Origin of the sequence: Bacillus sp. NTK074B (assembly GCF_017303375.1) — a bacterium.
Classification (GTDB): Bacteria; Bacillota; Bacilli; order Bacillales; family Bacillaceae_B; genus Rossellomorea.
Window position 1 is genome coordinate 1 of the sequence record NZ_JAFKOH010000011.1, and the last position, 57,671, is coordinate 57,671.

The following is a 57,671-nucleotide window of genomic DNA, read 5'->3' on the forward strand; positions in this document are numbered from 1 at the left end:
TGATTCACAAAAAAATTTTCACAAGAGAATAAAACGGTTGTAAGCACTGGTATAATAACTTTTTCCGAGGGAGTCGAACAACTTCCGCTCCATTCAACTTATAAGCATAAGTTAATAAGGATTAACACTACGTAGTCTATTTATTTATAAACCAATCCTTATGCTTATTTTAAATAAATCTGTCTGTTTAAATAAAAAAACCTGACCTTAATGATCAGGTTTTCAGTCCGTATTAAATAGCTACGATAGCAATGGTTAGTACGAAGAATAGTACCGATAATACGATTGTGATTCTGTGAAGTACTAAGTCAATACCACGTGCTTTTTGTTTCCCGAAAAGTTGTTCTGCACCACCAGAGATGGCCCCTGAAAGTCCAGCACTTTTACCTGACTGAAGTAATACAAGAGCAATAAGTGCAATTGATACGATAATAAGTAAAGTGACTAAAAAAGTGTGCATGAGTCCCACCTCCTGATACGAACATAACATTAGTCTTAGTTTACCATAGGAAAGATGTAGGGGACAAGGTAATATTGTTTGAATTATGTAAAGGTTTGGATTTGAGGAGGCGTATGTCAGTGATTGGTTTTGGTATAAAATGTTAAATGGCTGGATTCCTGGCTATTTCGGCCGGATTTGACGTTAAATCGGCTGGATTTTCTCTTAAACCTGCAGGATTCTCACCAATAACGGCTGGATTTTCGCTAAAACCCGCTGGATTCCTCTCAAAACCAGAAGCTGACACCATCCGGAAGCACTTGAATCAACACCAAAAAGCTGGACACCGATTACATCCCCCTCCACAAATCTCCACAAACCAAAAAAACAGCCCCGTCCAAGGACGGGGCTGATTCTCTTCAATCGTTATTAGCGATTAACGTTATAGAACGTTTTCGCTCCAAGATATTGAGCTGTGTGAGCCAATTGATCTTCGATGCGAAGTAGTTGGTTGTATTTCGCAACACGGTCCGTACGTGACGGGGCACCTGTTTTGATTTGACCAGCGTTTGTTGCAACAGCGATGTCAGCGATTGTGCTGTCTTCTGTTTCACCTGAACGGTGAGAGATGACTGCTGTGTAACCAGCTCGTTTCGCCATTTCGATCGCGTCAAATGTTTCAGTCAGTGTACCGATTTGGTTCACTTTGATCAGGATCGAGTTACCGATACCTTGCTCGATACCTTGTGAAAGCTTAGTCGTGTTTGTAACGAAAAGGTCATCGCCTACTAATTGAACTTTGTTACCGATGCGGTCAGTCAGTAGTTTGAAACCATCCCAGTCGTTTTCGTCAAGACCATCTTCAATTGAGATGATTGGGTATTTGTTGCACATTTCTTCATACCAATCAACCATTTCTGCTGACGTACGAACGACGCCTTCGCCGGAAAGATGATATTTACCGTCTTCTTTGTTGTAGATTTCAGAAGCTGCAACGTCCATTGCAAGAAGAACTTCTTCTCCTGGCTTGTATCCAGCTTTTTCGATTGCTTCGATGATGGTAGAAAGTGCTTCTTCATTGGATTTAAGGTTTGGAGCGAATCCACCTTCGTCACCCACTGCCGTGTTGTAGCCTTTTGATTTAAGAACTGATTTCAGGCTGTGGAAGATTTCAGCACCCATGCGCAGACCTTCTTTGAAAGTAGGAGCTCCTACAGGCATGACCATGAATTCCTGGATGTCTACGTTATTGTCAGCGTGCTCTCCACCATTTACGATGTTCATCATTGGTACTGGAAGCTGCTTCGCGTTGAATCCACCAAGGTATTGGTATAATTCTACTCCGAAGAAGACAGCAGCTGCACGAGCAACAGCCATGGATACACCAAGGATTGCATTGGCACCCAGTTTACCTTTGTTCTCTGTACCGTCAAGAGCGATCATCGCCTGGTCGATGGCAACTTGTTCCGTCACATCATAACCGATGATTTCTTCAGCGATTTCATTGTTTACGTTATCGACTGCTTTTTGTACCCCTTTACCAAGGTAGCGGTCTTTCTCTCCGTCACGAAGTTCTACTGCTTCGTATTCACCAGTTGATGCTCCAGATGGAACAAGTGCGCGTCCGAAAGCACCTGATTGTGTGTAAACTTCTACTTCGATTGTTGGGTTACCGCGTGAATCCAATACTTCACGAGCATATACGTCTGTAATAAATGGCATTTAGAATCTCTCCTTATTTTTTAATTAATGATTTTCCAGTCATTTCGTCTGGTTGCTTGACATTCAATAGATCTAACATTGTCGGGGCAAGATCGCCAAGGATCCCTCCGTCACGAAGCTCCACGCCTTCTTTTGTCACGATGACAGGAACGGGGTTCGTCGTGTGAGCCGTCATAGGCTTGCCATCTTCGGTCAGTACTTCATCTGCATTCCCATGGTCTGCTGTGATGATGGCTGTACCGCCTTTTTCCGTGATGAGGTCGATGATCTTTCCAAGGCATTCGTCCACTGTTTCGATTGCTTTGATCGTCGGCTCAAGCATACCTGAGTGACCGACCATATCAGGGTTTGCAAAGTTCAGGAGTATGGCATCCTGGCGATCTTCACGAATCTCTTCCAGTAAAGCGTCCGTCACTTCATAGGCACTCATTTCAGGCTTCAAGTCATACGTTGCCACTTTAGGAGAATCGATGAGGATCCGTTTTTCACCCGGGAATTCATCTTCACGTCCGCCACTCATAAAGAAGGTGACATGAGGATACTTCTCGGTTTCTGCAATGCGAAGTTGTTTCAGTCCGTTTTGTGAAAGAACTTCACCCAGTGTGTTATCCAGGTTTGTCGGCTTGAACGCAACAAATCCATTAACGGTTTCACTGAATTTGGTTAAGCATACAAAGTGAAGATCTTTCGGGAATTTATCCCCGCGATCGAATGAACGGAAATCTGCATTGGCAAATGTATTCGAAATTTGGATGGCACGGTCAGGACGGAAGTTATAGAAGATAACAGCATCTTCATCTTTGATCGTCGCTACGGGCTCCCCGTTTTCTTTGGTGATAACGGATGGAATGACGAATTCATCGTAGATTCCATTTTCATACGAATCGTTGACCAGTTCGATTGGATCGTGATAGCTTGGGCCCTCACCATATACCATGGCACGGTAGGATTTCTCCACCCGTTCCCAACGCTTATCGCGGTCCATTGAATAGTAACGACCTGAAATCGTCGCAAATTGACCTACACCGATTTCTTTCATTTTCGCCTCTGCGTCTTCAATGTACTTCTTCGCCGTTTGAGGGCCGACGTCTCGACCGTCAAGGAAGGCATGGACATATACATCCTTCATTCCTTCTTCGGCCGCTAAACCAAGAAGGGCATAAAGATGCTCGATATGGCTGTGCACTCCGCCATCCGAAAGCAATCCGAAGATATGAAGATTCGTCCCTTTTTTCTTCGCGTGATTGATGGCATCCAGGAATGTGGTATTCTGTTCGAATTCCCCTTCACGGATGGCCAGGTTCACACGAGTCAAGCTTTGGTACACGATACGTCCTGCACCGATATTCAAGTGACCTACTTCAGAGTTCCCCATTTGACCTTCAGGGAGACCTACCGCTTCTCCACTGGCTGTCAGTTGATTGTGCGGGTACTGGTTCCACAGGCGATCGAAGTTTGGCTTCTTCGCTTGGGCAACAGCGTTCCCTTCTTTCGTGTCACGGCAAGCAAAACCATCTAAGATGATTAATGCAACGGGTGATTTACTCATTGTTACTTGCACCTTCTAACAATTGCAGGAAGCTCTGTGGTTCAAGGCTTGCTCCACCAACAAGGGCACCATCAATATCTGATTGAGCCATGTATTCTTTGATGTTAGCCGGTTTCACGCTGCCGCCGTATTGGATGCGCACTGCTTCAGCAACGGTTTGAGAGAATTCTCCTGCAACCACCTGACGGATGTGGGCACATACTTCGTTCGCGTCTTCTGCTGTAGAAGATTTACCAGTACCGATGGCCCAGATTGGCTCATAAGCAATGACCGTTTGTTTCACTTGATCTTCAGAAAGGCCGGCAAGTGCTTTTTTCACTTGAGTTCCAACAAGATCTTTTGTTTCATTATTTTCACGTTGTTCAAGGGTTTCACCCACACAAACAATTGGTGTTAAACCGTGTTTGAAGGCAGCGAGAGTCTTCTTGTTCACTGACTCATCCGTTTCATTGAACATTTCACGACGTTCTGAGTGTCCAAGGATGACATATTGTACACCTAAGTCGGAAAGGGCAACAGGACTTACTTCTCCTGTGAATGCTCCGTTTTCTTCAAAGTGCATGTTTTGAGCACCTACAGCCACTTTAGAATCTTTTGTCAAGTTCACTAGGCTTTCTAAAAATAGGGCTGGGGAACAAATGACAGAATCCACTACTTCTTGATCCGGTACAAGTCCTTTTACTTCTTCAGTAAAGGATTTAGCTTCTCCAAGCGTTTTGTTCATTTTCCAGTTACCTGCAATAATTGGTTTACGCAATGTACTCATCCTTTCTGGTTTTCAAATCGTTTCAGCAAAATGGTTGGTCTTTGAGAAGCGATTACTTATCGTTAAGAGCGACTACTCCAGGAAGTTCTTTTCCTTCCATGAACTCGAGTGATGCTCCACCACCTGTAGAAATATGATTCATCTTATCAGCATAGCCGAACTTTTCAACGGCTGCTGCAGAGTCACCGCCACCGATAACAGAATATGTATCTGTTGCATCGGCTAACGCCTCCGCTACGGCTTTCGTTCCATTTGCAAATGTTTCTAATTCGAATACACCCATCGGTCCGTTCCAGATCACAAGCTTAGAATCTTTGATTGTATCCTGGAAAAGAGCTCTTGTCTTAGGTCCGATATCAAGTGCTTCCCAATCAGAAGGAATCGAATCGATGTCTACTTCCTTCGTATTTGCATCATTTGAGAAGTCATCAGCAACGACTACATCAACAGGCATAAGGAATTTAACGCCTTTTTCTTCGGCTTTTTTCATGAATTGCTTGGCTAGATCAATTTTATCTTCTTCAAGAAGGGATTTCCCTACTTCATGGCCTTGGGCTTTCACGAATGTGTAAGCAAGTCCTCCGCCGATGATCAGGTTGTCCACTTTATCTAACAGGTTGTCGATGACACCTATTTTGTCTTTTACTTTCGCTCCACCGACGATCGCTGTGAATGGTCGTTCAGGATTGGATAGGGCTTTTCCTAATACGTCAAGCTCTTTCTCCATCAGAAGACCTGCAACAGCCGGAAGGTGCTTCGCCACTCCTTCAGTAGAAGCATGCGCACGGTGAGCAGCACCGAATGCATCGTTCACGTAAAGGTCAGCTAACGCTGCAAATTCTTTCGCAAGCTCAGGGTCATTCTTAGTTTCACCAGGGTAGAAGCGAACGTTTTCCAGTACAAGGACATCGCCTTCAGACATGTCACTGATCTTGGATTGAACAGCGTCACCATATGCTTCATCGGCTTTGGCTACATTTTTCCCAAGAAGTTCGGAAAGTCTTTCAGCCACTGGAATTAAGCGCAGCTCTTCCACCACTTCACCTTTAGGACGGCCTAAGTGACTGGCCAGAATGACTTTTGCTCCGCCTTCCACTAAATACTTAATAGTAGGAAGTGCAGCTTGAATACGGGTTTCATCGGTAATCTTGCCTTCAGACATCGGTACGTTGAAGTCTACACGGCAAAATACGCGTTTCCCTTTTACATCGACATCTTTGATCGACTTTTTGTTCATCGTAAAAGGCCTCCTTTGGTTTTCAATTTCTACATCTTTTTCAAAAAAATAGAAACAACAATAAGAAAAGGGAGAGGGGAATCTTCCCCGCTCCCCTTCATCACATCTTCATTATAGATGGTGGGACAAAATTTATCCATCAATCACCATGCTAATGATGTCAATTTACAAAACTTTATCGATTAAAGTCCTTTAGAAGCGATATAACCTGCTAGGTCTACTACACGGTTAGAGTATCCGCTCTCGTTATCGTACCAAGAGATGACTTTTACCATGTTGTCTTCTAGAACCATTGTAGAAAGTGCATCTATTGTAGAAGAAGCCGGGCTACCGTTGTAGTCAGTTGATACTAAAGGCTCTTCGCTGTAAGCAAGGATTCCTTTAAGATCGCCTTCAGCAGCTTCTTTAAGAGCTGCATTTACATCTTCAGCCGTTACGTTCTTATCAAGTTCAGCAACTAAGTCTACTAGAGAAACGTTTGGAGTTGGAACACGAACCGCTCCACCGTTCAGTTTCCCTTTAAGCTCAGGAAGAACTAGAGATACAGCCTTCGCAGCACCTGTAGTTGTTGGAATCATGTTCTCAGCAGCTGCACGTGCACGACGGTAATCTTTATGTGGTAAGTCTAAGATTTGTTGGTCGTTTGTGTAAGAGTGGATGGTTGTCATCATTCCACGCTTGATTCCGAATTTATCGTTAAGAACTTTCGCGAATGGCGCTAAGCAGTTTGTTGTACAAGATGCGTTAGAGATAACGTCGTGGCTAGCCGCGTCGTATTTATCTTCGTTAACACCCATAACAACTGTGATATCTTCATCAGATGCAGGAGCAGAAATGATGACTTTCTTCGCGCCGGCTTCGATGTGTTTCGCAGCGTCAGCACGCTTTGTGAAACGGCCAGTAGATTCAACAACGATATCTACACCAAGATCTCCCCAACCAAGTTGAGCAGGATCGCGCTCTGCCAATACTTTTACTTTCTTACCGCCAACTACAAGGTAGTCACCGTCAACAGTTACTTTCTCTTGAAGAGTTCCGTGAACTGTATCATATTGTAAAAGGTGAGCAAGCATGTTTGCATCAGTTAAGTCATTAACTGCTACTACCTCTACGTCGTTATTTTTAAGTGCTGCACGGAATACATTACGTCCGATACGTCCAAATCCGTTAATACCAATTTTTGTTGCCATGAATAATTTCCTCCTTTAGATAGTTAAGGATGATTTTTTTATATTTCAAAAGGGCTTACCCTTTTAAAAGCTCTCTCGCTGCTCCTTCATCCGTGATGAGCACGGTCTTGTGTGGAGCACCTTTCATATACGCCCGAATCGCTTTCGCCTTCGAGCTGCCGCCAGCGACGGCGATGACGTTCTCGATGTGACTTAAATCTTCTAATTGCAGGCCGATCGTCGGCACCTTATGTACCACTTCACCTGCTTCGTCAAAATAGTAACCAAATGCTTCCCCGACGGCGTGACCCTCGGTGATTTTCTCAAAATCCTCTTCCGTGGTCTTCCGTCTTTCTGCCATTGTGATAGCATCCCCAATTCCATGGAGAACCATGTTGGCGGATTTGATCAAATTAAGGACCTCTTTGATCATCGGTTCTTTCAAGAAGGACTTATATACTTCTTTACTAACCTGATCCGGCACATATAAAACACGATGACGCGTCCCTGTGTGCTCGGCCATCTTGGCACAGATGGTATTGGCCTGGTTCTTCACATCTTCCCCGATTCCACCCCGAGCAGGAACGAACAAGGTTTCGTCAGAAAAATCAGGTGTCAGCCTTTCTGCTACGGCTGCCATCGTCGAACCTCCAGTCACAGCGATGATAGTATTTCCCTTAAGTCGGCGTTTCATACTAGCAGCTGAAGCACGCCCTAATTCTTCTTTTACCCAAGGTGACTCATCACTATTCCCCGGAACGATTACAATTTCATGAAGATTAAGTAACGATTTTAATTCCTGTTCCATTACGTTGATCCCGGAAATCTCCCTCATCATGCTTTCAAGGTTCTCTAAAAGCTGGATACCATCTTCCGTCATGATCATCCCGGAAGTTTTGATATCAATGAGATCTTGATTATTCAGGAACTCCACTTCACTTCTCAGTACGCGTTCCGTCAGGCCCATATTCTGAGCAAGACTTCTGCGTCCGACAGGCTGCATGAACCGGATGGAACGTAGAATTTGATGCCTTTTTTGCATAATTTCAAGCAGGTCAGGTAATAATCGCTTTTGTATGTCAATTAAAGATTCCATAGTTAAAAGCTCCTTCAAATGAAGTGCGCGGATGCGTTGGACTCATTTGGTCCCACATAGACATATTATGTCCCACTACCTCCAAAAAAAATTCATCCCTGCTTACAAGTTTCATTTTATCAGGGTATGAATCGTAATTCAACTAGAAACTATCGGGTTTTTTCATGTAAACGCTTGCTAAGCGTAAAATAATCAATCTGCCCATACTGAAGGATCTCCCCGTCCATTTCCACGACCGGGATCATCAAACTGAAACGTTCGGTCAGATCATCGCTTTCCTCGATGTCCTTCTCAAGGATTTCAAATCCCAGTTCATCCTGGAGAAGTTTTAAGGTGATTTTTGCGTCTTCGCAAAGCCCGCATTGTGTGCGTGTGTAGAATGTTACTGCGTTCATACTCGTACCTCACTTTATACTATGATGGGTGGATCTTTCCGGTGTCATATTTCCGGTGCCGTTTCCGGTGCCAATTTCCGGTGCCATTTCCGGTGCCAGGCACTTTTTTACCACCTGGTGCCTGGCACCAAACTCACTCTCAGTGCCAGGCACCGACCGAAACCGTACTATTCATACCTCCTCCTCATCGTCGAAGAAACAATTCCCATTTGATCCCGGTACTTGGCGATGGTCCTTCTCGAAACATCATACCCTTTATCCAGTAGGAGATTGACAATCTTCTGGTCTGATAGCGGCTTTTTTTTGTCTTCTTCATCAATCAGCTTTTGGAGCTCATTCTTGACCGTCCGGGCCGAAGCTGCTTCGGAATCTTCGAGACGTACTGATTTAATCGCCGAAGTAAAGAAATACTTCAACTCGAAGATCCCATACGGCGTCTGCATATATTTCCCCTTCACGGCACGGCTGATGGTGGATTCATGAACACCGATTTCATCCGCCACCTGCCTAAGCGTCAGGGGCTGGATGAAAGATGGCCCTTGCAGAAAGAAGTCCTTCTGCTTTTCAGCAAGCATCCTTCCTACCTTCAGGATCGTTTGTTTTCGCTGACGTAAACTTTGCAGCAGCCACTGAAAGTCCTGTTCCTTTTCCTGAAGATAGGACTGGACTTCCTGATCCGGATGATGCTTTAAGAAATCTGTGTACTCTTCATTATATGTGACGTTGACCGTTGTACCATCATGTAAGGATACGGCCACGGTATGTCCGTCGAGCACATTCACAACCAGCTCAGGGGTAATATATTCAGCTATATGCTGTGAATATTTCGATCCTGGTCTTGGGTTGCACTGCCGGATGAAATCGGCCACGTTCTGGATGGCTTTCAGCTCAACCGAAAGATCCTTCGCAATCGCCCTCCATTTCTTTTCGGCGAAAGCTGGAAAATGGTTGTCTACAACCATGGTAACCAGTGAGGGAACTTCTGCTTTCCGCCGCAGTTGAAGGGAAATGCATTCCTGAAGGGATCTCGCCCCTATTCCGGCCGGTTCTAATTCCTGCAGCCTATGAACATAGTTTTCTAGTTGAGCCATTTCCAAACCATGTTTTTGAATAAAGGCGTTTTCATCCATCCTTAAATATCCATTGTCATCCAGGCTGTATATTAACTCTTCCATTACCTTTCGATCTAAGGAAGTAAGCGATTTCATATTTACTTGAACAGATAACGCATCCGCTAGCGTTCTCGTTGGGACGGATACATACTCATACCAATCCACTGTATGTTCATGGCGTCCGGCGCTTCGTTTATAGGTATAAGGTTCTCTTTGAAGAAGGGGATCTTTTTTAGGCGGTTCTAATTGGATAAGGGGATTCTCTAATTGCTTAGCTTCCAGATAAGCATTCAGTTCCATCGTAGAATATTGGAGGATGGTGATGGCTTGAGAAAGTTGCTGTGTCATTTGAAGCTTCAGTTGTTGATTTTGAAAAAGACCTGCTTTCAAATTCATGATTACTAACCTCCCATTTATCTATTCTACAATAAAAATGGTTGTTCGTTAATGGGAATTCGTTGGTAGTTGGTGGGTTTGTACTATATATATGATTTATTCCTTAAAAACTTTACGGAGGGAGTAGTGGTTGATTTCCGCTGCAGGTGCCCGCTTTCCGCGGGGCGGGCGGTGAGCCTCCTCGGCTTCGCCTGTGGGGTCTCACCTGTCCCGCGTTTCCCGAGGGAGTCGAGCACCTTCCGCTCCAATCAACTGTCGTGGTGTGGGTGTTCTCCATCCATCACAACATCATTCTCTTAAATTTTTGTACAATAGAATAAAAAGCTACTAATGAAAAAGACACAGGAGGATGCCTCAATTGAACATCACGATAAAGTTGAGTTATTTAGCTGATTTACTTACTAATGAAGAGCGGTAGATGCCCTCGGATATTTCTCCAGGTGTTATTCGAGTCTTTTTGTAGAGAGAATGAAAGTCCGTAATCTTGTACTGTTCTGCCAGCTTTAGCATTAATTGAGCGCATGCTTTCGCATCATCTGCAGCATGATGGTGGTTATCTAATTGGATTCCAAAATATGTACAAAGAGAGGATAACTGATAGGCAGGAAGACCCTTCACCATTTTTCTGGACAACTGATATGTGCAGAGAAATTGGTTGTATACGGGCTTCATTTCATAACGAGCTAAATTATCCCTCAAAGCGTATCCATCGAAGGAAAGATTATGGGCAATCATCAATTTATTCTCTATTTTGTCCTTGATAGAATGATAGAAAGCATCGAACGTCATCGCGCCTTCAACATCTTGTGGTTCAATCCCATGTATTCTGATATTAAAATGATCAAATTCCTCTTCCGGATCAATCAATTGGTAAATGGAATCAACCATTTCACCATTTTCTACAAATACCATTCCGACTGAGCATATACTGTGTCTTGCACGATTAGCCGTTTCAAAGTCAAAAGCTACAAAATCTTTCATTCTAATCCACCATCCCCGGTTATAGATTGTTCTTCTTTGCTATATCAACGAGTTTCCTCTTCTCCAAATCTTCTCATATAAGGCGAAGTATCTTCTTCCAAAACAAATTTCCACGCATAAGCGTTCTTTTACGTGCTTTGTCTCCTTCATATGTATATGACTCATAATCATATAGGATATTGAACTACACTTCCTCAGAATAGGAACATTATATAACGAAAAAAGGTGCTTCCACAAATTAATAACTTGTAGAAACACCTTCATATCACTCTTTCAACTACGCCCTCGGAGGGAATCGAACCCCCATCTTAAGAACCGGAATCTTACGTGCTATCCGTTGCACCACGAGGGCAAGAAATGAATAACCGTCACGAATATATATTATAAGCCAGAAATTGCTTGTTTGCAATAGATATTATCGTTTATGTCTTTTTTAGCTTCATCATTAATATCATTTAAAAGTGTTGTGGGGATTTCTTTACATAAAAGCTTAAATTCATTCTGGATCTGTTTATCTTTATCTATCCTTAGTTCAGGTTTATTTACCCCTAAACAGAAAAAATGTTCACAGACATCTACCTACTTAAACAACAAACTTCCCAATACACCCCGTTTAAAAAAGGAATGAATGGGTATCATGTAGAAAGGATTTATATACAGGATAATAAAGGAATCGTTTAGTTTGACCTTTATTGACCATGGGTGTATGATAACAATACAAAGTGAATATGTAATTCTACCAAATACAAAGGATTTCTAAGGAGGAACGAGGATGAATTTAATTCCTACAGTAATTGAACAAACAAACCGCGGTGAACGTGCTTATGACATTTATTCACGTTTATTGAAAGACCGTGTCATCATGCTTGGAAGCGGCATTGACGACAATGTGGCGAACTCTATTGTAGCACAGCTGCTATTCCTTGAATCTGAAAACCCGGAGAAGGATATCTCGATCTACATAAACTCTCCTGGCGGAAGCATCACGGCGGGTATGGCCATTTATGATACCATTCAATACATCAAGCCGGATGTACAGACAATCTGTATCGGTATGGCGGCTTCAATGGGTGCGTTCCTTCTTGCAGCTGGTGCAAAAGGCAAACGTTTAGCCCTTCCTAATGCTGAAGTGATGATTCACCAACCACTTGGTGGAGCACAGGGTCAGGCGACAGAAATTGAAATCGCTGCGAAGCGTATTCTATTCCTTCGTGAAAAATTAAATCAAATTCTGGCTGATCGCACCGGTCAACCACTTGAAGTAATTTCAAAAGATACGGATCGCGATAATTTCATGACTGCTGAAAGAGCGCTTGAATATGGATTGATCGATCGTATCATCACACGTAACGATATGAACAATAAGTAAACAGTGAAGAGCCCTTCGATATTCGAAGGGCTCTTTTTCTGTATAAAAGTATTAAGAGGCTTCCAACATTAGAAGCCTCTTTACTTTATTCCTGTCCGGCCTTTTGATCGATAACAGGTATCAGTATCTCACCTTTCATTCCCTTTTTCAATAAGAGATGAAGGATGGTTTTAGATAACCTGCTTGGATGATAAGGTTTGACCAGATAATCGTTGGCTCCCAGGGTGAGACCCTTTTCTTTCTCGTCCAGAGCAGAAGATATGATAATGGGGACATGGGAAAGCGCCTCGTCCGACTTCATCTTCTCTAATACATCCCATCCCGACATGCTTCCTTCAAGCATAATATCCAATACGACAGCATCCGGTCTTTCCTCTTGAATCTTCTTAAGTGCTTCACTCCCGGACGAGCTGTGCTGAACTTTGAAGCCACTGTCTGACAGCTCGGCTTTTAGTAAAGATGCAAGATTGATATCGTCCTCTATAACGATGATATTCATCCCATCACCACCGTGCTCATCCTCTTTGAAGGTTTCAATGGTGACGATCGGCAGGCGGACGGTAAAGACACTTCCCTTTCCTTCTTCTGATGAAACCGTGATATCTCCTTCATGGGTTTCGATGATCTCCTTCACAATGGTGAGACCAAGACCCGTCCCACCAATTCGTCGCTGGTCTGAATTATCGACCCGATAGAATTTGGCGAAGAGGTTTGGTATGGCATCCTGCGGGATACCGAGGCCCTCGTCCCGTATATCGATGAGTATGCTTTCATCCCCTTCACGGAAAAGGACGGTGATGGTCCCCCCCTCAGGAGAATACTTGATGGCATTGCTGATCAGATTGGTGAAGGCCTGGGATAGTTTATCTTTGTCTCCGAGAACGATGGTGCAGTCCGTCTCCCTTGCGATATTGAAGTAATGATGAGGAGCATTTACCTTTTGCGTATCGATCACGTGTTGTACCACCGGGACGATATCTTCAAATTTCTTCTCAAAAGTTTGACGTCCGGATTCCATGCGTTGAACATCCAGGAAGTCGTTGATGAGAGAGGTTAACCTTTTGGCTTCCTGGTAGATCGTCGTTAAGTATTTCTTCGTTCTTTCCGGCTTTAATTCTTTTGTCAGCATCAGTTCTGTAAAACCAAGCACACTTGACAGCGGAGTGCGAAGTTCATGACTGACTGTGCTGACGAACTCGGATTTCATTTGATCGACTTCGAATTCTTTTGTGATATTACGATGAACAAATATCGTCCCGATTTGTTCTTCACCCCGATAGAGAGATTCAGAGTATACCTGGAAGACTTCTTTGCTGTCAGCCAGATGGTAAGTAAGAACATGTTTCCCTGTCTTTCCTTGTTTCACGATGTCTTCGTAATACTCCTCCAATTCTTCTTTATCTTCTACCCGATTGATCAGTGCCTGTTTCCAGGTTTGATAACACACCTGATGAAGATCATCAAAATCACCAGAGATCAAGGCAGATAACTTCGTATTCATTAACAGGGTATTGCCGTCTTTATCGATGAGCTGTATCCCTTCTTGAATATTATTCAGGATGTCCTGTGTTAATTGACGGTTATCCTCGGTTTCTTCAAATAACCTGATTTTTTGTAAAGAGATGGATATTTGTTTTGCAAGGCTTATATATTCATCCAATTCCCTCTCGCTGAAATCATTTCCGAAGCGGCTGAATACCATGATGGCCTCAACAGCGTGGCCGGCAGATAGAACAGGCAAAAATAAGTCATAGGAGTACAGCACTTCTTCATGATACCCTTTCTCTGACGGCGTCATTTCCCTTTTCAGGGAGAAAGGCTCTCTTGAATCGAATAACCGTTGATGGATTCCGTTATAGATATACGTTAAGAACTGTGCCCCCCCGTTTTTTGATATCCCAAACGAAGCGTTGGACTTTTGTTCATCCATCAGGACAATCATGCCCCGGGAAGCCCCCATCACAGAACTCATGCTTTTTACAATGCTTTCCAGTACTTCTTGTTTGTTAAGGGAGCTCGATATTCCATGAATAAATTCGTTTCTGCGCTCCAGCTGGGACTCTCTGTTCTTCGTCATATTCAGAAGATGCTCCAACTCTGATTGCTGGGACTCCAGCTCATCCTGTTGGGCCTGCAGTTCTTCATTCTGAGCCAGGAGGTGTTCTTCCTTCTCCTGAATTTTATAAATCATCTTTTCAAAAGCCCGTGACATCTTACCAATTTCATCTTTTCGTTTATTGTTAAACGTCCATTTCTGGTATGCATCGTTCTCAGCGATTTGTTCGGCCGCAGAAGACACTTGATCGAGAGGCTGACCGATTCGCTTGGCGATCATTCTCATCAATCTCGTCAGGACAAGAAGCATTAGTAAGATAAAGACGATAAAGGCAGTCTGGCTTAAAGACTCTTTGCGATTGACCTCCTCATATGCACTACGCTTACTTTTTTCAATGGAATCTGCATACCCGTTTAACTGGGTTTGAAATGTTTCGATTGTGGCTGTTGCACCGCTGGCCGAGGCCTCTTTTACAGCCTCTATATCCCCCTGTTCGTAACTGTTGATCACTGGCGGGACCAATTTCTTAAAATAAAGGTTGGAAAACTCCTCTGCATCTTTGATGAAAAGTTGATCCTCTGGTTCTGTTTGTAATTCCTTCAACTTAGAAATCGTATCCGCCACTTTTTTCTCTTGGATAAAAATGCTTTCCTTGAACGGCTGCCTTCCAAATGCAAGATACCCTCTTGCATCAAAAAACGCCTTTTGAAAGTCCCTGTACAATTGCTCAGCTACGTCTTCTTTTTGATTTAGCTGAGCACTTTGCACCTTATATGCACTTCCAATGGATTGATCGTACACGTACAAACAGGTTGCCCCAATGATAAATAGGATAATAAAGCCGCTCATCAATCCTATGAATTGATTGCGTAAACTCGTTTGAAAGAAGTCATTAATTCTCTTTATCATTCAATATATCCTCGATCCGCTGCACAAGCTCTGCCGGACTATATGGTTTTGCAATGAAATAGTCAGCACCTGATTTCAATACAAGTTCTTTATCCGACTGCTGGCTCTTCGCAGACACCATCATGATCTTCACGGTGCTTTTATCCGCTGAATTCCTCACCTTTTCAATCACTTCAAGACCTGTAAACAAAGGCATCATATAGTCGAGTAGAATGAGGTCATACTCATTCTCCATGATATGGTCGATCGCTTCCTGTCCATCTGCCGCTTCATCAAGTTCATGCCCTTCGTCTTCCAGTGTATCCACCATCAACATCCTGAGGACTTCTTCATCTTCAGCAATCAGAATTCTCGCCATTTGTTATTCCCCCTCTTTGTCATAAGCTTCTTTCATTTCATAATAGGACTGCTTCAATCTCTCATGGGATGTCGGCTGGTCCCATGTATTCCAGGAGTAAGGATAGAACTCTGCAGGATTTATGAACCCACCCTCATTCGCTGAAGGATATGAAAATACTTTTCTTCCATCGGTTTCATATAAACCAATCTTGATAGACTCAAGGGTAGTCGAGCTTTGCAAACCGTTACCTGACCAGATGTCCCCCATTGCTTCTTTCAGGCTGGGATCCTTTATATTCAGTAGCTGCCATGGTATTCGTATTTCGTATCGCCCTTCCGATGTGTCGACACTGATATCCGTCAGTGAATCATACTTTTCATCTTGGGGGTTTGATGTACCAAACTGGAGAACGCCTGTTTCATATGATTGAAACGGGATGTTTTCCCCTTTAACGTCCAGTGATTTGTTCAATGTCAGCCTGATTGGATGGTACTTCCCGTTATCTTTCACTTTGGCATATTTCTCTTCCTCAATCATGTGGAGGACATGGCCGTAGTGATAATGATGGGTATCATAATAACTGTCGATCCATAAACGGGCTTCCTTTTCTCCAATAATATGGAGGGCAAAGTCCACTCCTTTTGTGGTAACACCCTTCACGCCGGGAATCGTGGATTGGCCCTGGTCCCCGATCGTATCAAACAGCAGATACGAGTCTTTCCCTTCTGCGATTTCGTCTGAATCTATACGTACATAAACAAATCGCTCATCGCTCGTCACGAATAGGCTGTGCCCATCCTTGTCGAAAGCAGGCTTGATTCCATTGAATGTCCAATCCTCAGGTCTTCCGTCCACATGAATCATGCTGGATTTACTTATTCCAGGATCAAAGCTCAACATACCGAACTGCTGTTCATTCGTTTGGGCATTTTGCCAGAACGGGCGTCTGTCCGGATTGTCATAGTCCATCGTATTCCATGTTCGTTTGAACCATTCATCCTGCCAGGCAAAGACCATTCCGCCGGCCATTTTCTCTTCGACGATATCCTCAAATAACTTGCGGTCTAATTCACCTTGCTCTTTTTCGGAATGATTTCCCTGATCCATATCGTAGACGTTTTTATGAGTGAGTCCCCGGGAACCAGGGACACCAAACTCTGCCACCACCAGCGGCATGGAGTGGGCTTTCTTCATATCATGTAAATAGCCGGCATAGTTATTTTTTTCTCCCCGGTGATCGATATAGTCCACATATTTCTCCTCGAAATTCAGAAAATCCGGGTAATACGGATAGATATGATAAGAAGCAAACAATCCTGTTTTCAACTTGTCGGTTTCCTTCATGACGTTCGGGTCCACCGATACCATATCTTCCTTCTCAAGGGGTTCACTCGGATGATCCAACAGATCAGTCGTCACCCAGTTCGTAAAGCTGACCGGTCTTTGCCAATGATATGTGTCGGTTTCATACTTGATTCCTTCATTCATTCTTTCCGACAGCCATATTTCAAATGGCTTCGCCTTTTCGGTTTCAATGTATTCTCCTTTAAAGTCTTCCAGTCCTTTATGCTTTTCATTTGTTGCAAGGACCACTTCAGGATCCCACTCGACCCCAAAGATCCAGCCAAGGACGTAAGGGGATATATCATACTTATATGAACCCGATGCGTGCCCTTTCCGCTCAGGTATTTCAGCGTTTCCATGGACCAGATCGATGGTCTTCTTGATTTCTGCAGAAAATTCGTCGTTGTTTTCCTTCGCAAAGGCATCTTCAGACCGTAAGAAAATCTCTTCATTGACCCAAACCCCGTGGAATAAATACAGCGGCTCTTCCGCCATCTGATTATACTCGTAAAAGGCTTCATAAAATTCGGGAGGATGGATGGTATAGATCCGGAGCGCGTTGGCATTCATGGCTCCCATCTGTTTGAACCACCTCATGTATTCCTCTTTTGAAATGGCTGTTTCCCCTGGGAATGATCCAGGTCTGGCAATGCCCATATTCACCCCTTTAATAAGGAGATCTTCCCACTTACCGTCCTTCTTCACCTGAATGTAGTCTCTGCCTGTTTTTCCAGGGAGCTTAAGACCAGATTCTTCGGTGGTTTCAACAGTATCCATCTCCTTTTGTTCACCACCCTTTTGGATGTCCTCAAGGATTGCCCTCATCATGGGTGCATAGGCCTTCCAGTAAAATTGGGATGTATCATCGGGTTTTGATGATCCCGTCCATTTTCTCCAAGAAGAAAATCCGACGGTTTGATAAAGGTCCGGCACATCTGCCTGATCCGCATAATCCCCGCTGAAGTAGTACGTGTCGTATTGACGGTTCTGCCCGTGGACAACGGCAGGGAATGTTATCGGCAAATTTAAGGCTTTCAAGGTGTCCTTCCCGCTCTTCGACAAAGATAGCGTGTAGTTGGCCATAACCTCTTCAGGGTCGATGGCTTCCACGATATCAAACCAATAGGAGTAAGGGGTGCTGATTTTTTCACCGATTACCTTTTCTCCATTAGGAGTAGTGGAAAAAACCACCCCTTTCTTTCCAATGTCTTTCTTATCCAGTACGACCAGTTGATCATTTTCGTCCACCAGGACATAACCAGGGCCTTTGAAATTGTAGGTCTCATCATACTGCTTCTCGTAGTTATCCCTCACCCATTGAGGCACTTCGCTGTTTTCAAGTTTCGGGAAGTACCTTCCAATCCATCCGGACCACTCCAGATTGAAAAGGGAATAAAATTTCTTGCGCGTAACTTCCTCCGTAGGCTGTGCCATGGAATTGAATTCGGCGATCAATGTTTTTCCATCCTTCGTCGCCATATCGTTCAGGGCATCCATATCCTGATCGGTCAATCCTCCGTATAACTTAGAAGATCGCTTGCCTGATACATTTTTATTATGGAACTCTTCTTCATACACCCCATACGTATCGGCTATGTAGACCGCATCATACTTGTCAGTGGATGAAGGAATATGTTTAATATCGAATGTTTTGTCCTTTTTCGGAACAAAACCTATATAGTCTTTCTTCAATTCATACCGTTTCCCATTTGTTTGAACATATTTCTGCTGATTCAGGAGCCACATAAGTCCTTTATGTTCACGGTATGTGGTATTAGGTACCGTCTTATCTATGATCAACAGATCCAGTTTCTTCTCGTCCTTCACCTGCCACAGCCAGAAAGGGGCAGAAATCAGCAGGACGATGGCTGCAATGAACAAGACAAATGAATAAGATTTCAACTTTGTCATTTTGAAACTCCTTTTCTCGCCATTTCTCCCCAGCCTCTTTTTTTACGGATCACATCGAGGATCCCCTCACACCGCCAGAGAACGGTCAATGGACGATACCATAGCGTCTCGGTTAATGAATAGGCAAAAAGCCGTCCGATATCGGATGCTTTCGGGAACTTTCTGACGGACCATTCTTCCAGGAGGACGGCTGCCATGGACAATACCGACCCATAAAGGATGGATAACAAGAATAATAGAATGGCAAACTCGAGATAAACGCCGCCAAGAAAGATGGATAGAATCATGATGACGTATCCCATCAATTCAACGACCGGACCAAGGAATTCAATGATTAAAAAATACGGCATGGAAATCATTCCGATTGAACCATATTTCGGGTTGAATATGAGCTTACGGTGGATCCAGAGGCTTTCAAATAGTCCCCGGTGCCATCTGCTCCGTTGACGGCGCAGGTATTTCAGGGATTCAGGTGCTTCCGTCCAGCTTACGGGATCGGGAACATAAACGATTTTTTTATCCGCTTTTTGTTCCTTCACATACCGGTGAAGCCTGACAACAAGCTCCATGTCTTCCCCCACGGTATGGGAGTAGCCACCGGCATCGACGACCCAGCGTTTCGAGAAGACACCGAATGCCCCGGAAACAATCAGCAGCAAGTTGTGCCTGCTCAAGCCGATTCTACCCATCAAAAATGCCCTTAAGTATTCAATCACCTGCATGACGACAAGAGGGGACCGGGACAGACCTACTTTCACAATTTCCCCGCTTTCTATATCACAGCCGTTGGCAATCCGGATACTCCCGCCTGACGCAATGACTTCCCCGTCGGATTCGACGATCGGTTTCATCACTTTCAGGAATGCGGTACGTTCCAACACCGAGTCGCCGTCAATGGAGCAGAAATAAGGAAAGTTTGAAACATTAATGCCGGCATTCAACGCATCTGCCTTTCCTCCGTTTTCCTTATCGATGACCAGTAAATTTTTATATAGCTTTGATTGATACACGCCTCTCACCGGCTGTGTGTTCAACTGCTGACGGATTACCCATTTGATTTTAACCAATTGGAACGTTTCAATGAGTTTCTCCAGGGAATCATCGGTGGAACCGTCGTTGATGATGATGATTTCGTATTCAGGGTATTCGATGCTAAGGAGTGACCTCACCGTTGCCATGATCCCTACTGATTCATTGTAAGCAGGGACCAATATGGACACCGGCTTGGTTTGGTGCAGATGCATAAGCTCTTCGTACGGTTCCCATTCATCAAGGCCATAGGTCTTCCTTAATTGAAACAGCGAAATGATGAGGAGAATCGTATAAAAAGAGACAACCAGAATCATATAAATAAGAACGAACCATCCTATGACCATCATGATATTCCCCATATTCATGAAACCGCCCCCCTTTCAAGCCATTGGGTTGCCATATCCCTTGCATATTCATCCTCGGCATGGACAGCGATGTCCCCTAAGATTCCTTTACCCTTCTCAACACGAAGGAGGGATTGAGCTGCCTGGGACCTGACATAAAAGGACGGATCGCTCATAAGCTCCTGTAGATACGGGGTCAATTCCGGGGAACGGATATACTCGCATGCTTTAATGGCCATCAACCGTTCCTGCCACGATTCAGCTCGTAAGTGAACAGAAAGTTCCGGTATATCAAGATAATATTCCATCCCCACCACGGCCTTCAACGCACGGACCCTCAGCTCAGTGGAGTCCTCTGTCAACAACCGCTGCAGGAAAGGGATATGCTCCATCCTATTCTTCACCCCAATCGAATCGATAAGGGCATACTTCATCACTTCGGGAAGTTCGTCAAAGGCGTGGATCAATGGTTGAAACTGGTCACCCCCAAATGACTGAAACAGCAAACTGTACTCAAATTCCGTTAACTCATGCAATGTGTCTGTCAATCGTGATAACAGATCCCGATCGTCAAAAAGCACATCGATTTTCAATAACTGAATCTCTTCCGATTTACTTATGGATGCAGCTTCCCTTAGTTCTCTCAACGGCTCTCTCATACTTCGCATTTTAAAATCCTGTATCCAATAAAGAGCATTCATTCGGATACTCCATCTTCTGTGCCTTAGCTGAGACAGAATGAACGGCTGGAGATGGTCTTCTGCAAATTCTTGTAACCTTTCTAGTATGTCCGGTGAGGAAAGAACTTTTGAAAAGCTTGCCAACAGCTCCACCAGCGCCCGGGTCTGCAGGGGGGAACTGTTCAGAAATCTCTCATCCTCGACACCTTCATGTAAAAATTGAAAAAGGGCTAATTGATACTCTTCTTTATATTTCTCAATCTTCGCCCGATTCTTGTTATCCATCATCTTCTTTATCATTAAATACAGGCAAAGGCCTGTTAACACAACCAGCAAACCAAAGAGCACAATAGAAAAATAAAAAATCTCTTCTGAAAACAATTACCTCATCCTTCTCAGCATTTGACCTAAACGGGCTTCGAGCTCTAATAATTTAAAAGGCTTTGTCATATAATCATCCGCACCTAAAAGAAGGGATCTTGAAATGTCCTTCTCACTCTTCCTCGACGTCAACATAAGCACCTTGTACCGATCAGAATCACTCCTTGAACGGATGCGTTCCAATACTTCAAGGCCATCCATCTTCGGCATCACCCCATCTAAAATGACGAGACAAGGGTGTGAGACATGCCAGTCGGACTCCACAAACGCAGCTCCATCATTGAATGTCTGGATGTCATACTGAATATGAGTATCTCCCGGCAGCTTCGATACGATATCCTTCATCACTGTCCGGATGATCGGATCATCATCCACAATGGCAATCTTGATCGTTTTATGAGGGGTATTATCACTTGATTTCCGATCGATCTTTACGTTGTTCCTGCCGCTTCCCTTCGCCTCGTAAAGGGCATGATCCGCAAGCTTAAGCCACGTATCAAAGGGCTTGGTAGGATCAGCGATTTCCGCGACTCCTGCAGAGAAAGAACAGGAAAAGTCCTCTTCTGCCTGAAACAGAACGTGATTGAACCCTTTACGTATATCATCGACCAATGCATACGCTTCTTTTACAGATGTATGAGGGAAAATGATGACGAATTCTTCTCCTCCAAAGCGGAAGACCGTATCCTGGATTCTCGTTTCCGACTTCAGGTGTGAAGCGAATTTCTTCAGCACCAGGTCCCCGACCAGATGTCCATACCGATCGTTCACTCCCTTGAAATGATCCAAATCCAGAACAGCGACACAATAAGAGTCCCCTCTTCGTGCCCAATCACTTTGAAGTTGGGCATACGCCTGCCCAAGATATTTACGGTTATACACCAGTGTAAGTTCATCAATCAGCACAAGCTCTTCCATCTGTTTCTTTCTCTCCATCTGCCTTTTCACACGTACAATGAATTCTTCCAGGTCAAAGGGCTTGGCAATAAAATCATCCGCGCCCATCTGATAGCTTTTCATACGGACCTCTTTACTGTTTTCCGCACTCACCATGACCGTAGGGATGAACTGCTGCTTCAGCTTCTTCTTGAAAAAGTCCAGAACTTCGAATCCATTCGTCCCATCCATATAGATATCGATGATGGCACAATCCGGTTTGACGTCGTAATAGGACATAACCGCCTTATCAGGATTGGCGATGGGTACGACATACCAGCCTATTTTCTCAAGCTCTTCCTTCATATACATTAGGAAGGAGGTGTCATCATCAATGAGTAACAAGACAGGCTCTTCGCCGGTCCTTGTTTGCTTTCCCGGAAATACCTCTGTGGACTCTTCCTCATATTGATAACAGAATTGAATGATATCAAACAGCTCTTCCTTCACGTCTGTAATCGTCCATATCCGTTCTTCCTTTTCTTCATACTGACCCATCAATTCCCGTGCCCGGTCCCCGATTTTATGTAACCCAAGCACAGAGGCTGATCCAGCCATGGAATGGATGAACCGGTATACTTCTTCATGAGGGATGGAGATCGCGGCCTCCCACTCTTGTAATTTTTTTCGTACGTTATTAAAAAAATGCTTTGTGTATTTTTCCATTCGGCATCGTCTTCCTTTATCGTAAACTTCTATCTTTACCAAATTGTCCGTTAGCAGGGTAATGGATGTACTCCAAACTTATTTCATTATACTCTCGTATTCTTTAGTTTAATAGGTGGGCACTGGAAATATTATGTGTCTTTTTCTTCATTTATCCTGAAAAGTACAATGTATCAGAAAAATGCAAAGACATCCAATAACGATGTGAAATAATTGGAAAAAAGGTTCGAATGGATTAGTTGATTATTTTTTAATTTTTGTCATATGTATGTACAAGCTAAATGAGAATTTTCTCGAAAATTGGACCGTTCCTTTCCGCTACAGGTACTTGCTTTCCTCTATTCCCTCAGGAGTCAAGTACCTTCCGCTCCAATCCACTCTGTGTCTACCCTCTGAATATTATAAAAATAATGAAAAAGAGATAGTCGATTCTAATGTATGCACCTCAAAATTCTTATTCTATGACCTATTTTTGAATCAGAATATTTCAAAATACCTCTTTACGAATGAATACACTTAGGTTGTATAGCAACATACAAAAAAACCGATGACCACTCCCCGGTCATCGGCTTTTTGTGAAGTTGATGTTATGCTTCTTTTTGGACGAATCCTTCGAGGGCTACGAGGGCTTCTTCTTCGTCGCTTCCGTCTGCTACTAATGTGATGGCAGAGCCGGTGGAGATGGCCAGGCTCATTAGGCCCATGATGCTTTTCGCATTGACCTTCTTCCCATCCTTTTCTAAGAAGATTTCGGATGAGAAACGGTTTGCCTCCTGTACGAATAATGCTGCCGGCCTTGCTTGAAGACCTGTCTTCAATTTCACTTCCACTTGTTTTTCCACCATGATCATTTCTCCCCTTTGTCCTTAATTAGGTATTCAGCTTTTCTCCTGCTCTTAACTTCTCTGCAAGCTGATCGATTTTCCGTAAGCGGTGATTAATACCTGATTTACTAATGGTTCCGCCTGACACCATTTCCCCAAGTTCTTTCAATGTAACATCTTGATAATTCACACGCAGCTCGGCGATTTCCCTTAATTTATCGGGTAAAACCTGTAATCCTACATGTTTTTCGATAAACTTGATATTCTCAACCTGCCTTAAAGCTGCACCAATGGTTTTATTCAAGTTAGCCGTCTCACAATTCACCAGACGATTGACGGAATTTCTCATATCCCGGACAATCCGGACATCCTCGAATCGAAGGAGAGCATTATGAGCACCTATGATATTCAGGAATTCCGTGATTTTCTCTGCTTCTTTCAAATACGTAATAAATCCCTTTTTCCTTTCAAGGGTCTTACTGTTCAACCCGAAGGAATTCATGAGCTCGGACAACGCCTCGTTGTGTTCTGAATAGAGTGAAAAAATTTCTAAATGATACGATGAGGTTTCCGGATTGTTGACCGAACCTCCTGCAAGGAACGCTCCCCTTAAATACGAGCGCCTGCAGCATTTCTTCTTGATCAGGTCTTCGGATATATTATGAATAAAGGTGAAATGTTCACCCAGTATTTTCAAGTCCTCGAGGATCATCTTTGTATCTTCTTTGATTCGTACAATATAGACATTGTTCTTCTTCAGCCGCATCTTTTTTCGTACCAGAAGCTCTACCGGGGTGTCGTACCCTTTTTTGATCAATGTATAGATTCTTCTGGCAATGGCGGCATTTTCAGTTTGAATATTGACCACGAGCATTTGATTCGAGAAGGACAATGAACCATTCATTCGAATCAATGCGGACAGCTCTGCACTCGCACAGCAATCCTTCACTTCAATATTAGTCAGCTCTTTTTTTGTTTCGGACGCAAACGACATCCCCATCACCTCCTAGCAAACGCTTGCACAACCTTATACACAAGAAATTTTTGTTACTGTGTCAGATTGTTGATTCTTTCAGATAAGAATAAATGATATCCGCGACCTTCTCTGTATTATGACGAACAAGATGGTTGTCATAAGAGAGAATTTCTTCCGCGATCACTTCCAGCCCCATAGACATCAATTTATCCACATCAAAGTGGACGGGACTCGCCTGTTCTTCATCATATCGGGCCTGCACCTCTTCAGGTACCTGCTTTTTATTCACCAGGATATAATCGATGCTCGGCGTCTCCAGATGATCATACAATGCTTTAACGTGGTCGCTTGCGGAATAATCCAGTGTTTCCCCTGCCTGTGTCATGATGTTGCAGATATACATTTTCTTCGCTTCCGCTCTGCATACTGCTTCACCAATCCCGGGGACAAGTAGATTCGGTAATATACTAGTATAAAGGCTTCCCGGTCCCATCACAATTAGATCGGCTTCCTTGATGGCTCGCAGGGTTTCGCCTAATGCCTTTATGCTGTCCGGCTTCAGGAAGACACGCTTGATCTTCTTCCCGGCTTTAGGGATGGCGGACTCTCCCGTCACAATCGTCCCATCCTCCATTTCCGCTTTAAGGATGACACTCTGATTCGCCGACGGGAGAACCTTCCCCTTCACATTCAATACCCTGCTCATTTCCTGGATCGCGTGGACAAAGTCTCCTGTTATAGAAGCGAGGGCCGCGATGATAAGGTTCCCCAGGGCATGACCGGAAAGCTCATTCGTCGTTTCAAAGCGGTGCTGAAACATTTGTTCAACCAGTGGCTCTACTTCTGAAAGAGCAGCCAGGACATTCCGTATATCTCCCGGAGGCGGAATATCCAAACTGTCCCGCAAACGGCCGGAACTGCCTCCATCATCAGCAACGGTGACAATAGCCGATATGTCAATCGGGTGTCGTTTTAATCCCCTGAGCAGGACCGGCAAGCCGGTTCCTCCCCCGATCACGACGACCTTTGGTGTATGTGTCATGTTGTTAGACCCTTTCTCTTCTGAATGTCTCGATGAGAAATTTTTGTTTGATAGTCTTTTCCAAAATGATGTCCAAGATACTCTGCAAGCGCAACCGAACGATGTTGCCCGCCTGTGCATCCAATCGCCACGACAAGCTGGCTCTTGCCTTCCCGCTTGTATTGGGGAAGCATGAACGACAGTAGATCGGTTACCTTTTCGATGAATTTATTCGTCTCATTCCATTTCAACACATAGGTGGACACTTCTTCATCCAATCCCGTTTTCGGTCTCATATGATCGATATAATGAGGGTTTGGGAGGAAGCGTACATCAAACACCAGATCGGCATCGATGGGGAGACCGTGCTTAAAACCGAATGATACGACGTTCACCGTGAAAATCGTCTTCTTGTTCACCGAGAATTCAGTTAGAATCTTTTCCCGAAGCTCACGCGGCTTCATCGTTGATGTTGTATAAATTAATTGAGCACGACCTTTTAATTCCTCAAGCAGCTCTCTCTCCTGACGGATTCCTTCAAGGGGTAAACCTGAAGGCGCCAGAGGATGGGAACGGCGCGTTTCCTTATATCGTCTGACAAGGGAAGCATCATCTGCGTCCAAATAAAGGATCTGCGGTGAGACCCATGAGGTTTCCGCCAATTCGTCCAATGCTTTGAATAAATGATCAAAGAATTCCCTTCCCCTCAAGTCCATGACGAGGGCGACCTTATTCATTTTATTACCGGACTCTTTCATCAGTTCCAAAAACTTTGGCAGAAGAGTGGGTGGCAGATTGTCCACACAGAAGAACCCTAAATCCTCAAAGCTCTGAATCGCTACGGTTTTGCCGGCTCCGGACATCCCTGTTATGATGACCAATTGAACCTCGTTTGTAGAACCTGTACTCATACTCTTCCCCCACCTTTATCATAATGTTCTATATAAACGTTCGTTTTTTAACTCGGATCCAGTCGATAAGACAATAATTTAAAATCGGGAGTATACGTAAACGTTCCATAAATCGTATTCTTTCCGTGTAAAAGGTAGTCCAGAATATGATAATCTCCTTCAGCCATCGGCAAATTCTTGATCTCTTCAATCGGATGCCATTTGATCTTGCCTTCTTCTGATTCCTGTAGATTGACTCCATCCGCTTCTGTTGCGAAGAAGGAGAACATCATCCACTCAGAAACGATTTGATCGCCATCTTTGATGATGAATGTAAAGACGCCTTTTAAATCAGGATTTTTTAAGTAAATCCCCGTTTCCTCACGATACTCTCGAATGACGGCATCCCTGATCGATTCACCCGACTCCATCTTTCCACCTGGAGCGACCCACCAGTTCCGTCTCGGCTTTTGGAGAAGGAGCACCTTGTCTCCATCTAGATATAAACAATTTGTGACACGTTGCACTACCTTCACCTCAATCTTGATGATTCGGGAGTGATCTATGCATCCATCCCATTTACAGTCTATCTCATTCCTTACATTATACTATGATTGTAGACAAGCTACAATGTCTCCGCTTGTTGATGAGATTGTCGAATGAAATCGGAATATATCCGGACAGGTTTTGACAGTGGAAGGTATTCCACAAGATTGGTACAGGACCTCTGAATCATTGGAACAGGAAAAAAGGCAAAAAAAATAGACACAGGCGATTCCTGTGTCGTCTACGGGATTTATTACTTAAAAGGGGGTCAATTTCTTATTTTCTATATTACCCGAAAATTGTTTCACTAGTGTTACAACAGATTTAAAACGGTATTACGGAATGTTAATGTTTCCAAGAGAAATTTACAAATCCCCTCGAATGCCCACGAATCCTGTCAATACACAGGTTAAAAGTCATAGTTCCTCATGATCTCGTCTGCAATTAACTCGTAGCCTTTCCCATTGGGGTGAAGGGAGTCATGAAAGTAAACCTCTTTGGACTTCCCTTTAAATAAAGGGTTTGTTGAAACGTATTTTACGTTCTCATGTGACTTCGCTTCTTTCATCATGGACTTATTCCAATCGTCCACATACGCTTCGATTTTATCGCTGTCTTTATCTGGATATGGATTGTACAGCCCCAACACAATGATATCCGCTTGTTTGCTTGCTGTCCCGACAATATTCAGGATTTTATCCAGATGATCAAGATAGTCTTTTTTTGCATCCATGATTTCGTCATGATGCAAAGGGAACAGATCTCCACCATTGTTCTTGATTAAATCATTGGTTCCAATGTTGATGATATATACGTCCGCTTCACTCAGATCCTCGGCCACGTCCGGCTTAACGATTTGTGCAAGGAGTTCATCTGACTGCTGACCCGGTACTCCAAGGTTTTGGAAGTTATAGGACATCTTCGTATGTTCTTTATTCACCTTTTCTTCTAAACGTCCGATATAACCTGAATCCTTTTTATCACCATATCCATAAGTGAGTGAATCCCCTAATGCAATGACGCGCTTTTTGGAGGACGACTCTGTCTCATCCGCAAAAAAACTGAAATAAACGATGGGGATAAGGGAAATTATGACGGCGATACCTGCAAATTTCATACCTTTCATTGTTGATCCGACCTTCCGAAATAAACTGAGATGACTTTCATAATAGTCGTTATTCCCTGTTGGGAGGGTTGTAACCCTGTTTATTTTTGGAAATGATCGTGAATGGGATTGGTGCTCGTCTATTTTCTACTCAGGTTGGGATTCCGAGTCTTTTTTCACTGGCTGCCGTATCTCCAAGCTTTACACGTTTCTCAACAATTCAAGTATAAAAGACTGGGCGATTACGTGCTTTTTTTATGTCTTCAAAATGTATAAGCACCCCGACAAATATTATAGAACCATAAAAAAGCCTTACGAAGGAATCCCTTTCGTAAGGCTTTCTTACATTAACCGTTTTTGACTTTTTCTTTCAGCTCTTCGATATAATGCTGAGCTGTTTGAGCGGCGATACTGCCGTCACCTGTCGCTGTCACGATTTGACGCAGTTGTTTTTCACGAACATCGCCGGCTGCAAAGATTCCAGGAACCTTCGTTTCCATTTGTTCGTTCGTTTCAATGTAACCTTCGGAGTTGATGATTCCAAGGTTTGCGAAAGGCTTCGTCAATGGAAGCATTCCGATATAGATGAAGACACCATCCGCCTGGAAATCTGTTTCTTCCCCGTTTTCAGTGGATACAAGAGTCACACTTCCCACTTTACCGTCTTTGTCGTTGATTTCCTTTATGGTGTGATTCCAGATGAAATCCACTTTCTCGTTATCAAACGCGCGCTGTTGCAGGATCTTTTGGGCGCGAAGCTCGTCACGGCGGTGAACGATCGTCACTTTGTTAGCGAACCTTGTCAGGTAAACCCCTTCTTCTACGGCAGAGTCTCCTCCACCCACTACAACAAGGTCTTTTCCTTTAAAGAATGCTCCGTCACATACGGCACAATAAGAAACCCCGCGTCCACCAAGTTCTTTTTCCCCAGGGACACCGATTTTCTTATATTCTGCACCCGTTGTGATGATGACTGCACGGGCCTTGAATTCTTTAGAACCGGTTTTGACGATTTTGAAATCCTCACCGTCCACGATTTCCTTGATGTCTCCGTATGCGTACTCCGCTCCGAATTTCTTTGCATGATCAAACATTTTATTAGAAAGGTCAGGTCCAAGAATATGGTCGAACCCTGGATAATTCTCCACTTCTTCCGTATTCGCCATTTGTCCGCCCGGCACTCCTCTTTCAAGCATAAGCGTTGATAGACTCGCACGTGACGTATAAACGGCTGCAGTCATTCCTGCAGGGCCTGCACCTACGATGATTACATCATAAATTTTTTCTTCAGACATAATGACATTCTCCTTCCGATCAGTCGTAAGCAAATTCTTTATTTAAATACTATGGTTAGAGGTTGTAATGGTGCTTAGCCTTCCATCTATAGTATTAACTTCCTACACCTATCCTATAAAAATTGGCGGCATATCGCCAAAAATATGCTCAAGGAAGGTAACTTTCCACGACTGCGATATATTTTGTCAGGGTACTTGCGGATACATTGAACCGGTCGCACACCTGCTTCTTGGTGATCTTCTCGTTTCTCAGGCGATTCCAGACGAATTCCGTGGCCGCTGCGAACGCTTTTGCATTCTTGAAGGTTTCACGTTCTTTGATTCCCCGGTAGGCAATCGTGAACCACATAAGGAACAGGCCGGATTCCACGGTTGTAATCGGCCGGTGTTTTCCGTAAAGGTGCAGGGCGACTTCATGCATGTTCTGGATTTCCTGATTCACCTTGATCGAACTATTCCCATTGCTGTTCAACACCTGGGCGAGATATACTTTCTCCACAATGGACAAATCCTCTACATCGCAAAAATCTGCGTGAGTGAGGATGGCCCTCTGATTGTCAGAGATGGACGTCAGGAAAAGACCGAATAATTTTTCCTCGGTATAGTCACTTTGAAGCTTCTTTAGTATCGATGTGACGTGATTTTCAAAGCCCTCAGCTTTATTCTGATCATTCCAAGGCTCCTGTCCTTCTTTTTCAGGGTTGAATTCCAATACCTTTTTCCACGCTGTACGGGCTGTATCTCCGTGACCGGTCTCATGGGCAGAGTAGGACAACCAGTAATAAAAGCTCGCATCGCCTTCAAAGCCGATCTTCTGAAGATATTTCAACCATCCATACGCTTTCTTTGAATGACCGATGAGGGCGAACGTCGCCCCGAGCTTATAGCGGTGCTCATGAAGCAAGGGACGGACCTTCTCGAGCCCCTGAATCAATTCATCCAGCTCCTCATGGCGCTTTTGATAGAAATAAAAGACGGCCGTATTGCACAGAGCATGAAGATTCCCCGGATTATTCTCCAGGACCTCTTCCAGTGTCGCCGACGCTTTATCCACTTCCCCTAAATAGAAGTAGGCTAGTGCCAGATTATTATAGGCCGACCAGAATTCAGGATAATCCCGGATGACGTCCTGCAAAGTATCCACAGCCTTCTGGAAGTGACCGGATTCGAGGAGCTCCCTCGCTTTTTCCTGCTGGCCGATGAGCTCATCATGCTCATATAAATCGTCCACAATCAAATCGGAATCAAGCTCAAGAAGCTCCAACAAGTCCTCAGCATCCTCGACGAATTCACCGTATTCTTCTTTCTCCAAATAAGTAGAGACCTGTACATATGCCTCTTTAAATAAGCCTAGGTGGGCATAATTATTGGCTAAGAAGTAATGGCATTCCGACATACGGGGATCCAGATCCTCCAGTATATTATGCAGTAAATCATTGGAACGCTTGTATTCCCCAAGCTCTGTATACACAATCGATAATTGACAGGCAATCATCGGTTCGATCGGTTCTAATTGAAATGCTCTATTTAAATATTTTAACGATTTCTTAAGCTCACGACGTTGATAAGCTTTCATCCCTTTATTGTAGTAATATTCACCTGTAGGGACAAAAGACAACACTTTCGCTTCTTCACTACTTAATTTTGACCCTTTTCTCATCAAAGTCCTCCGAAACGTTCATAGTATAACTACAGTAGTATATCATACAATCCCCCCGTACTAAACTACCATATTTTGAGGGACTTACCTTCACGCGTGCGCGAAGGTCCGTCCCTCAAGGGTGTTATTTATTATGACGCTCCACGAGGACGCCCAGCACGTCTTCGAGTGGAAGTTTTTGTTCTCTTAGAAGGACGAGTACGTGGTAGAAAAGGTCTGCGACTTCCCATTTCAGTTCTTCACTGTCCCTGTTTTTCGCTGCGATGATTACTTCTGATGCTTCTTCGCCTACCTTTTTAAGGATCTTATCTACCCCTTCTTCAAATAGGTAAGTAGTGTAGGCTCCTTCCGGCCGCTCGATTTCACGATTTTCAATGAGTTTTTCCAGAGTCAGGAGAATGTTCTCTGCTGCTGAGCTCTCCTCACCATGTACATTTTCATGAAAACAGCTTTCTTCCCCTTTATGGCAGGCAGGCCCTTTCTTATCCACCAGGACAAGAAGGGCATCACGATCGCAATCCCACGTAATACTCTTGACTCTTTGGGTGTTGCCGCTTGTTTCCCCTTTGTGCCAGAGCTCTTGCCGTGAACGGGAATAAAACCAGGTTTCCCCTGTTTCAACGGTTTTCTTTAAAGACGTTTCGTTCATATATGCCAGTGTCAGGACATCCTTTGTTTCAGCATCCTGGATGACAGCAGGCACCAGTCCTTTATCATCGTACTTCACGGATGTAGTCCAATCATTATTGGTCATCGTACGTGCACCTCCTGCTCTCTTAAATAACTCTTTACTTCTTCTACACTCGTTTCTTTATAATGGAAGATGGAGGCTGCAAGTGCCGCATCGGCTTTGCCTTCTGTAAACACATCTTTGAAGTGAGCGGCATTCCCTGCTCCGCCTGAAGCGATCACAGGAATCGATACGGCTTCGCTGACTGCCTTCGTCAGAGCCAGATTGAACCCTTTCTTCTCTCCATCACTGTCCATGCTGGTGAGCAGGATTTCCCCCGCACCGAGGGACTCCACTTCTTTCGCCCACTCCACGGCATCAAGATCTTTCAGCTTTCTTCCGCCGTGGGTATATACCTTCCACCCTTTGCTTCCTTCATCGTACTTGGCATCAATCGCCACGACGATGCATTGCGATCCGAAATAATCGGCTCCTTCACGGACAAGTCCGGGCCGGAGTACGGCGGCTGTGTTAAGGGACACCTTATCTGCCCCCGCCCGGAGGATCGCCTTCATATCCTCCACTGAATTAATTCCACCGCCGACGGTAAAGGGAATTGCCAGTTCCGCAGCCACATGCTGAACGACCTCCACCATTGTCTTACGGCCTTCGTGAGAAGCAGAAATATCGAGGAATACTAGCTCATCCGCCCCCTGCTCATCATAGACTTTCGCAAGCTCAACAGGATCCCCTGCATCGCGGAGTTCCACAAACTGAATCCCTTTTACCACCCTGCCGTCCTTCACATCCAGGCAGGGAACGATCCGTTTCGTTAACATGACTTCACCTCTTTTACGGCCTCACTCACAGTGAACTTCCCTGTATAGATCGATTTCCCGCAAATGGCACCGGAAACGCCCCGGGATTCGTATTGCTTTAATGTCTTCAGGTCTTCCAGTGAACTAATGCCTCCAGACGCAATCACTGATTTCCCCGTTTGTACAGCAAGATCCACTACCGCTTCTACATTGGGACCAGATAGCATTCCGTCTGTGGCAATATCGGTAAAGATGAACGTTTCGGCTCCGGCAGACGCTAATTCTTTTCCAAGATCAACGGCTTTAAGGGCCGATGTTTCCAGCCAGCCGTGAGTGGCCACATAGCCATCCTTTGCATCAAGTCCGATGGCAATCTTATCCCCGTACTCCACCAGCCATTCCTTTACCATCTCTGTGTTTGAAACGGCGATGCTGCCAATGATCACTCGGTCGACACCCCGGTTCAAATAATGTTCGATATCTTCTTTGGAGCGTATACCCCCTCCGATTTGAACCTTTGCTTGGAGTTTTTCCGCAACGGCAATGACGAATTCATCGTTTATCCTAGAGCCTTCCTTCGCTCCGTCCAGATCCACCATATGAATCCATTCCGCTCCTTCATCAGCGAATTTCTTCGCCATGTCAAAGGGAGAGTCACCATACACCGTTTCTTGATTATAATCTCCCTGAACGAGACGGACACACTTTCCGCCCCGCATATCGATGGCTGGATAAATCGTAAAACTCATGAGACCGCCTCCTTCACCCTTTTTGTAAAGTTTTCTAACAGCTGCATGCCGAGCTCACCGCTTTTTTCCGGATGGAACTGCATGCCGTATATATTATCCCGGCTCACTACGGCCGGGATTTGGACTCCTGCATAATCAGCGCTTGCCGCAATTACGTCTTTTGATCCTTCGTGTACGTAATAAGAATGGACGAAGTATACATAGCCTTCTGTCAATCCTTCTAAAAGGGGAGTTTTTTTCCCAAAGTGCAGGAAATTCCACCCCATGTGGGGGACCTTAAAGGAATGTCCCTGACCGTCTTCTTTCGGGATATGAAGAACCTGCCCGGGCATCAGGGATAACCCCTTCGTCGTCCCATTCTCCTTGCTTTCTTCAAACAAAAGCTGCATGCCTAAGCAAATGCCAAGAAGCGGCTTCCCGCTTTCGGCGAATGTCAGGATGGTTTCTTTCAAGTCGGTGCTTTCAAGGAGGTTCATGGCATCTTTAAATGCCCCGACCCCCGGTAAAATCAACCCGTCCGCCTTTAGTAATTCTTCTTGTACATCACTGATGAAGTAAGGGACGTTCAAGCGTTCCAATGCTTTACTGACGCTGAACAGATTCCCCATTCCATAATCCACAATACCGATCATGAATTATAACATTCCCTTCGTAGACGGAATCCCTTTGACACGGGGATCGATCGTCGTTGCTTCATCCAGTGCACGGCCGAGGGCCTTAAAGATCGCTTCAATGATATGGTGGGTGTTGTGGCCGTAATGAACGATGACATGCAGGTTCATCCGGGCTTCAAGGGCAAGCTTCCAAAGGAATTCATGGACGAGCTCCGTATCGAAGGTACCGACTTTCCGGCTTGGAAGTTCTGCACGGAATTCAAGGTGTGGACGGTTACTCAGATCCACCACTACCTGAGCGAGGGCTTCATCCATTGGGACCATGGCGGATCCGTAACGCCTGATGCCTTTCTTGTCTCCAAGAGACTCCAGTAATGCCTGCCCCAAACAGATTCCGATATCCTCTGTCGTATGGTGATCATCGACCTCCGTATCCCCATTCGCATCTATTGTACAATTGAATTGTCCATGCTTCGTGAACAAATCCAGCATATGACTCATAAACGGGACCCCCGTCTCGATCTTTGAGTTCCCTTCCCCATCAATTCCAAAGCTCAACCGAATATCTGTCTCATTCGTCTTGCGCACAATCTCTGCACTTCTCACCATGATGTCCTCCTTTATTTGGAGGGACGGACCTTCCCTGGGGAGGTCCGTCCCTCTTCCCTATTTCTCTTTATCGAATCGTATCTCGACTGCCCTTGCATGGGCCTCGAGGCCTTCTAACCGGGCAAGCTTCGCGATTTTTCCGTAATTTTTCTGCAGTGCTGTTTCACTGTATGAAATCACACTCGTCTTTTTCATGAATTCGTCCACATTCAACGGACTGGAGAAACGGGCTGTCCCGTTCGTCGGCAGCACATGATTCGGACCTGCGAAATAATCCCCGACCGGCTCCGAGCTATATCGTCCCAGGAAGATCGCTCCGGCATGGCGGATTTTGGCCATCGTTTCGAAGGGCTTCTCCGTCAGGATTTCCAGATGCTCCGCCGCCAGCTCATTGACAAGTTCAATTCCGTCCTCAATAGCTCCCGTCACATAGATGCGACCGAAATTCGTGATGGATTGACGTGCGATCTCTTCACGGGGGAGCGACGTCAGCTGCTGTTCAACCTGAGCGGATACTTCCTCGGCAAGTGTGGATGAATTCGTCACCAGGACGGCAGACGCCATTACATCATGCTCTGCCTGTGAAAGCAGATCTGCTGCAATTTCATCGGCCCGTTGATGTTCATCTGCTAAAATCACGATTTCACTCGGACCGGCAATCATATCGATATCCACATCACCGAACACTTCCCGTTTCGCCAATGCGACGTAGATGTTCCCGGGTCCCGTTATTTTATCTACAGGTGTGATCGATTCCGTTCCATATGCCAGTGCCGCTACTGCTTGTGCACCACCGACTTTGAAAATCTCCTCCACCCCTGCGACTTTCGCAGCCACGAGTACGCCTGGAGATAACCGTCCATCACGACCAGGAGGAGATACCATGGTAATACGCTCGACTCCTGCCACTTTTGCCGGAAGTACATTCATCAATACGGATGACGGATAGGCTGCCGTCCCCCCGGGCACGTAAACCCCCACTGAATCAAGGGGAGTCAGTTTTTGACCAAGCATCGTGCCATTTTCATCCGTTGTAAACCAAGAAGATCTCTTCTGCTCCCTATGGAATTCACGAATATTATCCGCTGCTTCCTCGATAATCGAAATCAACTCGGAATCCAGCGATGAGAAAGCTTCCTCTATTTCACTCTCAGACACTTTATATTGATCCAGGGAAACGCCATCGAATTTCTCTGTCAACCTTCTGACCGCCTTATCCCCATCCTTCCGCACAGAAGAAATAATCTCCTGAACCGCTCTCCTCTGTTCCTCCGTACCACTATCAACAGAGCGCTTGATCGACGCCCCTTTAACATCCTTAATAATCTTCACAGAATTCACCAGCCTTCTAGAGGGACGGACCTGCAATCAGGACCTGCCTTCCCTATGTAATCTCTATTTAGAGGGACGGACCTCGATTTCCACCGTGAATCCGTCCAGAAAACTCCTTAAATGCTTGCCTTCACTATCTTCCTGACTCAATCAGGAGAGGTCCGTCCCTCTCACCCGATGATGCGGGTGAGGCGGTTGACGAGGTCTTCGATTTTTTCGTCTTTCATCCGGTAGCTGACAGGATTGACGATGAGTCGGGAGGTGATGCCGACGATGGTTTCGTATTCCACCAGTCCGTTTTCTTTCAAGGTACGACCTGTCGAAACGATATCGACGATGCGGTCAGCCAGCCCGATTAACGGTGCAAGCTCGATGGAACCGTTTAGCTTGATGATCTCCACCTGCTCTCCCTGTTCACGGAAATAAGAGGAAGCGACATTTGGATACTTGGTTGCGATCTTCGGTGCCACATCGCTCATTTTCGTATCAGGTAGCCCCGCTACCGCCAGGTAACACCCGCTGATCCGCAAATCCAGCAGCTCATAAACATCCCGCTCTTCTTCAAGCATCACATCTTTACCCGCAATCCCTAAATCAGCGACCCCATGTTCCACATACGTCGGAACATCCATGGGCTTTGCAAGGATGAAACGCAAATTCTCCTCGGGTACTTCAATGATGAGCTTCCTCGAATCATCAAATTCAGGGGGCAGATTATAATCTGCCTTTCTTAATAGCTCCACTGCTTCTTCGAATATCCTGCCTTTTGGCATGGCAATCGTTAATGCGCTCATGATGGCTCACCGCCTTTTCGGTCTTGTCCGACTATGAAATGGACATTGCTGAACCCCTTCGTAAACTCATCCACATCTCCTACGCCTTTCCAGTTCTGCAGCACAACTTCTTTTCCTTCATTTCTGAGGTCCCGCGCTAGATTTATGGCTTCTTTCCTGCGCTCGTCACTGAACAGCACACACTGCTGCAGGGTGGAAGACAATTCCACCTGCATGGCTTCAAGCACATAATCCAGACGCAACCCGAAGCCTGTCGCCCCTGAGTTCTTCCCGAATTTTTCAAGCAGCTTATTGTAGCGTCCTCCATTTCCGATGGCAAATCCGACATTGTCCCCGTACACTTCGAATAAGATGCCGGAATAATAGCTCATATGGCTGACAAGGCTCAAATCGAATTTCACATATTGCTCCACTTCATAGTCTTTTAAACTATTCCACAGATCGTTCAGCTGCTGCAATGCCCGTAGCCCTCTTTTCCCTTCCATGAGGCTGTGGGCTTCAATCAGTACATCTTCGGATCCCCGTAATTGCAGGAAACGGAATAGCCGCCCTTTATCAATGGATGATAGAGCCAGCTCATTTACATGTTGACGGTACCCGACATAATTCTTCTCATATAAGAATCTTCTTAACGTATCCGCCCGTTCCTCGGTTCCCACGATTTGAGTGAACAACTCATGAACAAAACCGATATGACCGATGGAAATCTTGAAATGCTCCAAGCCCGCTTCTTTCAAAACTGATACCATCAGGGCGATCACTTCGGCATCGGCGCTGACCGAATCGTCTCCGATGCACTCAATCCCAACCTGTTCAAATTCAGCCGGTCGACCGCCTTCCCGCTGCTGTGCCCTGAATACGGAATTCGAGTAAGCAAGTCTGAGCGGAGCCTCGTCTTTTAATAATTTGGATGCGGCAATCCGGGCGATCGGGGCTGTCATATCCGGCCTCAGCACGAGGGTATGCCCCTGTTGATCCAGCAGCTTGAACAGCTGCTGATCCAGGATCGCCGATGCCTCGCCGACGGTCTCGTAGTATTCAAGACTCGGGGTTTCAATAAACTTGTAGCCCCAAAGCTTCATGGCATTCTCCATCTTCTTTTTCGTCTGATCTTTGATCTCATATAAGTCAGGAAATGTGTCTCTCATTCCCAATGGCTTCTCGAACATAAACAACTTAGTCATAAGAACCACCTTTGGCGTATTAATTCCACTATTTTTCCCCATTTAAGGGATTGCTACTAATCCTCGATTATTCAGAAATCCTTTAGTTCGCTAATATGCTAATAAATTAAAGTTATTTGTAGTGTAGCGTTTCTTTTTTTATTCGTCAACCGTTTGGAGGGGGATTTTCTGCTGGAGTGTCGGGTTATCTACCAAATATTATTTTTGTCTGCCGTTTTCAAAATATATCTGCCATTCGGCTAATCCCCTCCTCTTTCAAAAAGGCTGTTTTTCGTAAACATTGTTGCTTTTTGATGTAGCGAGTGGCGGTTGATTTCCGCTTTAGGTGCTCGCTTTCCGCGGGGCTGGCGGTGAGCCTCCTCGCCTGCGGGGTCTCACCTGTCCAGCATTTCCCGCAGGAGTCGAGCACCTGCAGCGAGAATCAACTGACGAAAAGTTTGACTATCACAAAGGAAATGTAGAGATCGCGTATGCCACTGCTTTTTCATTCGTTGCAGTGACTGATTTTATTTCGTAGTCCCTTACTCTTTTTGAACTGATGGTGAAGGGAACTGCGTAGACTCCTACGGAAAACGGGCGTGCCGAGACCCCGGAAGCGGTTTTTCCTGAGGAGGCTCGGCCGAACGTCCGTGGAAAGCGGGACTGTTCCCTTCACCCTCCTGCACCACAACTTAAATGACAGAGCATCGTAAATCTGAGTTTATATGCAAATAGCAGCAATCTCTTCGAAAACAGCCTTCACAAACAAAAAAAGACAAAAATAGAACTCACTCTATCTTTGCCTTTTCCCTTATTCTTCTCTATTCAACCCATAGATGGCATCTTCCCGCCACCGTTCTGCCAACTCATCTTTTGTATAGATGACTCTCATCGGGTTCCCCCCGACGAACGCACCATCCGGAACATCTTTATGTACAAGGGTCCCCGCCGACACGATGGCCCCGTCTCCGATTTTCACTCCCGGCAAAACCGTCGTGTTGGCACCGATCATCACTTCTGATCCAATCTGGACATCTCCTAACCGGTACTCCTTGATTAAATATTCATGGGCAAGGATCGTCGTATTGTATCCGATGACCGTGTTGCGTCCGACCGAAATCTTTTCGGGAAACATCACATCGAGCATCACCATGAGGGCAAAGGACGTATGCTCCCCGATTTTCATCCTCAGGAACGTCTTGTACAGCCAATTCTTCATTCCCAAAAAGGGGGTATACCTCGCCAGTTGAATGACGATGAAATTTTTGACGACCTTCCCGAACGGAACGGTTTTGTACACATGCCAGAGGGAATTTGCCCCTTCTACAGGGTAGCGGGTCGTCCGCCTCATGCAGTCGATGCTCCAACAATGGCTAATAAGTCCTTCATGTTTTCAAGCATGAAGTCCGGTTCGTAGTGGGCAAGGTGCTCCCTGCCCTTTGCACTCCACGCCACGCCTGCTGACAGGACCCCTGCATTTTTTCCGGCCAGAATATCATGGTGGTTGTCTCCGATCATGATCGCTTCATCCGGTGAAGATCCCAAAGCGATCAACGCCTTTTCAATCGGTTCTGGATGGGGCTTCGCATTCTCCACCTCATCCAGTGTGATGATGACTTCAAAGAATGGACGCAGATTCATCAGGTCCAACCCTTTCAGCACGACATCACGGACCTTCGTCGAAACGATGGCTAATTTGTATCCATTTTCAAAAAGCGTCTGTACGGTTTCATAAACCCCTTCGAACTCTGTCACAAGGGAATCATGATGTTCATGATTATAGGCCCGGTAGTGGGCACACATCTCTTCCATTCTTTCCGGGTTCAATCCACCAAATGACTCTTCAAGTGGCGGTCCCATGAAAGGATGGACATCCTTTTCTTCATATTGTCCAGGATAATAGTGATTCAGTGTATGCAAGAAGGACGAAATGATCAAATCATTCGTGTTGATCAGCGTTCCATCCAAATCAAATAAGATTGTTGTAATCCTGCTCATAATGCAGCTCCTTTTCTTTCTTAGCGTCGACTTTGTTCCAGAAATATGCCACTATCATCGTTAATAAAATGGCCGTCACCAGTCTGATCAAAAGCAATGGCAATACGGGGATCCCGAGTGGAAGGAAAATCAATGTATCCTCCACCACCGCGTGACACGCCACTAAAAAGATGAAGGCGATCGTGACATCTTTCCTGCTGACCCCGTCTTCCTTGACCGCCTGGATCATGACTCCGGCTCCGTAGGCAAGGCCGATGACGAGTCCGGCCACCATCGTTGAAGACGTATTTTCATTCATCCCAAGCGCCCGTGTAGCAGGGGACATCCATCGGGAAAAAACGTCCATCCATTTCAAGTCTCTCATCACCTGAATGATCATCATGAGTGGAATGACGATCAGAGCAAGCTGGAGGACTCCGAAACCTGCTTTTTCAAGGCCCATCAAGATGATTTCTCCCCATCCGTTTGGTTCTGTCTGCTGAGGAGGCATCATCCCATATTTCGCAATCTCCGAGCCGCCGCTCCATACTACATTAATGACAATGGCAGATAGGAGACCAAGCCCGACCCTCACGGCAACAATCAGCCAGATCTTAACACCGACTTTTGAAGCAACCGTTGATTCGATGAACAGATTGTGACAGAAAGAAAGCATCACCGCAATGATGAATACTTCCTTCACCGTTAAATCAAGGGACAAAATCCCTCCTATTCCTGCATACAGATTCAGGAAATTACCAAGTACAAGAGGAATGGCTGCATCCCCAGAAAGACCGAGAAGTCTCATAAAAGGCGAAATCTTCTCCATGATCCAAGGAAGAATCGGGGTGTATTGCAGCAAAAAGACGATCAACGTGATCGGAAAAATGACTTTCCCCAACGACCACGTTGTTTTCAAACCTGTGATTCCGCCATTTTTCAACGATGACATCCACATACTTCTTACTCCCCTTCTGTTAAGCGTTCACCGTATCCGTTTTCTCATCATATGCCTGTTGGGCAAGACCTGCTTTTCTTCTATAAAAGAACACAGCGATCGCAGCGATGATCAGCACGATGGAAATCACTTGTGCGAAACGGAAAGAACCCAGCATCAGGCTGTCCGTTCTGAGCCCTTCCACAAAGAAGCGACCGATGGAATACCAGACGACATACGTCAGGAACAGCTCCCCCCGTCGCAGCCAGCCCGCCTTTCTTCTTAACACTAGAAGCAGGATCAGTCCGGCAAAACTCCAAAGACTTTCGTACAGGAAAGTAGGGTGGTAATAGGTGCCATCAATATACATTTGATTGATGATGAAGTCCGGCAGCATCAAATTCTCAAGAAATGTCCTGGACACCTCTCCGCCATGTGCTTCCTGATTCACAAAGTTCCCCCAGCGTCCGATGGCCTGACCGAGGATGATACTTGGTGCCGCGATATCCGTCAGCTTCCAGAAGGACAATCCTTTCAATTTGGCAAACACCACGGTTGTCAGGACGGAACCAATCAACGCACCATGAATGGCAATCCCGCCATTCCATACTTTTATGATATCCCCGGGGTGATCGGCATAGTAATGATCCCACTCAAAAATGACGTAATAAGCACGGGCACATATGATGGCGATGGGAATCGCCCACACGAGCAAATCAATGAAGGTATCGGGATGAAGACCTAAGCGCTTGCTCTCCCCAATGACTAAATAAAGTCCTATTGCAATGCCGAGTCCGATAATGACTCCGTACCAGTGTACCTGGATCGGACCGAGTGAAATGGCAATAGGATCGATTGGCGTAATATTCTCGTTCATTTTGTCTCTCCTTTTTCATTAAGATACCATATGATGGTTAAAGCGATTTATGTTGTATGTAAAGCTTAAATATCCTCATTTTCCCCGTCTTCAATCACATCTGCCAAACGGTTCGTGAATTGTTCCGCCGCATTCACTCCCATTCGCTTCAGACGGAAGTTCATGGCAGCCACTTCGATGATGACGGCAAGATTTCGTCCCGGACGGACCGGTACAGTATATTTCGTAATATCTGTATCAATGATTCTCATTTTCTCTTCTTCCAACCCAAGGCGATCGTACTGCTTCGTTTTGTCCCATATCTCAAGATTAATACACAGGGTGATCCGTTTATAACTGCGGACCGCTCCGGCACCGAACAGCGTCATCACATTGATGATGCCCAAACCCCGGATTTCTAAAAGGTGCTCTATTAACTCAGGGGAGCTGCCGATCAGTGTATCCATGTCTTCCTGGCGGATTTCCACACAATCGTCTGCTACCAGGCGGTGTCCTCTTTTCACAAGTTCGAGGGCCGTTTCACTCTTCCCGACGCCGCTCTTACCCGTGATCAAGACACCGACTCCATAGATGTCGACCAAAACCCCATGGATTGCCGTTGTAGGAGCAAGCTTACTTTCCAAGTAATTGGTCAGCCTTGAAGAAAACCGGGTCGTCTTCATAGATGAACGCATGACAGGTACATCATAACGATTCGATGCTTCCACTAGCTCCGGTGGAATTTCAAGATCCCTTGAAATGATGATCCCAGGGGTAATATCCGTACAAAGCGCTTCCATTCTGCGCTTACGTTCTGCTTCATCTAACAACTCCAGGAAAGAAAGCTCCGTTTTCCCTAATAACTGAATGCGTTCTGCAGGATAGTAGTTGAAATACCCGGCCATTTCAAGTCCGGGGCGTGAAATATCACTTGTTGTAATCGGTCTATGTAAACCTTCTTCTCCCCCGACAAGATCCAAATTGAACTTCTCGACGATATCTTTTGTGCGAACCTTTGCCACAAGTAGCTCCTCCTTCACGTTACACTCTCTTCATATTTCATAATCGTTACGGTACTCTAACCTATTTTAGCAATTATGGAGAAAAGCGCAAGGAGGCCCGCTTATGGGCGTGTCTCCTCATAATAAAAGCGCAGCATGTGCATGAATCCTTTTATGGTGGAGGTGCCGTCTAGCTCAAGGCAGTGATTCCTTTCCCTGCTGTGGACGGGCCGTCAATATTCCCCACCTCTTTCCACCTTTTTATTCTAAAAAAAACGTGTTTTGGACCACAAAAAAACCCCGGCTCGTGAAAACCGGAGTCCTTTTCTATTTATTTCTCTTTCATTGGCTCAAGGACCGCTTTTTGAATCACCAGATTGGCAAGTGATAAGATGATCGATGCCAGAAATGCCATACCGAAGCCTGACAATTCAAAACTGCTTCCCATCAAACCATCCGTCAGTAATAATGTAACGGCATTGATGACGAAAAGAAACAGCCCCAGTGATAAAATCGTGACCGGCAATGTCAGGATGATCAAAATCGGTTTCACGAGAACATTCAGGATGGAGAGGATAAAACTTGCTCCGATGGCTGCCCCGATCCCCGACACTGCAAATCCTTCAAAAAAGCCTGCTAATGCAATAAAAATCACTGCATTGATTAAAATTCCAATAATCCATCTCATTATCTGATGGCTTCCTCCTCATGTGGCAGCACGAAGGCCAATAACCCATAAATGACACCCAGCGGGAAAAATCCCGTTGGAATGAGCAGGATGATGAAAATCACCCTCAGGATCGTGGAATCAATCCCTGCATAACGGGATAATCCACCGATCACTCCTGCCAGCTTCCGGTCGGACCTTGATCGTGCTAATCGTTTTTTCATCGTTATACCTTCTTTCTCATTTTATGCGTTGTCCTTATTAACATTCTTCTGTTCATGCTTTTTTATGAGGACAGATCCTGCTTTTGTTTCCGCAAAAAGATGAAGCTTATCGAGAGAGTCGGTTTTTCGACTGAAACGGATCGATTTCTGCACCACTTCATTTTTTTCCTCTAATACATCAATACCCTGCAGTTCTACCTTGAAACTACCGAAATTCGATTTAGCTTCTCCGGATATGTTGATGTTTTCTGGAACGAATAGATCAATATTGCCCGTCACCGTTTTGGCGTGAATCGTATCGGATTTCTCCCCTGTGAGGGCACAGACGATGTTTCCATTCAGGGACTGAACATCGGAGTATAAAATATCCCCTTCAACATGGACCTTCCCATTAATGGACTCCGCCTCTACATGATCTGCTTTTGCGTTCTTGATGGTAATCGCCCCGTTGGACGTTTCAACTTCCACTTTTTTTGAAGTCAGACGGTCAATATCGATCTTCCCATTTGCCGCCTTCGAACGAAGGTCTTCAACATCCAGATTACCGGCTTTTAACCCGCCATTGAATAAGCGGACCGAAATCCTTTTATACTGATGCTTTGGAATGTAGAGCTTGGAATCCACTTTCATCCACTTTAATTGTGTCGAATAATAGAGCGTATCTTCATCCACGGCAAAGGATGTATTCTCCATAAACTGCTTTCTCGCTTCTTCATGATCTTCCGTGCGATAAACCTTGGCTTCACATTCCACACGGACTTCCTCTCCATCCCAAGGAATCAGTTCCACCTTTCCATTTGCCACATCTACGTCAATTTTCACAAAATCTGTATTAGGCTGCTGGTAAACATGGGACAACTCCACAGATTGGTTCCATTGGAAATCAAAGTCGAAGTTCTTGATCTTATTCAATGCAGAATTCATGAAGTCAAGGAGCTTATCTTTCGGATTTCCCGAATGGTGCTCCTTCCCATCCTTTTTCTCGTCTTGAAAGATGGAGACAAAATCATCAAGAAAATCTTTTTCTTTTGTCTTCGATGTTTTCGGCTGCTTCTCGAGTGCTTCTAACAATGCCAGTGCTTCCTGTGCCGAAATCGTTCCATTCTCCAACATATCCAAAATGCGTTTGCGTTCTTCATTCATACTCTTTCATCCCCTTTATTGATTATAAAAGTACTTTGATGCCCTTATACACATTCCAAATGACGACGACAACACTGAATAATATAGCCAAACCGATCATCACGATGGTAAAGACAGGCAGTCCCGCACCAGTGGCGAAAACCCCCATATCCATGACCAGACCTGCGATCACAAGCGGAACCGCAATGACCGGTAATAAATGAGATAAAAATGCTGCTTTTGCATCCTTTTTCACGTATGGATTATCCGTTAGGAAATAGACGATCAAAGGAAAAAGGAAGCCGGCAAAGAATATACTAAAATAGCATAGGGCTGACAATACCTTATTGGTGTCCATCTTCATCATCTCCTCTACTATTATTTACGATACGCTGGGCGAAAAGTTTCAATGCTTTTGTTACTAATCTTATTTTCACATATGTGATGTGTGCTTCACTCCATCTGAAGGCTGATTTTGGGTAGGTATGGAGGTGTGGTTTTGGTTTCTGTTGAATATTTCATATGAGCCGGTAGCTTGTTGATTTCCGCAAAATGTCCAACTAATCTAACAAGAATATAGATTGAGTCAATCCCTACTTCCAGATCCATTCCTTAACAAAAAGAGAGATGCATTAAGCATCTCCCCACATGATCAATTAGTTACTTCTTCTCTCTCACGGATCTTATTTTTCATCCGTTCACGATCTCGTTCGAGTACGGGTTTGAGGTATTTTCCTGTGTAGGAGCCTTGTACTTCGGCTACTTTTTCAGGGGTTCCGCTTGCGACGATTTTGCCGCCTTTGTCTCCACCTTCTGGACCAAGGTCCACAAGGTAATCGGCTGCTTTGATTACATCGAGGTTGTGCTCGATGACAAGGACGCTATCTCCATTTTCCACCAGTCGTTGAAGGACGACGAGGAGACGTGCGATATCATCAACATGCAGTCCTGTTGTCGGCTCATCCAGGATATAGAGAGAGCGACCGGTTGAACGGCGATGCAATTCGGAGGCCAGCTTCACACGCTGGGCTTCCCCACCGGATAACGTTGTGGCTGGCTGCCCTAATGTGATATAGCCAAGTCCCACATCAAAAATGGTTTGAAGCTTACGCTTGATCTTCGGAATGTTTTCGAAGAACTTCACTGCATCTTCCACTGTCATCTCAAGAACATCAGAGATATTTTTATCTTTGTATTTCACTTCAAGTGTTTCACGGTTGTATCGTTTTCCGTGACAAACTTCACACGGAACATACACATCGGGAAGAAAGTGCATTTCAATCTTGATGATCCCGTCCCCGCGACATGCTTCACAGCGGCCGCCTTTTACATTAAAGCTGAAACGCCCCTTTTTATACCCTCGAACTTTCGCTTCATTGGTGGTGGCGAACACATCACGGATATCATCGAATACCCCCGTATACGTTGCCGGGTTCGACCTTGGGGTACGGCCGATCGGGGATTGATCGATGTCAATGACCTTATCAAGATGTTCAATCCCCTTCACTTCTTTATGCTCACCTGGTTTTGACTTGGCATTATGAAGCTTCTGAGCCAGGGATTTATGCAGGATTTCATTGATCAGCGTACTTTTTCCGGATCCTGATACGCCGGTTACGGCTGTGAAGATCCCCAAGGGAAGCTTTACCTTGACGTTGTTCAAGTTGTTTTCCTTTGCCCCCACGATCTCCAAATAACGGCCATCAGGTTTGCGTCTTTCCTGTGGAAGAGGAATGAATTTCTTACCTGATAGATACTGACCTGTCAATGAGTTCTCATCATCCATCACTTCCTGCGGTGTTCCCGCCGACACGACTTCACCTCCGTGGACACCAGCACCCGGCCCGATATCAATCAGATAATCCGCTGCCATCATCGTATCTTCATCATGCTCAACGACGATCAGCGTATTCCCGATTTCACGCATATTCTTTAATGTATCGATCAGTCGGTCATTATCCCTTTGATGCAAGCCGATGGATGGTTCATCGAGAATGTAAAGAACCCCGGTCAGACGGGAACCGATTTGAGTGGCAAGACGGATCCGCTGTGCCTCTCCGCCGGATAACGTACCGGCCGCCCTGCTCAAAGTGAGGTATTCCAATCCGACATTCACAAGGAAGCCAAGACGTTCTTTGATTTCCCTCATAATCAGGTTGGCAATCTTCATATCTTTCTCAGAGAGTTGAAGTCTTAGGAAGAACTGCTCCGCTTCTTCAATTGAAAAAGCCGTCACTTCTCCTATATGCAGGGAATCCACTTTAACCGCAAGGCTCTCTTCTTTTAACCGGTGGCCGTTACATGTCGGGCAGTCCTGCTGCGCCATATACTTTTCCATCTGCTCCCTGATATAGTCGGAGCTCGTTTCACGATAGCGCCGCTCCACATTCGGGATGACACCTTCGAATCGAAGATAGTTTTCCCTCACTTGGCCAAAGTCGTTCTCGTAACGGAAGTAAATCTCGTCTTTACCGGATCCATAAAGAATCTTATCCATCTGGTGCTTCGGAAGATCCTTAACAGGGATATCCATGGGAATTTCATAATGATCACAGACGGCCTTCAGAAGAGAGGGATAGTATTGTGAGCTGGTCGGTTCCCATGGAGCGACGGCATGCTCAGCAAGGGTACGGTCCCAATTGGGGATCACAAGCTCCTTATCCACCTCAAGCTTCGTTCCAAGTCCATCACAACTCACACATGCACCATAAGGGCTATTGAAGGAAAACATCCTCGGTTCGAGTTCACTGATGGAGAACCCACAGTATGGACATGCGTGATGCTCGCTGAATAGAAGCTCGTCTTCCCCGATGACATCGATGATCACCTGTCCATCCGCAAGGCGCAATGCCGTTTCAAGTGAATCGGAAAGTCGTGCCGCGACTCCCTCTTTTACGACGATCCGGTCAATGATCACTTCAATGGAATGTTTCTTGTTTTTCTCTAACGAAATCTCTTCACCCAGATCCTGCACTTCTCCATTGATACGGACCCTCACGAATCCCTGTTTCTTGATGTCTTCAAGAGTCTTCACATGGGTTCCTTTACGGCCCGACACGACAGGTGCAAGGACTTGCAGCTTGGTTCTTTCAGGATATTCCAGGATCCGGTCCACCATCTGTTCGATCGTCTGGGAAGTGATTTCAATCCCGTGATTCGGGCAGATGGGTTTTCCTACCCGGGCAAACAGCAATCTCAGGTAATCATAAATTTCCGTAACCGTCCCCACTGTTGAACGGGGGTTACGGCTCGTCGTCTTTTGGTCGATGGAAATCGCAGGGGATAATCCTTCGATGGCGTCGACGTCCGGCTTATCCATCTGGCCCAGAAACTGACGGGCATAAGCCGATAAGGATTCGACATAACGTCTCTGTCCCTCTGCATAGATGGTATCGAAGGCAAGGGAAGATTTCCCCGACCCTGACAGCCCCGTCAAAACAACGAGTTTATCCCGCGGGATTTTAATATCTATATTTTTTAAATTATGAGCTCTAGCTCCTTGTACGATTATTTGGTCCTGCGCCATGATTCGTTCATCCTTCCGCCTTGAGCTCAAGAATGGTATCACGAAGCTGTGCGGCACGTTCGAAATCGAGTGCCTTGGCTGCTTCCTTCATCTCCACTTCCAGGCTAGCAATAAGTTTTTGTCGCTCCGGTTTAGACATTTTCGAAACCTTTGTCTGTTCTCCTTCATAAACCCCTGCTTCTTCAGCGGCATGAGTCGCCCTGATGACATCCCGGATCTCTTTTTGTATCGTCGTCGGGGTCACACCGTGTTTTTCATTATATTCCTGTTGGATCGTACGGCGGCGCTCGGTTTCATCGAGTGCTTTCTGCATGGAATCCGTGATTTTATCTGCGTACATGATGACTCTTCCGTTACTGTTACGGGCTGCACGGCCGATCGTCTGGATCAGGGACCGTTCTGAACGCAGGAAGCCCTCTTTGTCAGCATCAAGTATGGTGACAAGGGACACTTCCGGTATATCCAACCCTTCACGGAGCAGGTTGATCCCCACCAGTACATCATATTTGCCCAATCGAAGATCCCGGATAATTTCGATGCGTTCCAACGTTTTGATCTCTGAGTGGAGATATTGAACTTTTATGCCAATCTCCTTCAGATAGGCAGAGAGATCCTCTGACATTTTCTTCGTCAGCGTCGTAACCAGTACCCGTTCATTCTTCTCGATCCGTTCATTGATTTCACCTAACAGATCATCAATCTGTCCTTCGATCGGACGTACCTCGATAATCGGATCCAGAAGTCCCGTCGGCCGGATGATCTGCTCGACCATTTCAGGACTATGCTCAAGCTCATATGGTCCGGGAGTGGCCGAAACATAGAGGAGCTGCTGGGTTTTCTTTTCGAATTCTTCAAAACGGAGAGGACGATTGTCCATGGCTGATGGCAGACGGAATCCGTGGTCCACGAGCACTTTCTTACGAGCCTGGTCCCCGTTGAACATACCCCTGATTTGAGGCAGCGTCACATGTGACTCGTCAATGACAATCAAGAAGTCATCAGGAAAGTAATCCATAAGCGTATACGGAGTCGAACCGGACGGACGTAATGTCAGGTGTCGGGAATAGTTCTCGATTCCTGAGCAAAAGCCCATTTCCCTCATCATTTCCAGATCATAACGTGTCCGCTGCTCCAAACGCTGCGCTTCCAGGAGCTTGTTCTCTTCCTTCATGATCGCCAGCTGTTCTTCCAGTTCTTTTTCAATATTTTTAATCGCTACCTGCAGCTTTTCCTCACGGGTTACGAAGTGGGAGGCAGGGAAGATGGCGATATGTTCACGATCACCCATGATTTCCCCTGTCAGGGCATCCACTTCACGGATCCGGTCGATTTCATCGCCAAAAAATTCTACACGCATACAGTGTTCATCCCGTGAAGCTGGGAAAATTTCCACTACGTCGCCCCGTACACGGAAAGTTCCGCGCTGAAAGTCGATATCATTACGCTCATATTGGATATCCACAAGCTTCCGGAGCAATTGATTCCGTTCAATCTCCATCCCCGTTCTAAGAGAAAGGACGAGCTCGCGGTACTCTTCCGGATTACCCAATCCGTAAATGCAGGATACGCTGGCAATGATGATGACATCCTTCCTTTCGAAAAGGGACGAGGTGGCGGAATGCCTTAATTTATCGATCTCATCATTGATGCTGGCATCCTTTTCAATAAAGGTGTCAGTCTGTGGAACATACGCTTCAGGCTGATAGTAATCGTAGTAACTGACAAAATACTCAACGGCGTTATCAGGGAAGAACTCCTTAAACTCGCTGTAGAGCTGTCCCGCCAGGGTTTTATTATGGGCAATGATAAGGGTCGGCTTCTCAACCTGCTTGATTACATTAGAGACAGTGAACGTCTTTCCCGTCCCTGTTGCTCCAAGCAGAGTTTGATGACGCTTCCCTTCATTTATACCCTGTACCAGTTTCTCTATGGCCAGAGGCTGATCTCCCTCTGGTTTATATTTAGATTTGAGCTCAAATTGATCTTTCACCGTGAAACCTCCTATAATAAGGACTGCTACCTTGTATTTACCTACATATACCCATCTTAAACACTGTACATTCATCTATACACATTCTACCACATTTCCTTCAGGATTAACCAACAAAAAGCGAACAAAAGTTCGTTCCCCTGTCAAGGAAAGGACCTTATCCGCTTTCTTCATTGTGGATAAGTTTACGATATGCCTTAGACGGAAGCAAAGATTATGACTTTCGACACAGACATAGTGGATAAACGTGGTATTCCGACAAAATACGACTATATCTATGCACAACCTGTGTATAACTATGTGCATAAGTTGATAATGCCTGTGGAAAATCCTAAAACTTACACACATTTCGTCATTTTTCTTGTGTACAAACGACATGAATGCGATTTCAAACTGTGAATAACTCTTATCTCCGTGTTTTTATTCACATAATCCACCCTTTATCCACAATCCAATCACTTCTCTCTATTAATATTCATCTAGGCATATATTCAATAATTGATTGACTATTCAGTCTATTATTCTTTAAGCTTTTTTATAGGTTCAACTAAAATACATAGTAACAGGAGGAATGTATGAAAAAATCGAAATGGTTGAAAGTTGCAGGTAGTCTTAGTTTATCGGGATTTCTATTGGGATCTGCCCTATCTCCGGTGTCGCCTTCCGGTTCTTCTCATGGAATTGCCCGGGCAGCAACGGTGGATTCCCTCGCATTACAAACATCGTTTCAAGATGCCGCCGAGGAGTTTAACGTACCGGTCGAAATCCTGCTTTCAGTAGGATACAACATGTCCCTATGGGAGCACCATGCCGGCAAGCCCAGTGCGTCCGGAGGCTACGGACTGATGCATTTGACAGATGTGGACCCTGATTCACTGGAAGAACCTCATTCAGATGACCCCCTTCATATGTTTCTATCAGGGAAGGAAGACAAACCGGAGACTCAAGCGGTGACAATTGAAAGAATATCAGATTTATCCATGACCGATCCCGCTCTTCATACCTTACATGCCGCAGCAGACTTGCTATCCCTTTCACCAGACACTCTGAAAAAGGATAATGAGCAGAACATCCGGGGAGCTGCGGCACTGCTTGCCAAATATGCCAAACAAACAGTTGGGGAAAACCCGGGAAATCTTAGTGAATGGTATGGGGCCGTTGCCAAGTACAGTGGTTCTTCCGATGAGATTGGAGCCAGGGATTTTGCCGATCGTGTGTATGAAACCATCAACAAAGGCGCAGTGAAACAAACAGAAGATGGATACTCCGTCAAACTGACAGCAAAACCAACCCAGCCCGATAAAAAAACCATCACTCCGTTAAACTTAAAATCGGATGATGGAGAAATCAAGGCAGATTGTCCTAATGGACTCGCCTGCCATTTCGTACCGGCAGCCTACAACAAAATCGATCATGACGGGACCGTTTATGAGTGGTCCTATGGTAACTACGATAAAGCCAACCGTCCCTATGATGACCAGGAAATCAAGTACATCGTCCTCCACGACACGGAAATCAGCTATGATTTAACCAAAACGGTATTTAAGAGGGAAACGACACAGGCATCCGCCCACTATGTAATCCGTTCTTCGGACGGTGATATCACCCAGATGGTCAATAACAAAGATGTAGCGTGGCATGCAGGTAACTGGTATTTCAACTCCAAGAGCATCGGGATCGAACATGAAGGAATCGCCATCGAAGGGGCAGCCTGGTATAACGAACAGCTCTATCATGCATCTGCGCGCTTGGTTAAACACTTGTCCAAAGAGTACAATATTCCCCTGGACCGCGATCACATCATCGCCCATGACGAAGTGCCGGGAACTTCTGCCACAAGACAGCCCGCCATGCACTGGGATCCGGGTCCGTTCTGGGATTGGGCCCATTATATGAAAGTTCTGGGTGCACCGCTGGAATCTGGTAAAAAGCAAAAAGACGTCGTGCAGATCCGACCGGATTTCAACCATAACATGCCCGATCTTCAGACACCGACCGGTGAACCGGTACCGAGACAATCGGCAAACTTTGTGTATTTGTATACAGCTCCAAGCTTTGATGCCCCACTGATCAAAGATGCGGCACTTCCAAATGCCCACCCTCTGGATGCTTCTAATTGGGGAAATAAAGCCGTAACGGGCCAAACTTTTTATAAAGCGGAAGAAGATGGGGACTGGACCGCCATTTGGTATGGAGCCCAAAAAGCGTGGTTCTATAATCCGAAAGGGACCAATACTACGAAAGGCTCAGGGATCGTCATCACACTGAAAGAAGGAAAAACAGGTATTCCGGTATACGGATTGGCTTATCCTGAAGCAGAAGCCTTTCCGGAAGGCATTCCGGTAAGAGGAATGACTGAGCTTCAATATACCCTTACCCCGGGACAGAAATATGTCGCTTCTGAGAAAGTAAAGGGAAGCTATTACAGCGCACCGGTCTACACGTATAACCCGGAGACGACTCATAAGATTGTGTGGGGTGACGATGAGTTTTACCTCATCCACCTTAATCACCGCCTTGCCTTTGTAAGAGCGGGTGATGTTAATGTAGTCGCTTCCCCGAAATAACAAGACATATTCAATAAAAAACCAGGTCCCTCTAAATAGGGACCTGGATTTTTATGAGCTTTTAAGCTCAGGCACTTCTCTTCGCTTTTTTCATCATCCGGTCACTATACCAAAAACCGGCGGTCAACGAAGCCGCGTCTATGACTATGAGCAACCAAGAATCCGTATAGCCCTTTGACACCGAAGCCGCGATGAGGGCAACGGTCAGGACCAGGCCGACATAATGATTATACGTGACCCTTGTGAACAGAACGACAAGCAATCCTGGAAGAAATAAACCTAATATAATTTTGGACACGTTCAACTCTCCTTGTAAGATAAGGGAATACCACATATTCTACCGAAGTTTCCCCTATCTGGAAAGGGGATTCTCACTCTTCAGCGTCCCGGATCAGTTTCCTGGTCCGTTCTTTCAGTTCATGATGGGGGATGAATTTTTCAGAAAGCATATCTGGAAGGATGTATTCCAGAAAGTATTGAACGCATTCCATATCCTTGTATTTTACGATAGTGGTCAATGCCTCCTGATAGATTTCAATGAACAAAGGTTCGGGATTACCCTTTTGGATTTCACCGAAGGATTCGTACAACAGGTCGATTTTATCCGCAACGGAAAGAATCCTTCCTTCAAGGGTCTCGTCCTTCCCTTCTTTAAAGCGTTCCCTGTATACTTCCTGGAACTGCGGTGGAAATTCCGTCGTGATGAATTTATTCACCATTTGATCTTCCACCTGGCTGAACAGCTCACGCAGCTTCCCTGAAGCATATTTCACAGGGGTTTTGATATCACCTGTAAACAACTCTGCATAATCATGGTTGAGCGCTTTTTCATAAAGAGATTTCCAATCTATTTCCTTCCCGTTCTGTTCCTCCACCGTTCCGAGGAACTGAGCGATTTTCGTCACTTTGAAAGAATGACTGGCCACGTTATGTTCATGATATTTGAATCGACCCGGACAGCGGATGAGGGTCTCAAGATCTGATAAGCTTTTAAAATAATGATGAATTCCCATGGTATTCTCCTCTCACTGATTATCTTTACTTTATGAAAATAGTATCAAGGAGAGTCCGCCAATGCAAAGATCCGTGGCTTTTCCTTTTCTACTTCTCTTACTAATATGGTATTTTACCGTGCAATGATACGTGCAGAGTGCCCGTCCAACTTTTTCAAAGGATAGGAGGAGGTGATAAAAAGAACTCCCTCATGGAATGAGGGAGTGATCGATGGATCATATAAGGCGCACGGAAACGACTCCTGTGATGTTTTTCATTTTTTGTTTCACATCAGCCTGTTCTTCTTCATTTAATTTTTGATCCAGGTCGATCATGGTGTACGCCCATGTATGCTTACTGCGGTTGATCATATCTGCGATGTTGACGGCGTATCCGGACAGGACCGTGGCGATCTGTCCCACCATGTTCGGGATGTTCTGGTGCATGACTGTCACTCTCATCTTCCCGCTATATGGGAGCTCAACGTCAGGCAGATTGACGGCATGCTTTATATTCCCGGTTTCAAGATACGTTTTCAACTGCTTGGTGGCCATGATGGCACAGTTTTCTTCGGATTCAACGGTAGAAGCGCCAAGATGAGGAACAGGCACGACATTTTTCATGGCGAGGACCTTCTTATTCGGAAAGTCCGTCACGTATTTTCGGACGACCCCGGACTCCAGCGCACCGGCCATGGCATCCTCTTCCACAAGCTCACCCCGTGAAAAGTTCAAGATCGTCATTCCTTTTTTCATTTTCGCGAAAGCTTCCGGGCTCACGAAGCTTGCTGTTTTATCCGTCAAAGGGATATGCAGGGTGACAAAATCACATTCCGCCCACACTTCTTCAATATGATGGGCGCGCTTTACATCCTGAGATAAGCGCCATGCAGCGTCGACAGAGATAAACGGATCATAGGCCACAACCTCCATCCCCAGTGCAAGTGCATCATTGGCGACCAGGACACCGATTGCTCCCAAGCCTACGACTCCGAGCTTCTTCCCTTTGATTTCACTTCCCACGAACTCTTTTTTCTTCGCTTCCACGACACCGGGAACATCTTCTTCTTGGTTCCTCAACGAGTTAGTCCAGCCTACGGCAGAATACAGATTGCGTGAGGAAGCAATCAAATTGGCGAGAACAAGCTCCTTGACGGCGTTCGCATTGGCACCCGGCGTATTAAAGACGACGATCCCCTTTTCCGTACAGAGATCGATGGGGATATTATTGACCCCCGCCCCTGCACGGGCAATAGCTTTGACGGAAGCCGGAAAAGCATAATCATGAAGGTTTTTTGATCGGACGAGGATTCCATCCGGATCCCCGTTTCCATTCAAATGATAGTTGATATCATCCTCGATCAGGGATAACCCGCTTTGACTGATGGCATTGTACGTATTGATTGAGATCATGTTCATTGTCCTCCTTGCTTCGCTTCAAATTTTTTCATGAAATCGACAAGTGCTTCTACACCTTCACGTGGCATGGCATTGTATAGACTGGCCCTCATTCCCCCAACGGAACGATGGCCCTTCAGGAACTCGAACCCTTCCGCTTTGGCTTCTTTTATAAATTGGGCGTTCAGATCATCATCCCCCGTAGAAAACGGAATGTTCATCAGTGAACGATTTTTACCTGGTACAGGGTTATGGAATAACGGTGATTCATCGATACAGGAGTAAAGAAGCGCCGCTTTCTTCTCATTATGATCCTGCATCCCATCCACCCCACCGTTCTCCTTCACCCATTCCAGTACAAGTTTCAGGACATAGATGGAAAAGGTCGGCGGTGTATTGAAGAGGGAATCATGTTTCACATATGTTTCGTAGTCCAACATGGTCGGACATTGAACAGGTGCCTTCCCCACCAGGCTGTCGTGGATGATGGCCACTGTAACACCGGATGGTCCAAGATTTTTTTGTGCGCCGGCATAGATGAGTCCGAATGAAGAGACATCGATCTTCTCAGAAAGGATATGGGAAGACATGTCGGCGATAAGGGGAATGCCCCCTGTATCAGGATATTCATGAAACCGGGTCCCTTCGATCGTATTATTCGATGTGATATGTACATAGCTCGATTGTGATGAAAAATCTTCTGGTATGTAGGCCGGGATCTCATAGGGTTCTTTGAGGGAAAGTGTGTGGACCTTCCCGACTTTCTCTGCCTCTTTAACAGCTTTCTTCGACCAGCTTCCTGTCACGATGTAATCCGCTCTTCCCCCTGCGAGTAGGTTCAGAGGGATCATGGAGAACTGCAGGGACGCTCCCCCCTGCATGAAAATGATCTGATAATCGTCAGGAATCGAAAGGAGCTCACGGAGTAAATTTTGAGCTTCTTCTGTTATCGTTTGGAAAGAGGCAGACCGATGACTCAATTCCATCACAGACATGCCACTTTCCCCGTAATTCAATAATTCTTCCTGAACCTTCTTCAATACAGGATCAGGCAACACAGCAGGACCAGCAGAAAAGTTATACACACGCTTCAACAACAGCACCACCAAAAGTCAGAATTTTTCAACAGTATAATCCCGTACAATTCTTTAGTCAATCACAAAAACATATGATGAAAACGCTTAATAATGGTGTTTTTAGCCTTATGCGAGGTCATGGATGGAATCTTGCTTGATTGATAAAAAAAACCGGCTTCCCTGCCTGCCCTCGATGGGCAAAGCAGGAAAGCCGATTTTCAGCCTGTCAGGATATCTTCTTTTGGATAACGGATTTTCTCTTTATCCGGACGAGACAGGGAGAAGGCCAGCGTGAGGGGTCCGAGTTTGCCTGTGAACATCACTATGATGATGATCCATTTCCCTATCACGGAAAGGGAGCCCGTAATCCCCATGGACAGACCCACCGTTCCGAAGGCAGACACCACTTCAAACACAAGGGACAGGAAGGACGCATCATGCTCCGTCATTTCCATGAAAAAAAGCGCGGTGAACACGAGGAGCACGCTGATCATGGACAGGGCCAACGCTTTGAAAATATGGGTTTGATCAATCGTACGCCTGAAAATACGAATCTCTTTTTTCTCTTTTAAAAATGCAATCATACTCAATGAAATGACAACAAAGGTGGTGAGCTTGATTCCCCCGCCTGTTGAAGCACTCCCTGCCCCGATGAACATGAGCAGGATGGTAAAAAGCAGTGTGGAACGCTCCATGCTTCCGTAATCCAGGGAGTTAAATCCTGCAGTACGGGGTGTGACTGCTTGAAAATAAGAAGCAAAGATCTTATCTGGAAGCGGCAGCTGTGCCAGTGTATTCGGATTATTATACTCCAGGACAAAAATCATGATGAAGGCCACGACATTGATCAGAAAGGTACCAATGACCATGATTTTGGTATGAAGGGATAACTGACGGATCGTTTTCGATTTCCACAGATCCACCAGAACCGTAAACCCGATTCCTCCCAATATAAACAGAAATGAAATCGTCAAGTTAATGACCGGACTTCCCACATATCCCATTAAGCCATCGGACCAAAGAGAAAACCCTGCATTGTTAAAAGCGGATATCGAGTGAAAGACACTCACATACAGGCCCCTTTTCCATCCATACTCAGGCACCCATTCCGTCGCTAATAACAAGACGGCCAAACCTTCTACTATAAAAGAAAATAGAAATAAGTATTTCACAAGCTTGATGACCCCGCCTACAGACGTTTGATTCAGTGCCTGCTGCAGGAGCAATCGTTCTTTGAATCCGATCTTTTTGCCAAGCACCATAAAGATCAAGACCGCAAAGGACATGATCCCGAGTCCCCCGATCTGTATGAGGCTCATGACGACAATCTCTCCGAATAATGTGTACACGCTCCCTGTATCCACGACAGCAAGACCCGTCACGGTCATGGCAGACGTAGTCGTAAAGAGGGCATCCAGCCAGGAGATTGGTTCAGTGGTGGC

At 45.4% G+C, this 57,671-nt stretch carries 50 protein-coding genes and 1 tRNA gene (1 of these 51 running past the window's edge); 2 read left to right on the forward strand and 49 right to left on the reverse strand.

Annotation, left to right across the window (positions count from 1 at the left end; genetic code table 11):
• Positions 1 to 232: 232 nt before the first annotated feature.
• The 11 genes from secG to JI667_RS17095 form a co-directional block, all read right to left on the reverse strand.
• Positions 233 to 460 carry a preprotein translocase subunit SecG gene (secG, locus tag JI667_RS17045; protein WP_206857361.1) on the reverse strand — a complete coding sequence of 76 codons (228 nt, stop codon included), beginning with the start codon at positions 458 to 460 and terminating at the stop codon, positions 233 to 235.
• A gap of 408 nt (positions 461 to 868) precedes the next feature.
• Entirely contained in the window at positions 869 to 2,161 is a 1,293-nt protein-coding gene (gene eno / locus JI667_RS17050; protein WP_206857363.1) for a phosphopyruvate hydratase, read from the reverse strand.
• A 13-nt stretch (positions 2,162 to 2,174) separates the two neighbouring features.
• Positions 2,175 to 3,710, reverse strand: a complete 1,536-nt coding sequence (gene gpmI / locus JI667_RS17055; protein ID WP_206857366.1) for a 2,3-bisphosphoglycerate-independent phosphoglycerate mutase — start codon at positions 3,708 to 3,710, stop codon at positions 2,175 to 2,177.
• Positions 3,703 to 4,467 (reverse strand): triose-phosphate isomerase, encoded by a 765-nt coding sequence (gene tpiA, locus JI667_RS17060; RefSeq protein WP_206857367.1) that lies wholly within the window; start codon positions 4,465 to 4,467, stop codon positions 3,703 to 3,705. Before tpiA ends, gpmI begins: the two co-directional genes overlap by 8 nt.
• Positions 4,468 to 4,528: 61 nt before the next feature.
• The gene (locus tag JI667_RS17065; protein ID WP_206857368.1) at positions 4,529 to 5,713 is read right to left on the reverse strand and encodes a phosphoglycerate kinase; all 1,185 of its coding nucleotides are present in this window, start codon (positions 5,711 to 5,713) and stop codon (positions 4,529 to 4,531) included.
• A 182-nt stretch (positions 5,714 to 5,895) separates the two neighbouring features.
• A complete protein-coding gene (gap, locus tag JI667_RS17070) occupies positions 5,896 to 6,903 on the reverse strand; it encodes a type I glyceraldehyde-3-phosphate dehydrogenase (RefSeq protein ID WP_044338275.1) in 1,008 nt (335 codons plus the stop codon).
• 55 nt (positions 6,904 to 6,958) lie between these two features.
• Complete coding sequence (locus JI667_RS17075) at positions 6,959 to 7,978, reverse strand: sugar-binding transcriptional regulator (RefSeq protein ID WP_061809792.1); 1,020 nt, start codon at positions 7,976 to 7,978, stop codon at positions 6,959 to 6,961.
• Positions 7,979 to 8,127: 149 nt separating this feature from the next.
• Positions 8,128 to 8,373 carry a glutaredoxin family protein gene (locus JI667_RS17080; RefSeq protein ID WP_206857369.1) on the reverse strand — a complete coding sequence of 82 codons (246 nt, stop codon included), beginning with the start codon at positions 8,371 to 8,373 and terminating at the stop codon, positions 8,128 to 8,130.
• A gap of 167 nt (positions 8,374 to 8,540) precedes the next feature.
• Positions 8,541 to 9,881: an RNA polymerase factor sigma-54 gene (gene rpoN / locus JI667_RS17085; RefSeq protein WP_206857370.1), complete on the reverse strand. Its 1,341-nt coding sequence runs from the start codon at positions 9,879 to 9,881 to the stop codon at positions 8,541 to 8,543.
• A gap of 381 nt (positions 9,882 to 10,262) precedes the next feature.
• The gene (locus JI667_RS17090; protein ID WP_206857371.1) at positions 10,263 to 10,862 is read right to left on the reverse strand and encodes a 3'-5' exonuclease; all 600 of its coding nucleotides are present in this window, start codon (positions 10,860 to 10,862) and stop codon (positions 10,263 to 10,265) included.
• 280 nt (positions 10,863 to 11,142) lie between these two features.
• A tRNA-Arg gene (locus JI667_RS17095) sits at positions 11,143 to 11,214 on the reverse strand.
• 420 nt (positions 11,215 to 11,634) lie between these two features.
• Between JI667_RS17095 and clpP the strand changes: the two genes are divergently transcribed.
• Positions 11,635 to 12,231 (forward strand): ATP-dependent Clp endopeptidase proteolytic subunit ClpP, encoded by a 597-nt coding sequence (gene clpP / locus JI667_RS17100; RefSeq protein ID WP_098352025.1) that lies wholly within the window; start codon positions 11,635 to 11,637, stop codon positions 12,229 to 12,231.
• A gap of 85 nt (positions 12,232 to 12,316) precedes the next feature.
• Here clpP and JI667_RS17105 read toward each other — a convergent pair whose 3' ends face one another.
• The 33 genes from JI667_RS17105 to uvrB form a co-directional block, all read right to left on the reverse strand.
• Complete coding sequence (locus JI667_RS17105) at positions 12,317 to 15,196, reverse strand: ATP-binding protein (protein ID WP_211201328.1); 2,880 nt, start codon at positions 15,194 to 15,196, stop codon at positions 12,317 to 12,319.
• Positions 15,180 to 15,554, reverse strand: a complete 375-nt coding sequence (locus JI667_RS17110; RefSeq protein WP_206857374.1) for a response regulator transcription factor — start codon at positions 15,552 to 15,554, stop codon at positions 15,180 to 15,182. The genes JI667_RS17105 and JI667_RS17110 overlap by 17 nt, the downstream gene beginning before the upstream one ends.
• A gap of 3 nt (positions 15,555 to 15,557) precedes the next feature.
• Positions 15,558 to 18,791, reverse strand: coding sequence for a hypothetical protein (locus JI667_RS17115; protein WP_206857376.1), 3,234 nt, complete (start codon positions 18,789 to 18,791; stop codon positions 15,558 to 15,560).
• On the reverse strand, positions 18,788 to 20,188 hold the full coding sequence (locus JI667_RS17120; protein ID WP_206857378.1) for a glycosyltransferase family 2 protein: 1,401 nt from the start codon (positions 20,186 to 20,188) through the stop codon (positions 18,788 to 18,790). The genes JI667_RS17115 and JI667_RS17120 overlap by 4 nt, the downstream gene beginning before the upstream one ends.
• The gene (locus JI667_RS17125) at positions 20,185 to 21,228 is read right to left on the reverse strand and encodes a HEAT repeat domain-containing protein (protein WP_206857379.1); all 1,044 of its coding nucleotides are present in this window, start codon (positions 21,226 to 21,228) and stop codon (positions 20,185 to 20,187) included. Before JI667_RS17125 ends, JI667_RS17120 begins: the two co-directional genes overlap by 4 nt.
• Positions 21,229 to 22,830 (reverse strand): GGDEF domain-containing response regulator, encoded by a 1,602-nt coding sequence (locus tag JI667_RS17130; RefSeq protein ID WP_206857385.1) that lies wholly within the window; start codon positions 22,828 to 22,830, stop codon positions 21,229 to 21,231.
• A 587-nt stretch (positions 22,831 to 23,417) separates the two neighbouring features.
• Positions 23,418 to 23,675 carry an HPr family phosphocarrier protein gene (locus JI667_RS17135; RefSeq protein ID WP_060672665.1) on the reverse strand — a complete coding sequence of 86 codons (258 nt, stop codon included), beginning with the start codon at positions 23,673 to 23,675 and terminating at the stop codon, positions 23,418 to 23,420.
• Between the two features lie 25 nt (positions 23,676 to 23,700).
• Positions 23,701 to 24,648, reverse strand: coding sequence for a DNA-binding protein WhiA (gene whiA, locus JI667_RS17140; protein WP_206857388.1), 948 nt, complete (start codon positions 24,646 to 24,648; stop codon positions 23,701 to 23,703).
• 61 nt (positions 24,649 to 24,709) lie between these two features.
• Positions 24,710 to 25,672 carry a gluconeogenesis factor YvcK family protein gene (locus JI667_RS17145; protein ID WP_206857389.1) on the reverse strand — a complete coding sequence of 321 codons (963 nt, stop codon included), beginning with the start codon at positions 25,670 to 25,672 and terminating at the stop codon, positions 24,710 to 24,712.
• Positions 25,669 to 26,562: an RNase adapter RapZ gene (gene rapZ / locus JI667_RS17150; RefSeq protein WP_206857390.1), complete on the reverse strand. Its 894-nt coding sequence runs from the start codon at positions 26,560 to 26,562 to the stop codon at positions 25,669 to 25,671. The genes JI667_RS17145 and rapZ overlap by 4 nt, the downstream gene beginning before the upstream one ends.
• 47 nt (positions 26,563 to 26,609) lie before the next feature.
• The gene (locus tag JI667_RS17155; protein ID WP_206857391.1) at positions 26,610 to 27,068 is read right to left on the reverse strand and encodes an 8-oxo-dGTP diphosphatase; all 459 of its coding nucleotides are present in this window, start codon (positions 27,066 to 27,068) and stop codon (positions 26,610 to 26,612) included.
• Positions 27,069 to 27,496: 428 nt separating this feature from the next.
• Positions 27,497 to 28,213 (reverse strand): GDSL-type esterase/lipase family protein, encoded by a 717-nt coding sequence (locus JI667_RS17160; RefSeq protein ID WP_206857392.1) that lies wholly within the window; start codon positions 28,211 to 28,213, stop codon positions 27,497 to 27,499.
• A 326-nt stretch (positions 28,214 to 28,539) separates the two neighbouring features.
• On the reverse strand, positions 28,540 to 29,487 hold the full coding sequence (gene trxB / locus JI667_RS17165) for a thioredoxin-disulfide reductase (RefSeq protein WP_034764251.1): 948 nt from the start codon (positions 29,485 to 29,487) through the stop codon (positions 28,540 to 28,542).
• Positions 29,488 to 29,635: 148 nt separating this feature from the next.
• On the reverse strand, positions 29,636 to 31,147 hold the full coding sequence (locus JI667_RS17170; RefSeq protein ID WP_206857406.1) for a tetratricopeptide repeat protein: 1,512 nt from the start codon (positions 31,145 to 31,147) through the stop codon (positions 29,636 to 29,638).
• A 124-nt stretch (positions 31,148 to 31,271) separates the two neighbouring features.
• Positions 31,272 to 31,901 carry a bifunctional phosphoribosyl-AMP cyclohydrolase/phosphoribosyl-ATP diphosphatase HisIE gene (gene hisIE / locus JI667_RS17175; protein WP_206857408.1) on the reverse strand — a complete coding sequence of 210 codons (630 nt, stop codon included), beginning with the start codon at positions 31,899 to 31,901 and terminating at the stop codon, positions 31,272 to 31,274.
• Entirely contained in the window at positions 31,898 to 32,656 is a 759-nt protein-coding gene (hisF, locus tag JI667_RS17180; RefSeq protein ID WP_206857411.1) for an imidazole glycerol phosphate synthase subunit HisF, read from the reverse strand. Before hisF ends, hisIE begins: the two co-directional genes overlap by 4 nt.
• Positions 32,650 to 33,384: a 1-(5-phosphoribosyl)-5-[(5-phosphoribosylamino)methylideneamino]imidazole-4-carboxamide isomerase gene (gene hisA, locus JI667_RS17185; RefSeq protein ID WP_206857413.1), complete on the reverse strand. Its 735-nt coding sequence runs from the start codon at positions 33,382 to 33,384 to the stop codon at positions 32,650 to 32,652. Before hisA ends, hisF begins: the two co-directional genes overlap by 7 nt.
• Positions 33,381 to 34,016 (reverse strand): imidazole glycerol phosphate synthase subunit HisH, encoded by a 636-nt coding sequence (gene hisH / locus JI667_RS17190; protein ID WP_206857415.1) that lies wholly within the window; start codon positions 34,014 to 34,016, stop codon positions 33,381 to 33,383. The genes hisA and hisH overlap by 4 nt, the downstream gene beginning before the upstream one ends.
• A gap of 3 nt (positions 34,017 to 34,019) precedes the next feature.
• Entirely contained in the window at positions 34,020 to 34,604 is a 585-nt protein-coding gene (gene hisB / locus JI667_RS17195) for an imidazoleglycerol-phosphate dehydratase HisB (protein ID WP_206857544.1), read from the reverse strand.
• 60 nt (positions 34,605 to 34,664) lie between these two features.
• Positions 34,665 to 35,939 carry a histidinol dehydrogenase gene (hisD, locus tag JI667_RS17200; protein ID WP_206857417.1) on the reverse strand — a complete coding sequence of 425 codons (1,275 nt, stop codon included), beginning with the start codon at positions 35,937 to 35,939 and terminating at the stop codon, positions 34,665 to 34,667.
• Between the two features lie 170 nt (positions 35,940 to 36,109).
• Positions 36,110 to 36,733: an ATP phosphoribosyltransferase gene (hisG, locus tag JI667_RS17205; RefSeq protein WP_211201330.1), complete on the reverse strand. Its 624-nt coding sequence runs from the start codon at positions 36,731 to 36,733 to the stop codon at positions 36,110 to 36,112.
• Positions 36,730 to 37,917, reverse strand: a complete 1,188-nt coding sequence (locus tag JI667_RS17210) for an ATP phosphoribosyltransferase regulatory subunit (RefSeq protein ID WP_206857419.1) — start codon at positions 37,915 to 37,917, stop codon at positions 36,730 to 36,732. Before JI667_RS17210 ends, hisG begins: the two co-directional genes overlap by 4 nt.
• A gap of 790 nt (positions 37,918 to 38,707) precedes the next feature.
• Complete coding sequence (locus tag JI667_RS17215) at positions 38,708 to 39,247, reverse strand: acyltransferase (protein ID WP_206857421.1); 540 nt, start codon at positions 39,245 to 39,247, stop codon at positions 38,708 to 38,710.
• A complete protein-coding gene (ppaX, locus tag JI667_RS17220) occupies positions 39,244 to 39,894 on the reverse strand; it encodes a pyrophosphatase PpaX (RefSeq protein ID WP_206857423.1) in 651 nt (216 codons plus the stop codon). Before ppaX ends, JI667_RS17215 begins: the two co-directional genes overlap by 4 nt.
• Positions 39,866 to 40,831, reverse strand: a complete 966-nt coding sequence (locus JI667_RS17225) for a nucleoside recognition domain-containing protein (protein WP_206857424.1) — start codon at positions 40,829 to 40,831, stop codon at positions 39,866 to 39,868. The genes ppaX and JI667_RS17225 overlap by 29 nt, the downstream gene beginning before the upstream one ends.
• A 19-nt stretch (positions 40,832 to 40,850) precedes the next feature.
• Complete coding sequence (gene lgt, locus JI667_RS17230) at positions 40,851 to 41,687, reverse strand: prolipoprotein diacylglyceryl transferase (RefSeq protein WP_206857425.1); 837 nt, start codon at positions 41,685 to 41,687, stop codon at positions 40,851 to 40,853.
• Between the two features lie 65 nt (positions 41,688 to 41,752).
• On the reverse strand, positions 41,753 to 42,688 hold the full coding sequence (hprK, locus tag JI667_RS17235; protein ID WP_206857426.1) for an HPr(Ser) kinase/phosphatase: 936 nt from the start codon (positions 42,686 to 42,688) through the stop codon (positions 41,753 to 41,755).
• A 310-nt stretch (positions 42,689 to 42,998) separates the two neighbouring features.
• Positions 42,999 to 43,355, reverse strand: a complete 357-nt coding sequence (locus JI667_RS17240) for a phage holin family protein (RefSeq protein WP_206857427.1) — start codon at positions 43,353 to 43,355, stop codon at positions 42,999 to 43,001.
• Positions 43,355 to 43,558: a PspC domain-containing protein gene (locus JI667_RS17245; protein ID WP_206857428.1), complete on the reverse strand. Its 204-nt coding sequence runs from the start codon at positions 43,556 to 43,558 to the stop codon at positions 43,355 to 43,357. The genes JI667_RS17240 and JI667_RS17245 overlap by 1 nt, the downstream gene beginning before the upstream one ends.
• 21 nt (positions 43,559 to 43,579) lie before the next feature.
• Positions 43,580 to 44,701, reverse strand: coding sequence for a DUF4097 family beta strand repeat-containing protein (locus tag JI667_RS17250; RefSeq protein WP_206857429.1), 1,122 nt, complete (start codon positions 44,699 to 44,701; stop codon positions 43,580 to 43,582).
• 22 nt (positions 44,702 to 44,723) lie between these two features.
• Positions 44,724 to 45,038, reverse strand: coding sequence for a DUF4870 domain-containing protein (locus JI667_RS17255; RefSeq protein WP_206857430.1), 315 nt, complete (start codon positions 45,036 to 45,038; stop codon positions 44,724 to 44,726).
• A gap of 294 nt (positions 45,039 to 45,332) precedes the next feature.
• Entirely contained in the window at positions 45,333 to 48,206 is a 2,874-nt protein-coding gene (uvrA, locus tag JI667_RS17260) for an excinuclease ABC subunit UvrA (RefSeq protein WP_206857431.1), read from the reverse strand.
• A 7-nt stretch (positions 48,207 to 48,213) separates the two neighbouring features.
• Positions 48,214 to 50,196: an excinuclease ABC subunit UvrB gene (uvrB, locus tag JI667_RS17265; RefSeq protein ID WP_206857433.1), complete on the reverse strand. Its 1,983-nt coding sequence runs from the start codon at positions 50,194 to 50,196 to the stop codon at positions 48,214 to 48,216.
• Positions 50,197 to 50,771: 575 nt separating this feature from the next.
• On the opposite strand from uvrB, the gene JI667_RS17270 reads away from it, so the two are divergent.
• Positions 50,772 to 52,763, forward strand: a complete 1,992-nt coding sequence (locus tag JI667_RS17270) for an N-acetylmuramoyl-L-alanine amidase (RefSeq protein ID WP_206857436.1) — start codon at positions 50,772 to 50,774, stop codon at positions 52,761 to 52,763.
• Between the two features lie 67 nt (positions 52,764 to 52,830).
• Here JI667_RS17270 and JI667_RS17275 read toward each other — a convergent pair whose 3' ends face one another.
• The 5 genes from JI667_RS17275 to JI667_RS17295 all read right to left on the reverse strand — a co-directional run.
• Positions 52,831 to 53,097 carry a CsbA family protein gene (locus tag JI667_RS17275; protein WP_206857437.1) on the reverse strand — a complete coding sequence of 89 codons (267 nt, stop codon included), beginning with the start codon at positions 53,095 to 53,097 and terminating at the stop codon, positions 52,831 to 52,833.
• Positions 53,098 to 53,134: 37 nt separating this feature from the next.
• Positions 53,135 to 53,776: an HD domain-containing protein gene (locus JI667_RS17280; protein WP_206857439.1), complete on the reverse strand. Its 642-nt coding sequence runs from the start codon at positions 53,774 to 53,776 to the stop codon at positions 53,135 to 53,137.
• Between the two features lie 216 nt (positions 53,777 to 53,992).
• Positions 53,993 to 55,168 (reverse strand): phosphoglycerate dehydrogenase, encoded by a 1,176-nt coding sequence (locus tag JI667_RS17285; protein WP_206857441.1) that lies wholly within the window; start codon positions 55,166 to 55,168, stop codon positions 53,993 to 53,995.
• A 2-nt stretch (positions 55,169 to 55,170) separates the two neighbouring features.
• Complete coding sequence (gene serC / locus JI667_RS17290; protein WP_206857443.1) at positions 55,171 to 56,247, reverse strand: 3-phosphoserine/phosphohydroxythreonine transaminase; 1,077 nt, start codon at positions 56,245 to 56,247, stop codon at positions 55,171 to 55,173.
• Positions 56,248 to 56,447: 200 nt separating this feature from the next.
• Positions 56,448 to 57,671: the 3' portion of a TrkH family potassium uptake protein gene (locus JI667_RS17295; protein WP_206857445.1), read on the reverse strand. 99 nt of this gene lie beyond the right edge of the window; the window shows 1,224 of its 1,323 coding nt (coding positions 100-1,323); its start codon lies beyond the right edge, outside the window; its stop codon occupies positions 56,448 to 56,450.

Coding starts and splice junctions, on each gene's coding strand:
- secG (WP_206857361.1), bottom strand. CDS start 460: ATGCACACTTTTTTAGTCACTTTACTTATTATCGTATCAATTGCACTT.
- eno (WP_206857363.1), bottom strand. CDS start 2,161: ATGCCATTTATTACAGACGTATATGCTCGTGAAGTATTGGATTCACGC.
- gpmI (WP_206857366.1), bottom strand. CDS start 3,710: ATGAGTAAATCACCCGTTGCATTAATCATCTTAGATGGTTTTGCTTGC.
- JI667_RS17065 (WP_206857368.1), bottom strand. CDS start 5,713: ATGAACAAAAAGTCGATCAAAGATGTCGATGTAAAAGGGAAACGCGTA.
- gap (WP_044338275.1), bottom strand. CDS start 6,903: ATGGCAACAAAAATTGGTATTAACGGATTTGGACGTATCGGACGTAAT.
- JI667_RS17075 (WP_061809792.1), bottom strand. CDS start 7,978: ATGGAATCTTTAATTGACATACAAAAGCGATTATTACCTGACCTGCTT.
- JI667_RS17080 (WP_206857369.1), bottom strand. CDS start 8,373: ATGAACGCAGTAACATTCTACACACGCACACAATGCGGGCTTTGCGAA.
- rpoN (WP_206857370.1), bottom strand. CDS start 9,881: ATGAATTTGAAAGCAGGTCTTTTTCAAAATCAACAACTGAAGCTTCAA.
- JI667_RS17090 (WP_206857371.1), bottom strand. CDS start 10,862: ATGAAAGATTTTGTAGCTTTTGACTTTGAAACGGCTAATCGTGCAAGA.
- clpP (WP_098352025.1), top strand. CDS start 11,635: ATGAATTTAATTCCTACAGTAATTGAACAAACAAACCGCGGTGAACGT.
- JI667_RS17105 (WP_211201328.1), bottom strand. CDS start 15,196: ATGATAAAGAGAATTAATGACTTCTTTCAAACGAGTTTACGCAATCAA.
- JI667_RS17110 (WP_206857374.1), bottom strand. CDS start 15,554: ATGGCGAGAATTCTGATTGCTGAAGATGAAGAAGTCCTCAGGATGTTG.
- JI667_RS17115 (WP_206857376.1), bottom strand. CDS start 18,791: ATGACAAAGTTGAAATCTTATTCATTTGTCTTGTTCATTGCAGCCATC.
- JI667_RS17120 (WP_206857378.1), bottom strand. CDS start 20,188: ATGAATATGGGGAATATCATGATGGTCATAGGATGGTTCGTTCTTATT.
- JI667_RS17130 (WP_206857385.1), bottom strand. CDS start 22,830: ATGGAAAAATACACAAAGCATTTTTTTAATAACGTACGAAAAAAATTA.
- JI667_RS17135 (WP_060672665.1), bottom strand. CDS start 23,675: ATGGTGGAAAAACAAGTGGAAGTGAAATTGAAGACAGGTCTTCAAGCA.
- whiA (WP_206857388.1), bottom strand. CDS start 24,648: ATGTCGTTTGCGTCCGAAACAAAAAAAGAGCTGACTAATATTGAAGTG.
- JI667_RS17145 (WP_206857389.1), bottom strand. CDS start 25,672: ATGACACATACACCAAAGGTCGTCGTGATCGGGGGAGGAACCGGCTTG.
- rapZ (WP_206857390.1), bottom strand. CDS start 26,562: ATGAGTACAGGTTCTACAAACGAGGTTCAATTGGTCATCATAACAGGG.
- JI667_RS17160 (WP_206857392.1), bottom strand. CDS start 28,213: ATGAAAGGTATGAAATTTGCAGGTATCGCCGTCATAATTTCCCTTATC.
- trxB (WP_034764251.1), bottom strand. CDS start 29,487: ATGTCTGAAGAAAAAATTTATGATGTAATCATCGTAGGTGCAGGCCCT.
- JI667_RS17170 (WP_206857406.1), bottom strand. CDS start 31,147: ATGAGAAAAGGGTCAAAATTAAGTAGTGAAGAAGCGAAAGTGTTGTCT.
- hisIE (WP_206857408.1), bottom strand. CDS start 31,901: ATGACCAATAATGATTGGACTACATCCGTGAAGTACGATGATAAAGGA.
- hisF (WP_206857411.1), bottom strand. CDS start 32,656: ATGTTAACGAAACGGATCGTTCCCTGCCTGGATGTGAAGGACGGCAGG.
- hisA (WP_206857413.1), bottom strand. CDS start 33,384: ATGAGTTTTACGATTTATCCAGCCATCGATATGCGGGGCGGAAAGTGT.
- hisH (WP_206857415.1), bottom strand. CDS start 34,016: ATGATCGGTATTGTGGATTATGGAATGGGGAATCTGTTCAGCGTCAGT.
- hisG (WP_211201330.1), bottom strand. CDS start 36,733: ATGAGCGCATTAACGATTGCCATGCCAAAAGGCAGGATATTCGAAGAA.
- JI667_RS17210 (WP_206857419.1), bottom strand. CDS start 37,917: ATGACTAAGTTGTTTATGTTCGAGAAGCCATTGGGAATGAGAGACACA.
- JI667_RS17215 (WP_206857421.1), bottom strand. CDS start 39,247: ATGAGGCGGACGACCCGCTACCCTGTAGAAGGGGCAAATTCCCTCTGG.
- ppaX (WP_206857423.1), bottom strand. CDS start 39,894: ATGAGCAGGATTACAACAATCTTATTTGATTTGGATGGAACGCTGATC.
- JI667_RS17225 (WP_206857424.1), bottom strand. CDS start 40,831: ATGTGGATGTCATCGTTGAAAAATGGCGGAATCACAGGTTTGAAAACA.
- lgt (WP_206857425.1), bottom strand. CDS start 41,687: ATGAACGAGAATATTACGCCAATCGATCCTATTGCCATTTCACTCGGT.
- JI667_RS17240 (WP_206857427.1), bottom strand. CDS start 43,355: ATGAGATGGATTATTGGAATTTTAATCAATGCAGTGATTTTTATTGCA.
- JI667_RS17245 (WP_206857428.1), bottom strand. CDS start 43,558: ATGAAAAAACGATTAGCACGATCAAGGTCCGACCGGAAGCTGGCAGGA.
- JI667_RS17250 (WP_206857429.1), bottom strand. CDS start 44,701: ATGAATGAAGAACGCAAACGCATTTTGGATATGTTGGAGAATGGAACG.
- JI667_RS17255 (WP_206857430.1), bottom strand. CDS start 45,038: ATGGACACCAATAAGGTATTGTCAGCCCTATGCTATTTTAGTATATTC.
- uvrA (WP_206857431.1), bottom strand. CDS start 48,206: ATGGCGCAGGACCAAATAATCGTACAAGGAGCTAGAGCTCATAATTTA.
- JI667_RS17270 (WP_206857436.1), top strand. CDS start 50,772: ATGAAAAAATCGAAATGGTTGAAAGTTGCAGGTAGTCTTAGTTTATCG.
- JI667_RS17275 (WP_206857437.1), bottom strand. CDS start 53,097: ATGTGGTATTCCCTTATCTTACAAGGAGAGTTGAACGTGTCCAAAATT.
- JI667_RS17280 (WP_206857439.1), bottom strand. CDS start 53,776: ATGGGAATTCATCATTATTTTAAAAGCTTATCAGATCTTGAGACCCTC.
- JI667_RS17285 (WP_206857441.1), bottom strand. CDS start 55,168: ATGATCTCAATCAATACGTACAATGCCATCAGTCAAAGCGGGTTATCC.